Origin of the sequence: Shinella sedimenti (assembly GCF_022601905.1) — a bacterium.
GTDB lineage: Bacteria > Pseudomonadota > Alphaproteobacteria > Rhizobiales > Rhizobiaceae > Shinella > Shinella sedimenti.
Genome location: NZ_JAKVIN010000005.1, coordinates 286,549 through 343,646, shown reverse-complemented (window position 1 = coordinate 343,646; position 57,098 = coordinate 286,549). Strand labels below are relative to the sequence as shown.

Below are 57,098 nucleotides of genomic sequence, written 5' to 3'. Positions count from 1 at the left end.
CGCGGTCGCATCATTGATGACGATGATCTCCACCTGCTCGGCAAAGCCCGCCGTTTCGCGTCCCCAATAGTTCTCGAAACGTGTCGCATTGTAGCGGACGCCCGGCTCTCTGCCGGCCAGTTTGTACGGTCCCGTACCGATCGCAGCCTCCGGATTGTCCTTTCCGCCGTTCGGCTGGATGACGAGATGATAGTCGTTCATCAGGAACGGCATGTCGGCATTGGCTTCGCTGAGCGTGATGACGACGGCATCGCCGTCCGACTTCACGGTCTGGATGCCCTTGAGGACGCCTAGGGCACCGGACTTCGCGCTCTCGTCCGAATGCCGTTCGATCGTTGCCACGACGTCGTCGGGCGTCAGCGTCTTGCCATCGTGGAACTGCACGTTCTTCCGGATCTTGAAGGTCCACGTCTTGGCATCGGCAGAGGCCGTCCATTCTTCGGCAAGCACCGGTATAGGCGAGCCGTCGGGCGCCAGCCACACCAGGGTTTCGCCCCACAGATGGTTCACCATGGCGCTGACCTGGTTTGTCGCCAGGCCCGGATCAAGGCTGTCCGTCGAGGCGCCACCCTGCATGCCGACCTTGATCGTACCGCCGCGCACGGGTCCTTCCGCTCGCGCGGCCGTGGACAGCAAAGAGCCTGCCGCTACAAGGCCGACGCCAAGCGTCGCGCTACGGCCGAGAAAATCGCGCCGCGACATCCGGCCTTGTGCGACGAGGCCGGAGAGATAGGTCAGTTCATCCATCGATTTTTCCCCTGATGCGACCGGGCGCCTACCGCTCGGACGATCGTTTCGGCCGGGATACTAATCCGCAAGATTGCCGTATACATGTCCAGAAATCGTAAGAATGACCAGTCCACTTTCGACCGGCACGTCTGCATGGAGCGCTGTCATGGCCCGCACAATCGATGGTTTCAGTTTGGACGGGTTGATGCTCGACGGCCAAAGCGCCCGACCGCTCTATCTCCAGCTGTACGACGGGTTGCGGAAATTGATTCTCTCTGGCGCGATTGCCGGCGGGGCACGTATTCCGTCATCACGCGTTCTGTCCGAGAGCCTCGGTGTTTCTCGTTTCACAGTGGTCACCGCGCTCGATCAACTTGCAGCGGAGGGTTATCTCCACTCTGCGAGAGGTAGCGGCACCTATGTGGAAACCGTTCCTATGCGGCAAAGCGCTGGAGCCAGTCTGGCGACACAGCCTGACAAGACGACACCTGGGCGCTTCGAGAAACTTTTGTCACGGCGCGGACAGGCGCTGACGTGGCGGACCTCACTGACGCTGAACGACGGCTCGCAACACCTTCATATGGCAAGCCCCGATCACCGGCTGTTTCCGGTGGACATCTGGTCGCGGCTGACGAGGGAGGTTTATGCGGAGGGGGATTTCCGCATCGTCAACTATCGGGAAATTTTTCAACCCTCCCTGCTCGAAGAGCAGATTGCCCGCCATATCGCGGTAAGCCGCGGTATCCGCTGTGAACCGGAGGAAGTGGTCACCACGCTTGGTGGCCACCACGCAGTGACGCTTCTTGCCGAACTGCTGTTGAATCCCGGAGACACGGTTGCGTTCGAGGAACCGGGAATGGCGGCAATCCGGTCGATTTTCCAGTCCGCTGGCTGCAATATAGTGCCGATGCATGTCGACGCGTCCGGGCCAAACCCGGAGACAGTCGAACATCGTGACGTCAAGCTTGCCTTTGTCACCGCAGCCAAGCAGCAGCCGATGACAGTCGCCATGCCGCTGAAACGCAAGCTGGAAATGCTGCATTGGGCCGCCGATCGTGACACGTTGATCATCGAGGACGACCTGGGAAGCGAATTCCGTTACCGCGGCGGGCCCATTCCGCCGCTTAAGGCCTTGGATCAGGCCGGGCAGATTATCTATGTCGGTGCTTTCAGCATGACGCTGCTGCAATCGCTGCGCGTCGGCTACATGATCATGCCTCGCCCATTGGCAGACCGGTGCCGCCGACTGATCCAGGTGCGCTACAGGGCTTTGCCGCAGTTTACCGAACAGATCGTCGGGCGCCTTATCGAGGACGGTCATTACACACGGCATCTTCATCGCATGCGGCGGATCTACGCCAAGCGCCAGAACCGCCTGCTGCAAATCCTGCGGTCGGACTTTTCCGACATTTTCGAGCCCCCCGAGTTTGCATCGGGCTTTTACAATCTGTGCTACTTCAAGGATCAGTCGATCGACGAAGATGCGGTGTTGATCCGGTGCCGTCAGCACAATCTCGGGGTCGAGCAACTCTCCTACTACTATGCAGATCGATCATCACCGCGCAAAGCGCTCCTCATCGGGTTTGCTGCATCCAATGAGGAGGAAATCGAGAGCGCAACCAAGTTGTTAAGGAGCTGTGTTGACGTGGAATAGTTTCGTCCCCGCTGTTCTAACCGCTCAGGCTATCGCAACGCCAACAGTCCGACATGCTTAAGCATCCCTGAAACTATCGTTCGCATTTTATTAAGTTTGTTGGAGAAAACTCTTGACGAGGGGCCGACTGATTGTGGGGAGACCGCGTTGAACGCGTAACCGAAGTACGGAGGTCTCAGCATGTCCCATCTAACCGTGCTCGTCGTTGAAGATGAGCCTTTGATCCGCATGACACTGGCCGATGCCCTTCTGGACGAGGGGCATGACGTGATCGAAGCGTCGAGCGTGCTTGAGGCCGTGGCGGCGTTCGGCATGCACCATATCGATTTTCTGATCACCGATGTGGATATGCCGGGTGGGCTTAACGGGTTCGATCTCGTAAGATTCGTTCGGCATCACGACAGCGGCGTTGGCGTCATTGTTACGTCCGGTGGAAACAGGCCCGGCAACGCAGACCTTAAGCCCGGCGAGACCTTTATTGCCAAGCCCTATCGAATGGATGACATGGTCGCGCACCTGAACCTTCGAGATCGCCGAGGTGAGCGGCGAATAAAGGCGTAATGCAATAGCCCGATCGCGCTCGGCATTTGTGCTCCCGAGCCCTGGTCACGATCATGCCGTCATGCGGCATCCCGAAAGCTCGCCGTCTCGGGGGGAGGCGGGCTTGTACGGAAGCGCGCTCCTTTCAGCCAGAGCTTGAGCGCCTCCCAGTGAATGCCGGCCATTACCTTGAGCGTCATGAATGGGAAGCGCAGGAGGTATCGAGCGAGGTTGGCGTCAGTCAGCGGCGCGGCGTTCGCCTGGAATGTTGCGGCCAGCACCGGCTCCTTGCCCGCGGTCTCGTGAATGCGAATGCGCACGGCCTTGCCCGGCGGAAGGACGCGGAAGTGGTAGCGCAATCCCATATCCATGAAGGGCGAGACATGGAAAATCTTGGTTCGGGTCTGGCGGATGCCGGCCGGGCTTTCTTCTCCCTCCAGCACCGGTGCCACATAGCTGTGCCGCTCGCCGAATGTGTTCCGCACGGCGTATATGATCGCGACCAGTCGTTCGTCCGCGTCATAGGCGAAATAGGTGGACAGTGGATTGAACACATAGCCGAACATACGGGGATAGGCGAGCAGCAGCACCCGCGCCGCCGGCTTGTCGAGCCGAGCACGCGCCAGCAGGCTGTCTGCAAACATGCGCAGCGTCTCACCCTTGTTCTCGACGTGGTCGCTTTCGCGGAAAGAAAGAATGCCCGGCCTGTTCACGGCGAGGAGGCGGGTGCTCTGGGAAAGCGCATCGAGACGGTCGATATCCACCAGCAGGGAGAAGACGCTGTAGCTGAAACGGTGTCCGAAGGGATTGAGCCGCTGGTGCATGACCTTGCCGGGGTAAAGCGTGCCGGCGGCCGCTGGCGGCGCCCCATTCTCGGCCATACTCGTGATACGGTCGTGCCTCATCTTCTCTCTTTTGCTCGCTTTTTCACGGCGCAGGCTGCCAGTGGACGTCTTTGCACAACACACCGCCCAGGATGCAGCCGCGGGTGAGAAGCGATTTGCCCGAGACCTGCACCGTGATGGCATAAGTTCGGTCGCGTTTGGCATCATACGCGGTGCCGGCAAGCGTGTCCGCCGATTTCGGCTTGAGCGACATGACGAGCCGGTCTCCGGCCTCTTCTCCCTTGCTGGTATCGCGAATCCAGAGATTTGTGGCGCAGATATTGCTGCCGCAGGGCGCTATACGCACACGTGCATTTCCATCGTCGCGCAGCCATGTTCCGCTGGGATCGGCAGATTCCTGCGCGTAGGACACAGCGGCGGTCGACATCAAGGCGGCGCATGCAGTCAGAACGGCTATTTTCATCGATCCATCCTCCTTGCTTTCCTATGAAATACGGCAGCGCCGGTCGATCGGTTCACTTTTGGTGATCCGCCGAAGACGGGATGGCGTAGACAGTGTCGAGGACACCGCAGGAGAAAATGGTATGAAGACGATCGCAACGGCCTATCTGGCAACCGGCATCGCGTTCCTGATCGTTGATGCCATATGGCTCTCGACAATGGCGGACATGCTTTACAGGCCGCTGATGGGCGACAAGCTCGCGCCGCAGTTTCATCTGGCTCCGGCCATCGTGTTCTATCTGATCTATGTCGCCGGCATCGTGTTCTTCGCCGTCATGCCCGCAATCGAGGGCGGCGGGCTTGCCAAGGCTGCGCTGAATGGTGCCGTGCTTGGCCTGGTTGCCTATGCGACCTATGACCTCACCAACCAGGCGACGCTGAAGGATTGGCCGCTTTCAGTGACACTTGCCGATATCCCTTGGGGTGCCTTTGTGACAGCCGTCGGCGCCTCAGCCGGTTTTCTTGTCGCCAGCCGCGTTGGATGATCGTTCCGCCTCCGCGAGAATCCCGGAGAATATAAGGGCGACAAAAGCCGTCAGCGTGCTGGCGCTGATGAGATTGAGGCGGGAGAGCGCGGCATATTCCGCTGCGTCATAGTGGGCGAGCGGCGGTCCATAGAGGTCGTGCAGCAAAAGAAAGACACCGAAAGCAAGTGCCGTGATTGCCAGCGCGACCAGACGCTCGCGAGGACGAAACAGCAACAGTGAGATGACCCCACAGGGAATGAGAAAGACCTCGACCGCCGAGGCGGTGCCGAAAAGCCAGGCCGAGAGCACCGTATTGCCTATACCCGCCAAAGGCAGGAGCGCGCGACCGGCGGTATCGTTCCAGCGTGAAACGGCCGGTACGGCAAGGAAGAAGGGTGTCGAGAGGAATGTGAACCAGGCGGCCGTGATGTCGTCGCTGACCAGCCAGAAAAGATAAAGCGGATAGAACGGCTGATTGGACGCGACCACAAGTGCGATGACATTTGCCGCAGCCACGCGCGGATCGGGATGGCGGGCATAAGCCCGCACTGTCTCGATGGGGTTGGCGAGAAGGGACATCACGATCTGGTGCCGGCGGGGCGGAGGCGGTAATGACTGACACCCCATTCCTCGCCATTCGCATGCCCAAAAAGTCCGGCCGTGGCGAGGAAGAACAGTCGCCAGCGCCGCATCCAGAGTGCCGCGTCGGGCCCGTAGGTCGCGTTGAAGATGGTACGGATTTCGTCTCGGTTCTTGTCGAAATTGTCGAGCCAGTCGAGGGCCGTGCGTTCGTAATGCGTGCCGTTCCAGCGCCAGTCCTTCTCAACGATGAAGCTGTCGCTGAACTCCCGCACGAGGCCATGGCTCGGCATGACGCCGCCGGTGAAGAAATACTGGGCGATCCAGTCCGCCTTGTCGGCATGGTCGAAGCGGTAAGCCGTCTTGCGATGCGAGAAGACATGCAGGAAGAGACGACCGTCGTCGCGGACCCAGCCGCGCGCCCGTTCCAGCAGAGACTTCCAGTTGGACATGTGTTCGAACATCTCCACCGAAACAATTCGGTCGAAAGTTCTCTCCGGAGAAAAGATATTCATGTCGGCGGTGACGACCGTGAGGTTGCCGAGACCGCGCTCGATGGCCTGTGCCTCGATATGGGCTCGTTGCGAGGCCGAATTCGAGACGCAGACGATGCGTGCGGACGGATAACGTTCGGCCATGAAAAGGGAGAGGGATCCCCAGCCGCACCCCAGTTCGAGAATGTCCTGTCCATCGGCAAGGTCCGCATGGCGGCACGTCTCTTCAAGCGCCGTGATCTCGGCTTGCGCCAACGTGGTGCTGGATGAGGAATAGAGGCAGGAGGAATATTTACGGCACGGCCCGAGCGTCAGAGCGAAGAATGCCGCCGGAAGTTCGTAATGCTGGGCATTGGCTTCATCTGTGTGAACAGCGATCGGCCAATCGGTCATGGATCGGGCAAAGTCGCTATCCGTCGGGCCACCGCTCTGCGCCAGCAGACGGCGCGTGCGCCCAACGAGCCGGCTGATGCCGAAGCGCAGGGCGGGATCAGGAACGGGCAGACGCTCCGCGGCGGTAATAGCAGTAACGGCAAGGTTCATGACGTCTTCTCCCTTTTCTTTAAACCGGGCCAAAACGCGTTGACGCGAGTGACGTAAGCCGCGAAGGCCGCGCCCCGTGAACGCATCATGTGCGCTTCGAGCGGGGGAATTCCCGAGACATGTACAAGCAGCCAATACATGAAGGCCGGGCCGGCAAGCGCCAACCATCCCCAGCCCCAGTCGCCCGCGGGGCCGACAGCGATGACCGCATATCCGCACCAGCCAAGCCACTGGAAGAAGTAGTTGGGGTGACGTGAGCGGCTCCACAGTCCCTGGTCGCAGACCTTCCCCTTGTTTGCCGTCTTGCCGCGGAACCGCGACAGCTGCGCGTCGGACACACCTTCACCGATTACAGCCATGGCGAGGATGGCGATGCCGGCAACATCGCTCCATTGCAGCCCTACTGCCGGGTTTCGTGCGGCAATGAAGATGGTTGCAATCAGAAGAAGTGCTGCGGCGGCCTGAATCTGCAGAAAGAGGAAAAGGCGCAAGCGCCAGCTTTCCCCCCATTCTTCGCGCAGTCTTGCATAACGCGGATCCTCGCCGCCTTGCAACGTGCGCCGCAGGATATGGACGCCCAGCCGGCAGGACCAGAAACCCGCGGCGGCTGCGATAAGGAGCCGCCGCTGCCAGTCGCCCTCCCAGGCGATAACGGGCACGAGCGCGGCCGTGATGCCGGTGGCGCCCACAAGGAACGACCAGACCGCATCGACCCAGCCGGATGTAGCCCCCTTTACGACGGCAAACCACACAACGGTCATTACGAGTCCAGCGGCGGCGGCAAGAAGGAGGAAGAGCACCGCCGCCGTCATGGCTCAGATCCCGAAGATCGGCTGCAGCATGCGGCCGATGACGTTCTTGAAGCGCATCTTGCCCTCCATGGCGGCAAGGCAGATGCATTCAACATCCCGGTCGACAATCGGCTGGTGCTCGACGTCGTCGTCCATTTCGGCAAGGTCTCCAGGGCGAAACGTGCCGAACTTGTCGGAGAACGAGCCCGAGACGATGTAGGTGAACTCCGTGCCGACATGCCCGTGATCGGGAAGAGCGCGACCAGGACCGACTTTCAGCAGGATGAGATTGGCGTCCGGGTCCTGCGGAACGCCGACACGGCTCATCTTCATGCCGGGGCCAATCCAGCGCCAGCGCCCGATATCGCAGCCACGCAGGGCGTCCGGCAGACGGATACCCTCGATTTCAACAGGTGTGGGCGGCGACGGCACGACTGCCGAAGCTTCCTCATCGTCATCGAGCATAGCCAGGGTATCGTTCAGCGCCTTTGCCGAAAGCGGGGTGGGGTCCATGTCTTCGAGGATGGCACCACCGACAGCCTCGAAAGTACCAATGCGGGCCCGACAGGCCGAGCAGCTTGCCAAATGCGCCTCGACCACGATGGCCGGACCAGCGGCGAGCGTGCCGGCGGCGAAGCGCATTAGGGTCTCGTCTGTTGCGTGATGGTTGGCGGTCATGATCTGTCTTCCAGCAGCGCGCGCAGGCGGTTCATGGCCAGGCGAGTTCTAGATTTCACGGTGCCGAGAGGGATACCCAGCTCATCGGCGATTTCTGTCTGCGATTTCTCGCTGAAGTAGGAGAGCCGAATGATGGTCTGCTGCTCGGGCGAGAGGGTCTTCAGCGCCTGGCGCACCTGCGCGTCGCGCTCGGCTCCGAGCAATCCGTCCTCGACTGTGTCCGGTGAACCCTCGGGATCGGCCGGCAGCGCCGACGGGTCGCGCTGCCGGCGCAGGTGATCGATGCGGATGTTGCGCGCCACCGTAAAGATCCAGGTCGCGACGCCCGCCCGCCCGGCATCGAAATACGAAGCCTTGCGCCAGACGGTCAGCATCGTCTCCTGCACGAGATCCTCCGCCACAGCGGAAGAAATCGTCCAACGCAGGAAGAAGGTCTTCAGTCGCGGGCCGAAATAACGGAAAAGCAGCGCAAAGGCCTGCCGGTCGCGTCCCTGAGCGACCTGCATCATCATTTCGACGAGCGCGTCGGGCGACGGCGTCTGTTGTGTATCCCTTGAACTCACCACGGCAAGCCGCCGGCCTGTCGGCACGCTGGGTTTGCGATCAATCTCAATGGGGCTCGAAACTTCATTCATGCGTCCTTCTACGCGGTGTTCTCCAGAGTGGATCACACCGGACGAATTTGGGTTATGGCGGTGATCCGTCAGAACACCAGGCTCGTAAAGAGTTCTACTAGTTTCTCACGAGTTCGACAGCCGCAGAAGGATTGTCATGCGCCATTTTCCTCAATCCGACCGGCCCCTGAAAATTGCGGTTGTGGGCACGGGCATTGCCGGTCTTTCCGCTGCATGGCTCTTGTCGCAACGCCATGAAATCACGGTTTTCGAGGCGGACAGCCGCGTCGGCGGCCATTCCCACACGGTGGACACGGGGGGCGCACCTGTCGATACCGGCTTCATCGTCTATAACGAGGCGACATACCCCAACTTAACGGCGCTGTTTGCACATCTCGACGTGCCCACGAGGGCATCCGATATGTCTTTCGCCGTCTCGATGGATGGAGGGCAGCTCGAATATGCGGGTACCAATCTTGCCGGCCTTTTCGCGCAGCGCAGTAATCTGGCAAGCCCGCGGTTCTGGTCCATGCTGCGCGACCTCGTGCGCTTTTACCGGCAAGCGCCGAGCGGTGTAAGAGATCTCGATCCGTCCGCCAGCCTCAATGACTATCTCGACAGCGCCGGCTTCGGGCGCGCCTTTCGAGAGGACCACCTTTATCCCATGGCCGCTGCGATCTGGTCGACGCCAGCTCTGGAGATCGGGAACTATCCGGCGCTTTCCTTCGTGCGTTTCTGCGAAAATCACGGTCTGCTCAAATTCGTGCGCCGGCCGGTCTGGCGCACGGTCGAGGGCGGCAGCCGCGCCTATGTCGAACGGCTGACAGCTTCTTTCCGTGATCGCATCCGCATCAATGCGCCGGTGAAGTCGATCCGCCGGGTGAACGGCGCAATCGAGATTTCTGTCCCGGGTGCTGAGCCGGAATGGTTCGATCATGTCGTGATTGCCGCCCACGCCGACCAGTCACTGGGTATGCTGGCAGATCCGTCGCGACGGGAGGCTGATCTGTTGGGCGTATTCGCTTATGCCGACAACGAAACGGTACTGCACCGGGACGAAAGCCTGATGCCCAGTCGTCGTCGCGTCTGGGCGAGCTGGAACTATCTGGCGACGTCCGGGCGGGATGGTGTGGCTCCTCGAAAGCCTTGCGTCACCTATTGGATGAACAGGCTTCAGGGTATCTCTGACAAGCGTCCGTTCTTCGTAACCCTCAGCCCTCTTCATGCTCCCGCCGAGGACAAGGTTATCTGGCGCGGCCTATATCAACATCCTCTATTCAACGCGGCGACACTTGCAGCGCAGAAGCAGCTTTGGTCCCTTCAAGGCGAAGGCAACACTTGGTTCTGTGGCTCGTATTTCGGTTCCGGATTCCACGAGGACGCCATTCAGGCGGGGCTTGCGGTCGGCGAAAGCCTCGGGGGAGCCAGCAGGCCATGGACCGTCCCCGGGCATTCCGACAGGATTTTTTGCAGCCCGCAAAATGTCTAATTTTGTCGGCCGGACCGGTAGAAAAGAAGCGCGGCATTTATGCCGCGCTCATGCCGCCTTATTTGATTGTCGGTGATGCCTTGCCAAGCTTTACTGATGGTTCGCGTCCCCAGACACGCAATTTGCCGAGTTCGGAAACGAAGCCGGCAATGCCGTCCTCGCCGGGAAGCATGATCACGCCCTCGTCGAGGGCATCAGCGATGCCGGCCTTTTCCAGTAGTTTCACCGCCGACGAGTCGTAACCGATGAACTTGCAGTGTTGGAAGGCGTCGGCAACAAAGTCGCGCGCCGTTGCTTCCATCACGAGGTCGTCGATCGCCTCGGTAGACGTCAGGAGTACCACGGCATCGAACAGGACGGACGGTCCACCGTCAATCATATGATGCGCCTCGACCCATGATCCGTCCGATGCCGTGACGCCGCCGACCTTCGGAGCAATCAGTTCATAGACGGCACTTTCCGTTTCTATCGCCGCCATAATGCCCTTCAGCAGTTTGGCGTCCACGCCGTCCGTGACGAGAATGCCGAGCTTGCGGCCCTCGAAGCGCTTGGGGCCTTTCACGACGATGCTGAGTGCCGGCGACGGCTCCAGATCCTGGCGTGTCGGCACGGCCGCGTCTGCGGGCTTCGGCATCGACTGGAAGCCGAGCTTCTGGGCAACGGTCGCGGCCAGCGTCTCGTCGATATTGAGAAGATGCGAGACCATACGTTCGCGGATAACAGGCGTTTCAACCTTGCTCAGTTCGAAGGTGAGCGCGGCTGCGATATGGCGTTGCTCGGGCGGAGTCTGACTGATGTAGAACTGCCGGGCCTGGCTGTAATGATCGGCAAAGCTCTCGGGACGCAACCGTGCCTTGGTCCCTTGCTCTTCAACGGCGTAGGAGCGATGACCGCGCATCGGGGATTCACGTGGCCCTTCGTTGAAGGAATTCGGCTGGTAGTTCGCCCGACCCACCGGATTTCGCATCGCCATGTGACCATCCTGCTGGAAATGCGCGAACGGACACTTTGGTGCATTGATTGGCAGATGCGTGAAGTTCGGGCTTCCGAGGCGCTTCAGCTGGGTGTCGAGATAAGAGAAATTCCGACCCTGCAGCAGCGGGTCGTTGCTGAAATCGATGCCCGGCGGCACGTTCTGCGTCATGAAGGCGACCTGTTCGGTCTCCGCAAAGAAGTTGTCAGGCATGCGATCCAGCACCAGACGTCCGACCGGCTGCGGCTTGAGGATTTCTTCCGGGATGATCTTCGTCGGGTCGAGTACGTCGAAGTCGAAGCCGTCGGCGAAATCCTGGTCGAACAGCTGAACCTGCAATTCCCATTCCGGGTAGTTGCCGGACTGTATCGCCTGCCAGAGGTCGCGACGGTGAAAATCGGGATCCGCGCCGTTGATCTTGACGGCTTCGTTCCAGGCGACCGATTGCAACCCTAGCTTCGGCTTCCAGTGGAATTTCACGAAGGTCGATTCGTCCTTGGCGTTGACGAACCGGAAGGTGTGGACACCGAAGCCTTCCATGAAGCGAAATGACCGCGGAATTGTGCGGTCCGACATGATCCACATGACCATGTTCATGCTTTCCGGAGTCAGGCTGATGAAATCCCAGAACGTGTCGTGGGCGGTCTGCGCCTGCGGAAAGGCCCGATCGGGTTCCTGCTTGGCGGCATGGATCAGGTCGGGGAACTTGATCGCATCCTGGATGAAGAAAACCGGAATGTTATTGCCGACGAGATCCCAGTTGCCTTCCTGGGTATAGAGCTTGACGGCGAAGCCCCGGACATCGCGCGCGAGGTCTGCCGAGCCTTTGTTGCCGGCAACCGTGGAGAAGCGGACGAAGGCAGGCGTACGCTCGCCGGGCCGCTGGAAAAGATCGGCTTTGGTGTAGGCCGCAAGCGACGCATAGGTCTCGAAGAAGCCATGCGCCCCATAGCCGCGGGCATGAACGACACGTTCGGGAATACGCTCGTGGTCGAAGTGGAAGATCTTCTCGCGGAAATGGAAATCGTCGACAACGAGCGGGCCCCTCGGGCCGACCCGCATCGAGTTCTGGTCATCCGCGACCGGCCCGCCCTGCGCGGTCGTCAGAACGGCCGCATCGCCATCATCGGCCGTCTGGTGAAGCTCGCCGCCTTGACCCCGTTGCAGCTTTGCGTCGTGAATCGTGACGGTATCGGTTGTGGTACGCTGCGCTGTAGCCGTTGTTTTCTTGGCCATGGAACTGGCTCCTGTAAACGGATCGATGGGCGCCATGGCCCGGGAGCAAAGAGGCCGCCCTCGAGGGCGGCCTGATTGGAGGTGCTGACGGTCTAGCTGGCTTTTTTCATGGAGCCCTTGGCATTTGCCGAGGATTCTCCGAGAGCGGTCAGCTTTTGGTCGGTTGCGATCTCTTCCTGAAGATTGGCGTCGAGCAGCGGGATAGCGTCCTTCATGCCAAGCTGTTTCGCCCAGGCTTTCAGCGTGCCGTAGCGTGCGATCTCGTAATGCTCGACCGCTTGGGCGGAGGAAATGAGACCGGCGTCGAGGGCAGCTGTGCCCTTGTAGTCTTCCATGATTTCTTCGCCCTCAGCGATGATGCCTTGGATGGCTTCGCAGGTCTTTCCTCGCGCAGATTTGCCGAGAAGTTCGAATACCTGTTCAAGGCGTTCGATCTGGCCCTGCGTTTCATCGCGGTGCTGGAGGAAGCCCGCTTTGCCTTCCTCCGATTGCGCCGCACGCGCCATTTTGGGCAGTGCCTTTAAGATCTGTTTTTCGGCGAAGTAGATGTCCTTGAGCGTATCAAGGAACAGGTCGTTCAATGTTTTTTCCGTAGCCATGATAGAATCCGTTCAATTTGTGAGAGGAATAGGACTTACTCAACCGGAGAGTGGGGACGACGTTCCGCTCGGCGGAAAATAAACCCATGGGGTTGCGGTGCCCCAGCCACATCGAGCCTGTGCGACAGACGTGGCTCTGGTTGGTGTAAAGCCGCCCCCCGGGGGCGGCTTCTCAGTCACTCAGCGTGCAACGATCAATGCAGCTTCTTCATCATCGCGCTGGCGTCCGCCAAGGGCGGCAGCGGCAGATGCTATAAATGCACCGACCAGCAAGGACAGGGCGCCGAGCATGGCCGCAGTGGCGGCGGACTTGCGTGCCTCATCAGCCGCCTTAAGGGCGGCGTTCTTTGCATCTTCGATCTGTGTCAGCACCTGATCGACACGGGCACGGGCTTCTTCCGGCGTTATGCCGGCGCGCGCGGCGACGATCGACGAAATATATGCTCTGTCGGCTTCCGGTACGCCATCGCTCACCGCACCCCGCATCAGGATACGCGAGACCTCGGCCGCTGCGGACGCATCGTCCGTTCGAGCGCGGCTGGCTACGTCCTGCGGGCGCAGCAAGATGTCAGTAAAGTAGCCGGTTGCCGCATCGGGGCTGGATGCGTCGCTGTTTGCGGCCGCTGCCGTGCCCGCGACCGTTGCGGTCGACACTGCGGAGGATGCCGCCTGGACGCCGGCCCCGGCGAGTGCAGTGAACGCAGAACCTGCCATACCCACCACAACGACAGTTGCCAAGGCCCAACTCAGAAACCCATGCGCGGTATCGCGAAAGAAAACTTCGTCGGTGTGAACATTGGCCCACTTGGTGCGAAGGCGTCCGGTCAGATAGCCGCCCAGCGCCGACGACAGCCATTGAACGACGACAAACCAGATCGCGGCCGTAACGCCGACGGTAGCGAACGAGGCGCTGTCGCCTGCCCAGGGCGACACCATCGTCAGGCCCACACCTGAACCGAGTAGAAGGAGAATGATCGTGGCGGCTGCGGCTGCGACCGCTCCCCCGATCACAGGACCCCAGGCGAGTGCCGGCCTGCCGGATTCGACACCGACATCGGACACATCCGAGCTGTAAAGAGACATGTCCGCCTCCTATCGCAGAAAGAGGACGAGCAGAATGACGAGCGGCAGGGGAATACCCAGAAGCCAGAGAAGAATACCACGACCCATTGTTGAGACCTCCTGTAACGTGCAGGCGAAGGCCCGCAGCATGGTGGTCCAACTCGCTGTGTCGTCCGATGTTCCATCAAACGTCGCAACGATCTGCGGGATGGATATCGATCCCGTCAGGGGGCGCGGCTTCCGGTGTCAGATACCCCCGTGTTCCGGCGCGCCGTGGACCAGTTGGGCGTCGGGTGACTGGACAAGTTTGAGGTAGCGCTCGAACTGGCCCAGGACATCCGCGATGATCTGGTCGCGTTCCATGCCCATGACGTCATAGCCACGACTGCCGCTCGAAAAATAGGTGCGTGCTTCAAAGCGCATTTCCGGTTTGCCGGCCGCCATCGGGGACAGCACCGCGAGCGGATGACTGGCGACGGCGACGCCGTAGACGAAGTCACGCACTCCTTCGGATTGGGCGCGGAGGGCGATTGCGCCGTTTTCTCCTTCCTCGATATGGGTCGGACGACCGCGAGCCGAAAGCTCCCTGGCGACTTGCTCTAGCGCTGCGCGCACCTGGGTCGTGATAAAGGCCCGCACCTCGCCTTCGCGCGGCGCACGAAGCATGTGCCCGAGGCGTCGCTGCCAGGAGGCCCCGGCGGCTGGGTAGGCGGGGGTGGGGCCACCTGCCGTGCGCCCGGCCCATTGCTGCGCCATGTCGGCGCGCATGCCCGCAAGGAGAGACCACAGCAACGCGAGCATGACGATCACGAAGGGCAGGGCGCTCGCGATCGTGACCGATTGTAGGGCAGACAGCCCCCCGGCAAGCAGCAGTACGGCAGCAACGATGCCTGAAAAAGCGCACCAGAAGACGCGCTGGAGGGTCGTCGTTTCGGTTTCTCCGCCGGCAGCGATGGCATCAACGACCAGCGATCCCGAGTCCGCCGAGGTGACGAAAAAGATTGCCACCAGAAGAATGGCGAGGGTCGATGTTACCGCCGTGAACGGAAGATAGGTAAAGAATTCGAAGAGCCCCACCGAAAGATCGCTGACGATCGCCTTTCCAAGCGCGCCGGCGGCCACGCCCTTGTCGATCCAAATGGCGGTGTTGCCGAACACGGTCATCCAGATGAAGGTAAAGCCGGCGGGTATGAAGAGTACAGCGGTAATGAAGCCGCGGACGGTCCGGCCGCGCGAGATGCGGGCGATGAACATGCCGACAAAGGGCGACCAGGAAATCCACCAGGCCCAGTAGAACAGCGTCCAGGCATCGATCCATGGTGTCGGATTATAGGCGTAGATGTTGAACGTGCGAAGCACGAGGCCATCGAGATACAGGCCGAGATTTTGCACGAAGTCGCGAAGAAGTTCGGTCGTCGGGCCGACCATGAGGACGAACACCATCAGAAGGATTGCGACAAGCAGGTTAGCCTCAGAGAGGATACGGACACCCTTGTCGAGCCCAGTGAGGACGGACACTGTCGCGAGGCCTGTGACACAGGCAATGATGAGCAGTTGCACCGCAGGTCCGATCGGCACACCCAGGACGAAATTGAGGCCGGAATTGATCTGCGTTACGCCGGCACCCATCGACGTGGCGAGGCCAAAGATGGTCCCGACAATGGCGAAGATATCGACCACATGGCCGATCGGACCGTTGATGCGCTCCTTCAGCAAGGGATAGAGGCCGGAGCGAATGGTGAGCGGCAGGTTGTAGCGATAGCCGAAATAAGCGAGTGACAATCCGACCAGGGCATAGACGGCCCATGCGTGGATACCCCAATGCAGAAATGTGACGGACATGGCCTCGCGGACGGCAGCGATCGATCCCGGTTCGGCGGTCGGCGGAGCGAGATAATGGGTCATAGGCTCGCCGACGCCGTAAAACATCAAGCCGATCCCCATGCCGGCGGCGAACAACATGGCGATCCACGACAGGAAGCTGAAGTCGGGTGTGGAATCGTCTGGTCCCAGCTTCAGGTCGCCATATCGGCTGAAACACAAAAGCAGCATGGAAGTCAGAATGACCCCGACAGCAAGAAGGTAAAGCCAGCCGAAGCCTGCCAGGATCTGGGCCTGAAGGCCTCTGAATATTTCCTCTGCCTGGGATGGAAACAGGATGCCGACGGCCAGGAACAGTCCGATGATCGCAAGCGATCCAAAAAAGACGGGCGGATTGATGACGAACGGCTTGAACATGATGCTGGCATCCACTGCTTGACGGCCTACGCGACCTGAAGACGCGATCGAACCTGTATCTTGGCAAAGGGAATATAGAACAAAAATCAAGAGGTCGACCAAGAGCGTCGCATGCAGGTGTCGGCCTTGCACTCCGCTGCGCCGGGATGGCCTGACGCGGAGACGGCTCAATGACGCCAGCTCACTTCCGGTGATTATAGGCAGGCTCGTCGGATTGCGGATCGGCTTCGCATGTGCCACCGCCCAGCCATGAGCTGTTGTAGCAGCGCCGCAATGCGTGGTGATCCAACCGTTCAAGCCGGGCTTCCGCGATATCGCGCCACCAGCGCATGTCGAGCGCTGGCCATTGGTCTGGCGGGATCGTGCACACCTGTACGGACGCGTTACCTGTGCACTGGAACGTGAAATCGGACATGCCGTAGCCGACGATTGCCGCCAGCGCGCGGGCGCCGCGTTCATCGGCCGGCGGCAATGCGTCGTTTCCCTCCACCTTTCCCCATCGGGCATTTGTCCGCGCCGCTTCACTTTCCGCGGCGTATTCGGCGCGCGGCAACACGCGGATGACCTGCCCACCTGACGAATAGGCATCCTTGAAACCAGCCGTCACCTGCGGGCCGCGATCTTGATTATCGGTACCGATGACCGAGAGCGGCTGTGTGCCAAGTTTCTGATCATCTGGGGTTTCTGCCGGGTTTCGGAAGCGGAAGACGTACTTGCCGTTCATGGGATATTTCAGCTGTACCTCGGCATAGCGGGAGGTGACCGCAACGCGGTCGGCGGCCTCTTCGTCTGGTGCGCGCAGGTCCTCCGGCGTTATCGGTATCGGATAGATGGTTACAACGCCGCCATGTTCGAGAAGCGCGCCACTTACTTCTATCGTGAGGTTTGCGTCTGATGCACCCGCGCAGACGGTGCTGCCCGCTAGGAGTATCGCTGTGAGTACTATGGCCCCATTCGGTGCTTTGTCGAACATATAACCTGGTCTCTCATCAAAAGCCGCTCGGTGCAGCAAGCCGCTGGGGCGATGGCCCTACTCATATAGCGAACCCTACCTAGAGCAGGATATGCGACATGGCCACAACCGGGAGGCTCACCTTCGCTATATCCCTTGAGCGGCATCGCTGATGGTCATCCTCAATCACATAAGGAAAGTGCTTTGCACTGCACGCACGGTGCGCGCTGCGGCAAGTTGCTGAATCGTCGAATTATTCAGTCATACCAACGCAGATCCAGCCGAGTTATCGCGCGGTTTCAGTCAGAATGCTTCGCACATGCGGAATGTAATCCGCTTGACACTTTCTACGGGGCGTGAAAATTTTCGCCTGAAAAATATTTCAAGAAAAGCAAAAATTATCATATCGGAGCGGAGGCATGGCAGCGGGCGGTGGCGGATCCCTCAGGGATGACGAGGCGAGCATGGCAGCCCGTGCCGCATGGCTGCACTATGCGGGCGGTCTGACGCAGGCCGAGGTTGCCAAACGTCTCGGACTCACGTCGCTGAAGGCCCACAGGCTGATTACAAAGGCCAACCAGGACGGGCTGGTTAAGGTCTATATCGATGGCGAAGTCTCCGAATGCGTGGAACTGGAGCAGGCCCTGATCGAGCGCTATCGACTGGACTATTGCGAAGTGGTCCCCGATTTCGATCCGGATGCATTGCCGCTGAAGGCGCTCGGTATCGCGGGCGCACAGTTTCTCAAGCGCGAGATCGAGCGCGGCGGCGACATGCTGATCGGCATGGGACATGGAAGAACCCTTGCTGCCTGCGTCGAATACCTGCCACGCACCACGACGGGCGGCGTGCGCTTCGTCTCGCTGCTGGGTGGCCTGACCCGCAAGTTCTCGGCAAACCCGCATGACGTTATCCATCGGCTGGCCGAGCGCACGGGCGCGGAAGCCTACGTCATGCCTGTGCCGTTCTTCGCCAATTCTGTGGAGGATCGCGATATCCTGTTCAGCCAGCGCGGCGTACGTGATGTTTTCGATCTGGCCGCGAGCGCCGACCTCCTCATGGTCGGAGTCGGTACCGTCGAGCGGGAGGCATCGCTGGTGGCGACCGGCATGATCGAGAAAGTCGAGCTGGAGGAGATCAAGCGCGCGGGAGGCGTCGGCGAGATCCTCGGCCATTTCTTCGACGCCAAGGGAAGGCCCGTCGAGACGGCGCTTTCCGACCGCACCTTTACACTCGGGCGCGACCAGCTGCGTAACCGGCGGATGGTGGCGATCTCCGGTGGCAAGATCAAGCTGCCGGCGATGAAGGCGGTTCTGGCGAGCGGGCTGCTCAGCGGCCTCATCACCGACGAGGCGACCGCGGCCGCGCTTGTAGGACACGATAGGTGAGGGAGTTCTGAAAATCGGTCCGGGGCAGGGCGCAGGCCCGCCCCGGTGGGAGGAATACCGGTCTGGGTAGCCGGTGACATGCTTGTCCAAGCAAGAAGTACCCGCAACGGAGGAGAACAAGAATGTATGATAAAGAGAAAGATCTTATCGGCGCATTCATACGCGGACAGATGGGCCGCCGCGACCTTTTAAAGGGCATCGCGGCCGCCGGCATGACCACGGCGGCTGCCGGAACGCTCTTCAACATGATGGCAACCCGGGCGCTTGCGGCCGATTTCGACTGGAAGGCGCATTCCGGCAAGTCGCTGAAGCTTCTGCTCAACAAGCACCCCTATGCCGATGCCATGATCGCCAACCTGAAGGCGTTCAAGGACCTGACGGGCATCGAGGTCACCTACGACGTCTTCCCGGAAGATGTCTACTTCGACAAGGTGACGGCGGCCCTGTCCTCGGGCTCGTCGGAATATGACGCGTTCATGACCGGCGCCTACATGACCTGGACCTATGGTCCGGCGGGGTGGATTACCGACCTCAAGGAGTGGATCAACGATCCGACGAAGACCAACCCGAACTACAACTGGGGTGACTTCGTCGAGGGCGTGAAAAACTCCTGCGCCTGGAATGGCCAGCCCGGCGGCGCTCTTGGCTCGGAGGACGCCAAGCAGTGGTGCATTCCGTGGGCCTTCGAGCAGAACAACATCACGTATAACCGCGCGATGTTCGACAAGGCCGGCGTCCAGATTCCGAAGAACCTCGACGACATGATCGCGGTTGCCGCGAAGCTTCAGAAGGACGTGCCTGGCATCTATGGCATCGGTCTTCGTGGATCACGCTCCTGGGCGACGATCCATCCGGGCTTCCTGTCCGGTTATGCGAACTTCAACGAGAAGGATCTCAACGTCGATGCCGATGGCAAGCTGTCGGCTGCCATGAACACGGCCGGCTCCAAGGCCTATCACGAGAAATTCGTGCAGCTTATCCAGGAAAGCGGCCCGAAGGACTGGTCGACCTATACCTGGTATCAGGTCGGCACGGACCTCGGCGCGGGCGCATCCGCCATGATCTACGACGCCGATTGCCTTGGCTACTTCATGAACGGCGGCGACAACAAGATGGCCGGCGAACTCGGCTATGCCGCCTTCGTGGCCAACCCGGAAGCCACTCAGTCTACGCCGAACATCTGGATCTGGTCCCTCGCCATGTCCAATTTCTCGAAGGACAAGGACGCCACCTGGTACTTCCTGCAATGGGCGTCCGGTCCGGAACACGCGCTCTTCGGCGCGGTGGAGATGGACTTCGTCGATCCGGTCCGTAACTCGATCTGGAAGGACGAGGCGTTCCGCGAGAAGCTCAATAAAAAGTATCCGGGCTATGTGGAAATGTTCGACGCTTCGGCCGCCGGCGCTTCCATCAAGTTCACTCCGCAGCCGCTGTTCTTCGATGTGACGACGGAATGGGCAGCGACGCTGCAGCGCATGGTCGCCAAGCAGGTTCCGGTGGACGAAGGTCTCGACCAACTGGCCGAGAGCATCAACCGGCAGCTCAAGGAAGCCGGTCTCGGCTGAGATCGCGCATTGCTCGCAGGAGCCCGGCGACATGCCGGGCTCCACCACAGGAACATGAAAACCGGTCGGCGCAGAACGAACGCGGGGCTTTTGGCCCGGCGAACAGTGACGCGGTGCCGGACCTATTGAACGAGACCTTGTCATGGCTTCCCCGGCAACACCCGAATCCAGGCGCTCCGGCTTCCGGATCAGCAAGAAGGCGCTGCCCTATGTGCTCAGCCTTCCCGCATTGCTGGTCTGCATCGGTATCCTCATTCCGTTCTTCACGGCCGTCGTCTATTCGTTCCAGCGCTACCGACTGTCGCAGCCCTGGGCGCGGCAGTTCAACTGGGGTGAGAACTATCTCAATTTCTTCAGCGATCCCGCATTCTGGAACACGCTCAAGGTCTCGTTGCTCTATGCCGGCCTTACGGTGGTGCTCGAATTGCTGCTTGGTCTGGGCATCGCGCTTCTCCTGCAGCGCCGGTCTACGGTCAACAATTTCATTTCGATCATGCTTCTCCTGCCGCTGATGATCGCGCCGGCGCTGGCCGCGTTGATGTGGAAGCTGATGACCAACCCGGGTTTTGGTGTCCTGAGCTATCTGGCAAGCCTCGTCGGCCTGCACGATTTCCGCTGGGCGTCCTCGCCGTCTACGGCATTGCTGACGGTCGTGCTCGTCGACATCTGGGTCTATACGCCCTTCATCATGATCCTGCTGCTCGCCGGCCTGCGGTCGCTGCCGACCCAGCCCTTCGAGGCTGCCGCGCTCGACGGCGTGCCGCGGCTCTTCGTCTTCTTCCGCATTACTCTGCCGATGCTGACGCCCTATATCCTGACGGCGACGCTGTTCCGCCTGCTCGACAGCATTCAGCAGTTCGACATCATCTACGCGATGACGCAGGGCGGCCCGGGTAACACGCTGACGGTGTTCCAGGTCGAGGCGTATCTGAACTTCTTCCAGTCGACGAATGTCGGGCGCTCGGCAGCCTTGCTCATCATCCTCTGGGCCATCACCTACATCCTCTCTAACATCTTCATCAAAAACTGGCTGCGCCTGCGCGAACGCGCGCGCGGTGAGGCATGAGGCGCTGATCATGGAAACGACTTCCACACTCGAAAAGACGCTGCGCCTCCTTGCGCTCACGCTCGTCGTCATCTTCTTCATGTTCCCGATCTTCTGGATCTTCCTGATGTCGTTCCAGACGAACGAGACGATCCTGCGCATTCCCCCGCAGGTCATCTTCGAACCGACACTGTCGAACTACACGGCACTTATAACCGGCAAGCTGACATCGGCCGCCGGTACGCTCGACATCGCCTTCATGAAGAACCTCGGCAATTCCGTCTTCCTGTCGGTGACCTCGGTCGCTTTGGCGCTGGTGCTCGGCGTTCCCGCGGCCTATGCTTTTGCCCGTCACAAGTTCAAGGGGTCGGAAGACATTGCCTTCACGCTCCTGTCCTTCCGTTTCGCGCCGCCGCTTCTCGTTCTGCTGCCGCTGACGCAGTACTTCCAGTGGCTCGGCCTTGCCAACACCTATATCGGCCTCATCTGGGTCTACCAGCTTATCTGCCTGCCGCTGATCCTGTGGATCGTGCGCGGCTATTTCGAGGATATCTCGGCGGACGTGGAATATGCCTATCGCATCGCCGGTCATTCCTGGTTTGCGACCTTCCGCCGGATAGCGCTGCCGCTCGCCGGCCCGGGCATTGCCGCTGCCGGCCTGCTCGCGTTCATCTTCGCCTGGAACAACTTCGTCTTCGCGCTGGTGCTGGCATCCGCCGACAAGCAGCCCGTGACCGTGGGCGCGCTCGCCTTCGTTACCTCTTCGGGCATCCAGTATGGGCAGATCGCCGCCGCAATCGTGCTGTCCGTCACGCCGACGCTCGCACTCGCACTCTACGCCCAGCGCTACCTCGTCGAAGGCCTGTCGCTCGGCGCGGTGAAGGGGTAAGGCCATGACCACGCTTCAACTCGAAAACATCGTCAAGCGCTACAAGAACCACACCGTGCTCGACCACCTGTCGCTTGACGTAAAGGATGGCGAGACGCTTGTACTGTTTGGCCCGTCGGGCGCCGGCAAGTCGGTCCTCCTGCGGCTGATCGCCGGTGTCATCGACCCCGAAGAGGGCCGCATCCTGATCGGCGGCGAGGATATGACCGATGTCGATGCCGAGCATCGCGGCATCGGCATGGCCTTCCAGAACTTCGCGCTCTTCCCGCACATGGACGCCTTCGAGAACATTGCGACGCCGCTCGAGGCGAAGCGCTCCTCGGCGGATACGATCAAGGCCGGCGTGCACCGCGTGGCAAAGCTTCTCAAGATAGACCATGTGTTGACGCACCGGCCAAAGGCGCTCTCCAATGGCCAGAAGCAGCGCACGGCACTGGCCCGGGCGCTTGCCGGCTCGCCGCCGCTGTTGCTGCTCGACGATCCCCTCAGGAACGTCGACGCGAAGCTTCGCTTCGAGATGCGGCTTGAACTGCCGCGTGTTCTGGCCGCGCAGGGAGCGACGGTCGTCTATGTGACGCAGGACTATAAGGAGGCGATGGCGCTTGGCGACCGCATCGCCGTGATGTCGGACGGCAGGATTCGCCAGATCGGCACGCCGGAGGACATCTACAACGCACCGGCGGACATCGACATTGCCCGCCTCTTCGGCGATCCGACCATCAATCTGCTCGACGTCAAGCCCAACGCGGAGGCTGACGGCGTGTCAGTCTTGCTTTCCGATGTGCGGATTGTGCTACCCGGCATTCCCGCGAACGCTGCTGGCAAGGCCTGCGTGCTCGGGCTCCGTCCCGAAGCGCTGAGCTTCGTGCCGGCGGGAACGCCGGGCGCCATTCCCGTTACGGTCGAGGCGGAAACGCCGCTCAACGAGAAGACCGTGACGCTCGCCCTGACCGTGCGCGGCCGGGAAATCCTCGTGTCGCGGCCGGCGGGAACGCCGGGCCCGGCGTCCGGGTCCGCGCATATTGCGGTCGACGGTGCCAATGCCTTCCTCTTCGACAAGCAGACGGGCGCGCTGATCGCCCGGCATGGCAGCCATACGGGTACGCAGGGAGAAGCGGCATGAGCGGCGCGGGACTTCAGATCAAGGGCGTCGACAAGTTCTACGGGCCTGTCGATCACGGTGTTCACGCCGTCAAGCAGCTGTCGATGGAGATTGCGAAGGGCGAGATCGTCGCATTGCTTGGCTCGTCCGGCTGCGGAAAAACCTCGACTCTGCGTATGATTGCCGGTTTTGAGGCCGTCTCGCGCGGACAGATTTCGCTTGCGGGCCGGGAGGTCCATACCTTTGCGCCCGTCAAGCGCAACGTCGCGATGGCCTTCGAGGGATACTCGCTCTATCCGCCGCTGACGGTGCGCGAGAACATCGCGTTTGCGCTCAAGGCTTCCAAGCTGCCGCAGAGCCTGGTCGATGAGAAAGTTGCCTATATCGCAAAGCTTCTGGAGATCGAGGATATCCTCGGCCGTTACCCGAGTTCGATCTCTGGCGGCCAGCAGCAACGCGCCTCGCTCGGGCGCGCCCTGATCCGCGATGCCGACCTGCATCTGCTCGATGAACCGATGGGCCAACTCGAGCCACAGCTGCGTGCCATCCTGCGCGGCCGCATCAAGCATTATATCAAGGAAAAGGGCCTGACTGCCATCCTCGTGACGCATGACCAGACGGAAGCCAATGCGCTGGCGGACCGCATTGCCGTCATGGAGGGCGGGGTGCTGCAGCAGTTCGACACGCCGCAGATGATCAAGGAGCGGCCGGCGAACCTCTTCACCGGCACCTTCGTCGGCGAACCGCCCATGAACGTGTTCGACGCCACCGTCACGGTAAGTGGTGACACGATGGTGTTCGGCCTCAACGAGGGGGTGCGGCTCGAATATGCGGTATCGGATTTCTCCCCTGCCGTTCTTTCCGAGCTGCGCAACCGCAAGAAGGTGTCGCTCGGCATCAGGCCCTATGCGGTTCGGCGCGAGGATGGCGGTGTACCTGCCAGAGTATCGGTCAGCCAGTGGCTCGGAGACCAGACGCATATTGCCGCGGATTTTGCCGGCGGAACGATGGTTCTCGTCGAGCACGACCGCGTGCGTCTTGGTCTGGGCGACATGATCGGGTTGAAGCTAGATCCGCACAACCTGCATGTCTTCGACGGCGAAAGCGGCGTCGCGGTCAGCCACGGCCCGGAGCTTGCCTGACATGCGCGATATCTTGATCGGCATAGATGCCGGGACGTCCGTCATCAAGTCGGTCGCCTTCGATCTGAAGGGCCGGCAGATCGCGGCGGCGGCGGTTCCCAACAGCTACGAGACCGTGGGGCGGACGGGGGCGGTCCAGGACATGGCGCGGACCTGGGCGGACACCGCCCGCACGCTTTCGGAGCTTGCGGGCGAGGTCGAAAACCTCGGCGCGCGCGTCGCAGCCATCGCCGTGACCGGGCAGGGCGATGGGACATGGCTCATCGACAAGGCGGGCGATCCCGTCGGCAAGGGATGGCTCTGGCTCGACGCGCGGGCGGGAGACACCGTCTCGCGGCTTCGCCTGGAGGGTGGAGACGCCGAGCGTTTCAGCCGTACCGGCTCAGGGCTTGCCGCCTGCCAGCAAGGGTCGCAGATCCGCTGGATGCTGGACGAGGCGCCGGAAATGCTAGAGGGGGCGGTGACAGGCTTCCACTGCAAGGATTGGCTCTATTTCAAGCTGACGGGAATACGCGCGACGGATCCGTCGGAAGCCTGCTTCACCTTCGGAGACTTTCGCAAGCGGGCCTACTCTCAGACGGTGATCGATATTCTCGGTCTGCAAGGACAGGACCACCTCCTGCCCGAAATCGTCGATGGCGCAGTGACACATCACGGCCTGTCGGAAAGCGCAGCTGCGCTGACCGGCCTCGTCGCCGGTACGCCCGTCGTGCTCGGCTATGTCGACGTGGTCTGCACGTCGCTAGGCGCCGGCCTCTATGATCCCGGGACCGATACGGGCTGCTCGATCATCGGTTCGACCGGCATGCACATGCGGCTTGCGACGAGCCCTGACGATGTACGGCTCAACGATGACCTGACCGGCTACACGATGTGCATGCCGATCCCCGGTGTCTATGCCCAGATGCAATCCAACATGGCCGCGACCCTCAATATCGACTGGATACTGTCGGTGGCGGGCGGGCTGCTCAAAGGCATGGGGGTCGAGAAGACGAAGGCGGAACTTCTGGCGCAGATGGAGGTGTGGCTCGCCCAGGCTAACGACCGGCCACCGATCTTCCATCCCTACATATCGGAAGCCGGTGAGAGGGGGCCGTTCGTCGATGCGGCGGCGCGGGCGTCCTTCATCGGACTCACCGTTTCGAGCGGCTTCCCGGACATGGTGCGCGCCGTCTTCGACGGCCTGGCGCTTGCCTCGCGCGATTGCTACCTCGCCATGGGGCCGTTGCCACAACGCGTGCGGCTGACAGGCGGGGCCGCACGTAGCGCCTCGCTTCGCCACATCCTCGGCGGTGCGCTGGGCGCCAGCATCCAGACCAGCGAGCGGGAGGAGGCGGGCGCTGCGGGTGCCGCGATGATCGCTGCAGTCTCGCTTGGCCTTTACGGATCGATGGCGGAATGCATTAAGGAATGGGTGACGCCCTGCCAGCGGCCGGCCGAACCCGCCGACCAAAAGCTTTCCCGATATTTCGATTCGGTGTTTCCCGCCTATCGCCAGTCGCGTGAGGCGCTTCGGCCGGTCTGGGAAACGATGACCAAACAACAGGACAAGGTTCAATGACGAAGAAAATAGCCATCGCGGGTGACCGCTTCATGCTTCCGCAGGTCTTTCAGGAAAAGCTCGTGGAAGCCTGTGGCGACGGCCACGACATCAGGCTGCTCGAGCTGCCCTGGCCGGACGTTCCGATGGAGCACGGATATGAGGTCGCGGGCATGGACGGGCTTAAGGAATATCTGGGTTCGGCCGACGAGATCGTGGATTTTATCGGCGACGCTGAAATCTTCATCACGCAGCTGGCGCCCCTCTCGCATGCCATGTTCGAACGCATGCCCGGTTTGAAGTTCGTTGCCGTCTCCCGCGGCGGCCCTGTCAACATCGACATGAAAGCGGCGCGGGAGGCCGGCGTTACCGTTGTCAATACGCCCGGCCGCAATTCCAGTGCTGTCGCCGAATTCACCATCGGCGCAATCCTCGCCGAGACGCGGCTCATTCGCAGTGGCCACGAGTCGCTTCGAAAGGGGGAATGGCGCGGCGAACTCTACCGCGCGGACGTTACGGGGCGTGAACTCTCCGAGCTGACCGTGGGCGTCATCGGTTACGGCAATATCGGCACGAAGGTCGTGCGGCTGCTCAGGGCCTTTGGAACGAAGGTTCTGGTCTGTGATCCCTATGTCCAGCTCTCCGCCGACGATCATAATGCAGGCGTGGAGCATGTCTCGTTGGACACGCTGCTGTCGCACGCGGATGTGGTGACGCTGCATCCGCGCGTTTCGGAGGAGACGCGCAACATGATGAACGCGGATGCCTTTGCGCAAATGAAGCCGGGCGCCCTGTTTGTGAATACGGCGCGCGGGCCACTCTGCGACTATGATGCGCTCTACGAAGCGCTGACCAGCGGCCATCTGGGCGGCGCCATGCTGGAGACCTTCGCGGTCGAGCCTGTGCCGGCCGACTGGCCGCTGTTGCAGTTGCCCAATGTCACGCTCACGCCGCATATTGCCGGTGCGTCCGTGCGTACCGTGACATATGCTGCCGAGATGGCGGCCGACGAGGTGCGTCGCTATATCGCCGGTCAGCCGCCCGTCAATCCCTGCTGAGGCCTCCCATGACAGAACTTTCCATTCGCCAATCGATCATCGACCATTGCCGCGGCATGAACGCGTCCGGGCTCAATCAGGGCACGTCCGGCAATATCAGCGTGCGCTTCGGCGACCGCATGCTGATCACGCCTTCCGGCATTCCCTACGATACGATGCAGCCAGACATGATTGCGTCGCTTCCACTCGCCGGAAACGGGGACTATGACGGCCCGAAAAAGCCGTCCGTCGAATGGCCGTTTCATCTTGATATCATGAAGGCGAGGCCGGATGTCGGCGCTGTGGTGCACACGCATTCTACCTACGCGACGATCCTTGCCATGGCAGGCAAACCGATCCCTGCCTGCCACTATATGATCGCGGCGTTCGGCGGCCCGGACGTCAGGATCGCCGACTATGCCCGGTATGGTACGAAGGCGCTTTCGGACAGTGTCATCCGGGCGATGGAAGGCCGCTCCGCCTGCCTGATGGCGAACCATGGCATGATCGCCACCGGCGCGACGCTGGAAAAGGCGATGTGGGCAGCCGTCGAACTCGAAACGCTTTCAAAGCAGTACTACCATACGCTGCTTATCGGCGGCCCGATGATCCTGCCCGACGAAGAAATCGTGGGCGTGCTTCAGGGCTTCGCCACCTACGGCCTCCAGGACGGCAAGACGGGTGGCAAGGCTGCCTGAGGCGGTTGCCCAAATAGCCAGAACCGCTCGGTGGCCCGGTGCTTATAGAAAGCTCCGGGCCATTTTTCTGTGTTCGGCCATTCCCGCTGATGTCTGGATTGAGATCGTTTCGGTCTGATTTCTTTAGTTTTCTCGTCGTGTAGACAGGGCATCGAACGCGATCTCCCGCACGAAAATCAACATCGCTACCCGATCCCTCACTTCGCAGAATTTTGGCTGTTTACGCGTCTGCACTTTCTGTTGTATGTAACACATAACGTTAGCCGGGCAGGAGGAGGTCACGGTTGGGAGGCACGCGCCAATTACGGATCAAACAGCCGCAATCCATCGCGCAGATGGTGGTGGAGCGACTGCGAGAGGCCATCGTCGACGGGCATTTCGGGCTTGGCGAGAATATCTCGGAAGACAAGCTTGCCGAGACGTTCGGGGTGAGCCGGACGCCGATACGCGATGCTCTCCTGCAGCTTCAGCAGTCCGGGCTGGTGATCGTGCGCCCCAAGCGCGGGAGCTTCGTGTTCTCCCCGACTCTTGCGGACGTGGAAATCCTTTGTGAATACCGGTTGATGCTTGAGATGCAGGCATTGCGGCTGTCGATGACGCGCAATCATCGCGAACTCACCGACGCGATACAGTCGGCTGTCACTGCGATGACCGCGGCGCTCGAGGCCGGCGATCAGTTCGCCTATGCCCGCGCCGACGCCGAATTTCATCGGGCCTTCTTCGATCTTTGCGGTAATCGGCTGATCAGGGATGCCTATGCCGTCGCGGAAGGCCAGCTCGGCGCGATCCGAAGCTCTCTCAGCGTGGCCTATGGCCAGCCCGGCGATCAGAGTTATTCAGAACACAAGCAGATGGCGGATCTGATTGCCGCCAAGGATATCGACGCTCTCGCCGCCATCATGGATGAACATGTCTGGCGAACACTGCGTGTCGCTCGCGATGCGCTGTCCGAGGATGCGGGTAGCAGGAGACCCTGAAATCATGACTCAAGCACAAAACCTACGCCGCCTTCTGGAAGGCGGGCGGATCATTGCTGCGCCTGGTGCTCCCGATAGCCTGAGCTCCCGGCTGGTCCAGCGCGCCGGCTTCGAAGCGGTCTACATGACCGGTTTCGGCGCGACGGCGACGCGGCTGGGAACGCCCGATATCGGTCTTCTTACGCAGACCGAAATGACGGAACACGCGCGCAACATGACGCGCGCCGTCTCGATCCCGGTCATTGCCGATGCCGATACCGGTTATGGCGGTCCGTCGAACATTCACCGCACGGTACGCGAATACGTCCAGGCCGGTGTTGCCGCGATCCACCTGGAAGACCAGGTCGCACCCAAGCGGTGCGGGCAGATGGCCGGTGTAAAGCTGATGGGCCGTGAAGAATCGGCTCTGAGGCTCAAGGCGGCCATATCGGCGCGGGCGAAGGACGACCTCGTCATCATTGGTCGCACGGATGCGCTGCAGGCGGACGGCATCGAAGAGGCGCTCTATCGCGCAAGACTCTATCAGGACGCGGGCGTCGATCTCGTCTTCGTCGACGGCATCAAGAAGATTGCCGATGTCGAGGCCGTTGCTAGGGCGATCGATGGACCAAAGGTCGTTTCCATCGTCGATGGCAACGAAACCACCGCGCTGAAACTGGCCGACCTTCAAGACATGGGATTCAGTGTCGTCTTCTATGCGCTCACGGCGCTGCTCAGCGCAACGCGTGCGATGCAAGACGCTCTGGCGGAACTGCGCGCCACCGGTGCGCCTGAAGGTGGCCCCGCCAAGCACAGCTACGCAGAGTTCTGTGAGATTGTCGACCTCGGCTTCCATCAGCAACTGGATGAAAGTTTCGGACGATGAACGCAGTCGTCCTCGTCACGGGCGGTGCGGCCGGGATTGGCCGCGCCATTGCGGATGCCGTCATCGCCGGCGGCGCGCGCGCGATCCTCTGGGATGTCGATGCGCAGCGGCTCGAAAGAGCGCGCAATGCGCTTGGCGATAGAGTCCGGGTGGAGTGCGTTGACGTTTCGGTTGCCGCCGCCGTCGACGAAGCGATAGCGCGGATTGGCGACGACTGGGCGCCGACCCATCTCGTCAACAATGCCGGCATCATCGGCCGCCGAATGCCGCTCATCGACATCGATCCTGCGGAGGTCGACCGGGTTCTCGGCATCAATGTGCGCAGCGCTTTCGTGGTGACACGAGCCTTTCTGCGTGCCCGGGCAGAACATCCTGATGCCGCGATCGTCAACCTGTCGTCCATTGCGGCCAGTAATGGCGGGGCGGCCGGAAACGCGGTTTATGCCGCAAGCAAAGGCGCCCTGCAGTCGCTCACCTTCGCGATGGCCCGCGAACTTGCGCCGGCCATTCGCGTCAATGCGCTGGCGCCTGGAATTATCGACACAGACATCCAGAAGGATGTCTTCGCTGACCGCGCCGAGATGGACGCGCGCGCTGCGACCATACCGCTTCATCGTCTCGGCGACGCCGCGGACGTTGCGGAAGCCGCTGCCTGGCTGCTGTTCCGCGCTGCATACACCACGGGAGAGGTGGTTACCGTTTCGGGAGGAAGGAAATGATCGACCGTTCGATCAACGCGTTTTTCAAGCTGCTCGAGGTTCTGCTCGTGTTGCTGCTCGCCGGCATGACAGTCATGGTGTTCGCCAATGTCGTGCTGCGTTACGTCTTCAGTTCAGGTCTGGATGTTTCCGAAGAGCTGTCGCGCTTCTTCTTCGTCTGGCTTATCTTCATCGGTGGCGTCGTTGCGATGCGCAACCACGCGCATATGGGCTTCGATCTTCTTGTGAGCGCGTCCAGACCGAATGTGCGGCGTGTGCTTCTGTTCATCGCCAACGGGCTCATCGTTTTCGTCTGCTGGCTGCTGCTCGACGGTGCCTGGCGGCAATCCGGCGTGACTGCCACGGACCGCTCGCCGGTCACCGGCCTGTCGATGATCTTTGTGTTCGGTATCGTCATCCCGTCCGCGATCGGCATCGGCATTATCGCTATCCACCGCATGATCGGGGCGTTTCGGGGTACGTATGATCCGTACGCCGTGCCACAAACGACGGAAGCTTTGGTGGAGCGCGCGCTATGACGCTTGCAATTTTCCTTGCCACGCTCGGTGGCGCTCTTGCTGTCGGCGTTCCCGTTGCCTTTGCGCTCGTGTTGTGTGCGCTCACGATGGGCATCTATCTCGACCTTTTCGACACACAGATCATCGCCCAGCGCATGGTCGTGGGCGCGAACAGCTTCCCGCTGCTGGCCATTCCGTTCTTCCTGCTGGCCGGCGAATTGATGAATGCGGGCGGCATGTCGAAGCGCATCATCGCCTTCGCGAGCTCTTTCCTCGGGCATCGTCGCGGCGGCCTCGGTTTCGTCGCGATCCTTGCCGCCGTCATCATGGCGAGCTTGTCTGGTTCGGCGGCCGCCGACACGGCGGCGTTGATCGCCATGCTTCTGCCAATGATGCGTGCGGCCGGCTATGAACAGGGACGGTCCGTCGGCCTCATGGCAGCCGGCGGGACGATCGCGCCGATCATGCCGCCGTCGATCGCCTATATCATATTCGGTGTGGCGACCAACGTCTCGATTACCCAGCTCTTCCTGGCGGGTATCGTGCCCGGCCTCATGATGGGTGTCGGCATCGCTGTCGCCTGGGCGATCGTCTCTCGCACCGACAATGTCGATGTGATGCCGCGCCAGGGATGGAAAGTCCGCCTTCAGACGCTCGGTGCGGCAGGATGGTCGCTCGGCATGCCGGTCATCATTCTGGGCGGCATCCGCTTTGGCATCGTGACGCCGACGGAAGCCGCCGTCGTTGCCGCGGTCTATGCCACCTTCGTCGGTATCTTCGTCCATCGCGAACTGCCCTTGTCGGCGATGTACGAGGCGTTGCGCAACGCTGCGGTCACAACGGCCGTCGTCATGATGCTGGCAGCAGCCGCCCTGACCACCGCCTGGTTCATTGCCGTGGCCGATCTTTCCGGTGTCGTTATGGACCTTGTCGCACCGCTCGCCGACAATCCCAAGCTGCTTCTGGGGGTGATCATGCTGATCATTCTCGTCATCGGCATGGCGCTCGACATGGGCCCGACCATCCTGATCCTGGCGCCGGTGCTTCTGCCGGTCGTCACGGCTGCCGGTATCGACCCCGTCTATTTCGGCGTGCTTTTCGTCATCAACTGCGCGATCGGCCTGATCACGCCGCCAGTGGGTATCGTGATGAGCGTGGCGAGCGGTGTCGCGCGCATCCCGTTGCATCAAGTGATCAAGGGGTCGCTGCCCTTCATCGCCGCGCAGGTCATCGTCCTGTTCCTGCTGGTCATGTTCCCGCAACTCGTTCTCGTCCCGCTGAATTTCCTGCGGTGAGGCTTCTTGGCGGGACAAAATCCTTTGCCCCGCCCCACTTTGGAGGAAGGTGAAAAATGAAACTGAAAATCTTCGCTGCCGCCCTGATGGCTGCCACCATGTTTGCCGGTTCGGCGTCGGCAGAGTTCAACAGCCGCAATATAAAGGTTTCCAATGGTGCGCCGAAGGACCATCCGGTCGCGGCCGGCGTCGACGCGATGTCGGCGTGCCTGGAAGCCGGTTCCGGCGGCAAGATGAAGCTGCGCGGTTTCTACTCGGGCGCGCTGGGCGACGATCTGGACGCAACGCAGTCCGTGCGGTCCGGCTCGCTTGAAATGGTTGTCGCTGGTGCCGACGCGCTTGCGGGCATCGAGCCGGCCATGAACGTGTTCGGCCTGCCCTTCCTCTTCGCTTCGAATGAAGAAGCGGACGCCGTTCTTACCGGCCCCTTCTACGACTATCTGGCCAAGCGTATGCCCGACCACGGGCTGGTGCTTTTGTCGTTCTGGGAAAACGGTTTCCGCAACACCACCAATTCAAAGCACCCGATCGAGAAGATCGAAGATTTCCGCGGACTCAATTTCCGTGTGATGCAGAACAATATCTTCCTCGACACATTCCGCCGTCTCGGCGCCAATCCGGTGCCGATGGCGTTCGGTGAAGTGTTCACTGCGCTCGAGACCGGTGCCGTCGATGGACAGGAAAACCCGCTGCCGCTGATCGAGGCATCGAAGTTCTACGAGGTGCAGAAGTATCTCACCTTGACGCGGCATGCCTATTCACCGACGCCGGTCATGTTCTCCAAGAAGGTGTGGGACAGCTATACGCCGCAGGAACAGGAACTGCTGCAGATCTGTGCCGCGGAGGCACGCACCGCCCAGCTCGAGCGTAGCCGCGCGGCGGCACTCGAGGCTCTCGAAGCCTTGCGCAGTCACGGTGTGGAAGTCGTGGAAACGTTGAGCGACGCTGAGATGACGCGCCTGCGCGAAGCGATCAAACCCGTCTATGAGGCCAACAAGGCGTCGATCGGGGAAGAACCCTACACACTCGTTCAGGACCAGCTTGCCGCGATGCGCGGCCAATAAGCTCGATCCTCCCAACCGACGGCGCGGTCCGCCGCGCCGTCGGACGCATTCAACAGTTTCAGGACCTATTACGACATGATCGCCCAAGCCCGCGCCGGTGAATGCATACAGGCGCTTTCCGCCATTCTGGACCGAAATGCGCTTTTGACCGGCGAGGACATTCCAGCCCGCAACACGGCCGATACGAGCTTTCTGCCTCCGGTCCGTCCTCTTGCCGTCGCGCGCCCCGACACGCCTCAAGGTGTTGCCGATGTGCTGCGCATCTGCGCCGCCCATGACGTGCCGGTGGTGCCGCAGGGTGGACTGACCGGGCTTGCCGGCGGCGCACATCCGATCGAAGGCGCGGTTGCCCTCTCCCTCGAGCGTCTTCAGGGTATCGAGGAGATCGACGCCGCTGCCGCCACCATGACGGTCAGGGCGGGCACGCCGCTCGAGGTGATCCAGAAGGCCGCGGATGAGGCGGGCTTCTTCATTCCGCTCGATCTCGGCGCACGCGGCAGCTGCGCCATCGGTGGCAATCTCGGCACGAACGCCGGCGGCAACCGCGTCATCCGTTATGGGATGGCGCGGGAAATGGTGTTGGGCATCGAGGTCGCTCTGGCCGACGGCACGCTGATGACCAGCCTCAACAAGATGATCAAGAACAATGCCGGTTTCGACCTCAAGCAGCTCTTCATCGGGTCGGAGGGCACGCTCGGCGTTATCACGCGCACGGTCTTGCGCCTTCATCCGCAGCCCGGCTGCACGATGGCGGCACTTTGCGGCGTCGATGATTACGGCAGCGTCGTCAAGCTCCTGAATGGCGCGCGTCGGGGGCTTGGCCCGCTTTTGTCGGCGTTCGAGGTGATGTGGCCGGATTACTGGCATGCCGCCACGGTTCGGGTGCCCGGCATCCGCCGGCCGGTCGAAGGCGACCACGCCTTCTACGTGCTTGTCGAAGCGCAGGGCCTTGACGAGCAGGTTGACGGCGGCCGGTTCCAGACCTGGTTGGAAAGCCAGTTCGAGGCAGGGCTTATCGCCGACGCGGCGATTTCCCAGAGCAAGGCGGACACGCTGGCCTTCTGGCGCACGCGCGATGCCGCGGGCGAGTTCCAGACGGTGCTCGGCGCACATTGTGCATTCGATATCGGCCTGCCCGTCGACGCCATGGACGATTTCGCCAAGGCGTGCCGGTCGCGTCTTGAGGCCGAAGTTCCCGGTTGCCTTTCAGTCTATTATGGCCATATCGGTGACGGCAACCTGCACATCGTCGCGCTGGTTGAAGGTTCTGCACAGCAACCTTCGGCCGATATCAACCGGATCGTCTATGAAACGGTGCGCTCCTTCGGCGGTACGGTCTCTGCCGAGCACGGCATCGGCACAGTAAAAAAACCCTATCTTCCATATTCCCGCAGTGCTGAGGAACTCGCTCTCATGGCGACCATCAAGAAAGCGCTCGATCCGAAGAACATCCTAAACCCTGGCAAAGTCATTGACCTTGATGTGGAGGCAATCTCGTGAACCCGATCAAGCAGCGCATCCTTGCTGGTGAGACCGTCACAGCCGCCTGGTCGGAGATGGGTAGCCCCGACAATGCCGAGGCAATGGTGATGAATGGCTGGCCCGTCATCGTTATTGACGGCGAACACGGCATCGGCGGCATCGAGGAGGCCGTGCATGTCGCGCGCGCTGTCGAGGCCGCCGGCGGCGAGGTCGTCATGCGCGTTCCCGATGGCTCGGAGACGACGCTGAAACGCGTACTCGACCGAGGCATCCGATCGCTGATCGTGCCGCAGGTCAACACGGCCGAATACGCGCGGTCCATCGCCGAATTCTGCACTTATCCATCCCGCGGCCGTCGCGGCTATGCCGCCCCGATCGTCCGTGCTTCCCGCTACGGCGCGCGGCCCGACTATGCCGCCAATGCCCATGACGAATTGCTGCTGATGGTGCAGATTGAGCATCACCAGGCCGTCGAAAACCTCGCGGCAATCGCTGCCGTGCCAGGCATCGACATGCTCTTCGTCGGGCCGAACGATCTTGCCGCATCGATCGGCAAGATGGAGCGCATGCTGGAACCCGAGCCCCAGGCTTTGCTGAAAACGATCGAGGACGGCGCGGCGAAAGCCGGTAAACCGCTCGGAACGATCGTCGGGGCGGGACGCGATTTCGCCAATCTTTCGCGTCTCGGCTATCGTTTCATCATCGGCACCAACGACGTCTCGCTGATCGTCAACGGTGCCCGCGAAGCCGCTGCCGATCGCGACAGGCAACTTGGAGCGTTGGGCGAAACCGTCACAGTCGGTACCTACTGAGAGTTGAGGGAAAAGCGGCGGGCGTCCAGTAGCCTTACAGTTCTGGCAAGGCGCTCCCCAAAGGGCGCCTGATGGACGCCGCTCGCTCCTCTAACCCGCAGCCACCTGTCGTTCTGTCGTGGGAAAGGGTTTGAACGTCATGGCGATCAAGAAGGCTCCGAGGCCCATGCCGCAGGCGCCGAGATAGAGCCAAGTGTAAGTGGCGAACGTGTCGTAGATCAGGCCGCCGGCCCAGGGGCCAAGCGCCATGCCGAGGCCGCCCGCCATTCCGGTGCCGCCAATGATCGTACCCATCATCCTTTGCGGGAAATTTTCACGCGCCAGAACGGCATAGAGAGGCATGACGCCGGCATAGATGAAGCCGAACATCGCCGCGACGGCGTAGAACCCCTCCAACTGACGGACGAAGAAAAAGAAGAATGCAACGATCGCCTGCGCGAGGAGGCCGAGAACCAGGATGTTCTTGGCGCCGAAGCGATCGGCCATCAAGCCGAAGGCAACGCGCCCGCCAAGTCCGGCGAAACCTTCGACGCTATAGATCGTCACGGCCGCCATCAGGGGGATGCCGCAGCTGACGGCATATCCGACGGTGTGGAAGATGGGTCCGGAATGGGTTGCGCAACAGAAGAAGTTGACCAGCATCAGGATGATGAAAGGTTGGGATTTAAGCGCTGTTGAAACCGACATTGGCGCACCGGTTTGGCCGTCTGATAGTGGCGCATTACCTTCCTCGCTGGTCTCTGGGGGCTGCCGGAGAAGAAGGGATAGCGGCAACATCGTCACCGCTGCAATCGCAGCGATGACAAGCAGTGACGAGCGCCAGTCATAGGTCGAGACGAGCCAGGCGGCGAGGGGCGACACCGTCATCGGCGCCATGCCCATACCCGCTGATACGAGTGAAACAGCCAGGCTGCGCTGGGTATCGAACCAGCCCATGACCGAGGCCATCAGAGGCGGCAGGATCGCTGCAATCGACAGGCCGACCAGTAGACCGAAAATCAGCTGGAATTCGACGAGCGAAGTTGCGCGGCTTGCCCATGCCAGGCTGCCGGCAAGTGCCGCGGATCCGCCCAGAACGACCGGTCGAACGCCAATCCGGTCGGATAGCGATCCAAAGACGATGCTGCCCAGCGCCATCGCGAGGAAAGCAATTGTCATGGCCGTGGATATTCCGGTGACCGACCAGCCGGTCTCCGTCACGATGGGGCGGATGAAGACTGGCAACGTAAACATCGACCCTATGGCCACGCAGCCGAGCAGGCCGCCAACAGCCACAACAATCCAGCGATATCCGGTCTTGCGCATGCTGTTCTCTCCGTAACGGTTTGGGCCGGGCAGAATGTGTTGCATCGCGTTCTGGCAGTCGGAATTCAACGCGACTTTATAAAGACGTTTGCCGGCGTCAATTCCCGACATTGGTGTTCACCTGTCGGCGTCGCTTCGATGGATTCCCTTGTTGAAGTCCATGAAGGCCGGTAGATCGGGATGATCAGGGCTGCTAAACGCGGAAAACGGGGCGGCCCTCCGCCCGATAACGACAGGAGTACCGACGTGAGCGAACCGACCGTGGCAGAGGCAGTAGAGCGCATTTATGGATCGCTGCAAGCGGACAATGCAGACATCGATGTGCACATCGCGACACTGAAGGCGGCGCTGATGAGGGAAGGTGTGAAAGAGGCCGTGTTCGACCCTGCCAGGCTCGTGCAGAACAATCGCTCGGGCAGAAAGCTCATGCAGGCTTACTTTCGCCAGCGTGGCGTGACGGTGAAATACGCCGCTTCGTGAAGCCTGCCGTGATTTTGAGCCAAAAGGGGCAACGGACGTGGATATGATGAAATTCTATCTGAGCACGTTCATCGCGCTTGCGTTTGTGTGCCAACTGACAGGCAACGGAATTGCGTATGCCGAGGACCAGCCCGTTGAGCAGGGCACTTTTGAACTCGCGCCAGAGATCCTTGCTGCGCTTGCGGAGTGCCGCGCGCCGCGAGATGTTCTCGGCGAGACCGGAATGGCGCTTTTCACGGGAAGTGCTATTCCCGAATGGCTCACGCCGGTTGACGATGACGGCCATGATGGAATGATGGGGCTCGAGACCTTCGACCTCAAGACGCCGATCACGGTTTTTGGCGCACCCACGACACGGATCGCGTTCCTCCAGGAATGGGTCGTGACGGAGCAGACATATGATGCCGCACTGGAAACCACCCGCAAGCAGGACATGAAGCGCGCGCCGATCAAGGTGACTGAGCAGTATTATCGGTTCGTCGATCCGGAGAGTGGACCGATGATCGGCGCCTTCGCCCCAACCGATGACGCCTTGGCCGTAATGCTGGGCATGCCGATGGAAGCAGGAAAGCCCAAGACGATGTTCGTCGGCTGCAACTATGCGATTGCGTCTCAGAAAGACTTTCTCGACGCAGCTGCCAAAGCCGATACGATGGCCGGCGATGCAGGGCAGGATATCCAGGAGATGCTGGAAGGCGAGCCTTGAACGGCAGCGGGCAGGCTGAGGATTGAGCGTTCGATGTGTTCATGAATTGAGTGCCAAGCAGGCGAGAGAAGGTCTCGGTCACACAAAGGCCTGAGCAAGCGATGCCAATGCAATGCGCGGTGCTTCATCTTTTGCTTCAAAGGTGCATAATGTCATGAAACATTCGACGTTGAAACGAGACAATTTATGCGCCGCCACGCCAATCCCCTTGCTGCCGACCCGGTCCCTGTCACTAAGGTCGTCGCCTGGCGCCCGGTCCTGGCAAAACAGAAGGGTGAAACGAAGCATGCCGCTCTGACGGAGCGCATTATCGCCGACATCGATTCCGGCCTTCTCAAGCCGATGGATCGTATGCCGACCCATCGTGATCTGGCGCGCGAGCTCGGCCTGTCGGTGCAGACCGTTAGTCTCTCGTACAAGGAAGCGGAGAGGCTCGGCTATCTGAGTGGTGAGATCGGCCGGGGAACCTTCGTCAAGGCGCGTGTGACAGATCGTGCCGGTCGCATGATGCTCGACCATAGCCAAAATGAAGTGCTGGACCTTTCCATTATCCGCGCCGTCTACCTCGATGCGCATGAAGCCGCCTCGCGCGAGATCTTCCGCGAGCTTGCCGAAAGCGACATCGCGAGCTTTATGCGTCCGTGCCGCCCGATAGCGGGACTGGAGCGTCACCGAGAAATCGCGCGGCTCTGGTTGCAGCCGATGGGGGTCAGCGCGGGCGCGGAGCGCATCCTGGTGACGAACGGTGCGGCGCATAGCATCTTCCTTGCCCTCAGTTGCATCATTCGCTCCGGCGACGTCGTCCTGTGCGAAAATCTCACCGATCACGGCATTATCGGGCTCTCCAACATCCTCGGCTTCAGCCTGAAGGGTCTCCCCACTGACGCGGAAGGGATTTTGCCCGAAGCTCTGGAAGCGGCCTGCACCGCGGGGGGCGTCCGGGCACTGGTCATCATTCCGACGCTCAACAATCCGACGGGTCATGTTGCCGGTGCCGAGCGCAGGCGCGCGATCGCGGAGATCGCACGGCGTTACGGCGTCTTCGTCATCGAGGACGAGGTCTACAGGCCGATGATCGAGGAGGATTTGCCTTCGATTACCGAATTGCTGCCAGCGCTTGGCTTCTTCGTCACAAGCTTCACAAAGACCGTGCTGACCGGCCTGCGTGTCGGTTATCTCGTCGTGCCGCCCGCCTATTCCATCCGGGCGGCATCCATCCTGCGTGTCTCGAGCTGGAGCGGAACCTATCTCACTGCCGAGATCGCCTCGCGCTGGGTTGAAAACGGTATGGCGCAGCACCTGCTGTCACTTCAGCGGGAGGAAGCGAGGGTACGTCAAAGCATCGCCGCTGACATCCTGGGTGATCATTTCGCATCAAGCCACCCTCTTTCCTTGTGTTCTTGGCTGAAGTTGCCCCAGCACTGGACCGAAGACGGTTTGGTTCGCGCGCTCGCCAGCCAGAACGTCGCTGTCACGCCGTCCGAGCCCTTCATCGCCGGGCCGGGCCATGGTGGGGGCATTCGCATCTGCCTCGGTGGGCGTATGAGCCACGCGAGCCTGAAAAAGGCGCTGACGACGGTGCGGCATGCTTTCGAGCAGTTACCGCCGGTCTATGACGTCGGCGCCATCGGTTGACGCTCGCCAAGAGGCAATCATTGAATCATTACAATATAATAATTGACATGATTTTGTTTCGCTCTCAACATGACAATCATGAAGAGCGAAGAACTGACCCGACCAATCGAAAATCAGCAGCTGCCGGTGTGCCTCGCGGACGTCGAGTGCGCTGCCGGCCGCATTCGGGGTCGTGTAGCGCGCACGCTGCTCGTTCGCTCGACCTCCCTTTCGCAGCTGACGGGCCAGTCCGTTCATCTGAAGCTCGAAACACGCCAGCCGATCGGCGCCTTCAAGCTGCGCGGTGCGACCAATGCCATCGTCTCGCTTGATGAAGCGGCGCGCGAGCGCGGCCTTGTAACGGCCTCGACGGGAAACCATGGACGGGCGGTCGCCTATGCCGCCCAGATGCTCGGCATCTCCTCGACGATCTGCATGTCGTCACTGGTTCCCGCCAACAAGATCCAGGCCATCAAGGCGCTCGGCGCTGAAATCCGTATTGTCGGCATCTCCCAGGATGATGCGCAGGTGGAAGTTGACCGCCTCGTCGCAGATCGTGGTCTCACGCCGATCCCACCATTCGACCATGCCGATGTTGTCGCTGGTCAAGGCACGATCGGCCTCGAAATCGTCGAGGACCTGGCTGATGTCACCACTGTCCTCATTCCTCTCTCCGGTGGCGGTCTCGCCGCAGGCATCGCCGTAGCGCTCAAGGCGCTCAAGCCGCACGCCAGGATCATCGGCGTTTCGATGGAGCGCGGTGCGGCTATGCATGCCTCCATCACCGCCGGCAAGCCGGTTGCGGTGCGCGAAGAGGAGACGCTGGCGGATTCGCTCGGCGGCGGCATCGGCCTTTCGAACCGCGTAACCTTTCCGATCTGTCGCGCGCTGTTGGACGACATCGTGCTGCTGACCGAGGACGAAATCGCCGAAGGCATTCGCCATATCGCACGCGAGGCGGGGGAGGTCGTCGAGGGTGCCGGCGCGGTCGGTGTCGGCGCGATTCTCGCCGGCAAGGTGGAGTTGTTCGGCCCAGCGGTCGTCATCCTCTCGGGCTGCAATATCGATCCGGACGTTCACCGGAATATCATTGCGGGAGGCGCTGCATGAGCCGCATTCTCATCCTGACGGAAAACGACCTGCGGGCTGCAGTTCAGTTGGATGCTTCGGTCGTCGACTGCATCGAGCAGGCTTTTCTGGCGCTCGCAACCAAGCCGGTCGCCATGCCGCCGATCCTGCGTCTCGATATCCCTGAGTTTCGCGGCGAGGTTGATGTCAAGACGGCCTATGTGCCGGGTTTCGATGGCTTTGCCATCAAGGTGAGCCCTGGCTTCTTCGACAATCCGAAGCTTGGCCTGCCCAGTCTCAACGGATTGATGATCCTGTTCAGCGCCAAGACGGGCCTTGTAGAAGGCCTGCTTCTTGACAATGGCTATCTGACGGATGTGCGTACCGCGGCGGCCGGTGCCGTTGCCGCCCGGCATCTCGCGCGTGAAGATGCTTCCGTCGCCACGATCTTTGGCGCCGGCATGCAGGCGCAGATGCAGCTCGCAGCGCTGACGCTTGTCCGACCGATACGGTCGGCGCGCATCTGGGCGCGCGACCATGCCAAGGCTGAGAAGCTGGCAGCCGAATGCACACGGCAGTACGGGTTCGACGTTGCCGCCGTCGCCGATCCGCATGAAGCGATGCGCGGCAGCGATATCGTCGTTACCACCACGCCGGCGGAACGGCCGATCCTGAAGGCGGAATGGCTCGAAGCCGGCCAGCATCTTACTGCAATGGGGTCGGATGCCGAGCACAAGAACGAGATCGATCCCGCTGTTTTCGCCCGCGCCACCTACATCGCCGACCGTCTGTCGCAGACCCGTATACTCGGGGAGCTGCACCATGCCATCGAGGCGGGCCTGGTCGGTCCCGATGATCCGTTCGCGGAACTCGGCGCCGTGATCGCGGGCTCGGCAAAGGGCCGTGCTGGCGCCGATGACATTACCTTCGCCGACCTGACGGGTACCGGCGTGCAGGACACCGCGATCGCCAATCTCGCCGTCAGTCGCGCAGCAGGCGCAGGCAGCGGAAAGACAATCGAAAACAAAAGAGAAATGGGAGGTGACGCGTGAGCGTGACGCTGAACTTTACGCGTGAGGAATATGCCGCGCGTCTGTCCAAGACCCGTCAAGCCATGGAGAAGGCCGGAATCGATCTTCTGGTCGTCACGGATCCTTCCAACATGCACTGGCTGACGGGATACGATGGCTGGTCCTTTTACGTGCACCAATGCGTTCTGGTGCCGCCGAGCGGCGAGCCTATCTGGTATGGCCGTAAGCAGGATGCTAACGGCGCCAGGCGCACCGCCTATCTCCACCACGACAACATCATCGGCTATCCCGATCATTACGTGCAGTCGACCGAGCGTCACCCGATGGACCTGCTCTCGCAGATCATCGACGAACGCAAATGGTCAGGTCTCACCGTCGGCGTAGAGATGGACAACTACTACTTCTCGGCTGCGGCTTTCGCCTCGCTGCAGAAAAACCTGCCGAACGCACGCTTCAAGGATGCGGCCGGTCTGGTAAACTGGCAGCGCGCCATCAAGAGCCTGACGGAACTCGACTACATGCGTAAGGCCGGCAAGATCGTCGAGCTGATGCACAAGCGTATTGTCGAGGTCGTCGAGCCCGGCATGCGCAAATGCGATCTCGTCGCCGAAATCTATGACGCGGGCATCCGCGGCACGTCGGAATTCGGAGGCGATTATCCGGCGATCGTGCCGCTTCTGCCGTCGGGCGCCGATGCCTCTGCGCCGCACTTGACCTGGGACGACAAGCCGATGCGGTCGGGTGAGGGCACTTTCTTCGAGATCGCCGGCGCCTACAAGCGCTACCACTGCCCGCTGTCGCGCACCGTCTTCCTGGGCAAGCCCACGCAGGCCTTTCTCGACGCCGAGAAGGCAACGCTTGAGGGCATGGAGGCGGGTCTTGCGGCCGCAAAGCCGGGCAACACCTGCGAAGACATCGCCAATGCCTTCTTCACGGTGTTGAAGACATACGGGATCATCAAGGATAACCGCACGGGTTACCCGATCGGCCTGTCCTATCCGCCGGATTGGGGCGAGCGCACCATGAGCCTGCGCCCCGGCGACCGGACGGAGCTGAAGCCCGGCATGACCTTCCACTTCATGACCGGCCTGTGGCTGGAGGATATGGGGCTGGAGATCACAGAAAGCATTGCCATCACCGAGACCGGCGTCGAATGCCTGTCCAACGTGCCGCGCCAGCTGTTCGTGAAGGGCTGATACGATGCTGCACAATGCCGCGCTGCGCCTCTCGCCGATCACTCCTTCCGTCGATTTCGACGCGAAGGGCGTGCAGCATGGGCACCTGCGTCTGCCTTATAGCCGCGACGATAGCGCCTGGGGCTCTGTGATGATCCCGATCTGCGTCATCGCCAATGGCGAGGGGCCGACGGCCCTGCTGACCGGCGCCAATCATGGCGACGAGTATGAGGGACCTGCAGCACTGTTCGAGCTGGCGCAGGCGCTTGCCCCATCCGAAATAAGCGGGCGCATCATCATCGTTCCTGCCCTCAACTATCCAGCCTTTCGGGCCGGCACACGCACGTCGCCCATCGATCGGGGCAACCTCAATCGCAGCTTCCCGGGCCGGCCGGATGGGACAGTGACCGAGAAGATAGCTGACTACGTGACACGCCATCTCATTCCGCTGGCCGATATCGCCCTCGACTTCCATTCCGGCGGCAGGACATTGGACTTTCTTCCCTATGCTGCCGCGCACGAACTGCCGGACAAGAATCAGGAGGCCCGTTGTTTTGCGGCCGTGGCCGCCTTTGCGGCGCCATTTTCGATGAAGATGCTGGAGATCGATGCGGTCGGGATGCTCGACACCACCGTCGAGGATATGGGGAAGGTGTTCGTCACGACGGAGCTTGGTGGTGCTGGCACCGCCACCGCACGCTCGATAGAAATTGCCCGCAACGGGAGCCTCAACCTGCTCCGACATGCCGGCATTCTCTCGGGTGAACCCGATGTGGGGTCTACGCGTTGGCTCGACATGCCCTCGAGCGACTGCTTCACCTTTGCCGAAGACGAGGGGCTCATCGCCTTTGCCGTCGATCTCGGCGACGCCGTCAGGACGGGCGACATCATCGCCAATGTCTACCCCGTCGGTAAAACCGGCGTTGCGCCTATCGCCTACCGCGCGGCCATGGATGGCGTGCTTGCGGCGCGCCACGTACCCGGCCTGATCAAGGCCGGCGACTGCCTTTCCGTGATCGCCACGGTCACGGAGGAAACCTAGCCCGCAAACCAACGCGAGATCCGAAAACGGACCGCATAACCACAGCCAGAGGAGAATTCACATGCCTATCAAGAAAATCGCCGGCCTTTCCGCTCTTAGCCTCATCCTTGGCGTGACGTGCGCCAATGCGCTGACGCTCGAAGAAGTCAAGGAACAGGGATACATCCGCGCGGCGACAGCCAACGAAGTGCCCTATTCCTACATGCAGCCCGACGGCACTTCTGCCGGTATCGGGCCGGATGTCGCCACCGCCGTTCTGAAATCGATGGGGGTCGAAGAGATCAACTGGACCGTCACGCCGTTCGGCACACTGATCCCCGGCCTCAAGGCAAAGCGCTTCGACTTCGCTGCTGCCGAGCAGAACATCTCGCCGGAGCGCTGCAAGCAGGTCGCCTTCACCGAGCCGAACTCGTCATACGGCGAGGGCCTGCTGGTCAAGAAGGGTAACCCGAAGAGCCTGAAGACCTATGCCGACATCGCCAAGGATCCGTCGCTCACGGTCGCCGTGGTTTCGGGCGCCAACAATGTCGACTTCCTGCGCGCCGTCGGCGTGAAGGACGAACAGATCGTCTTCATCCCGGCCAATGCGGATGCCATCCCGACGGTTCAAAGCCGGACCGATGCTTATGCCGCGACAGAACTGACCGTCGCCGCACTCGCCAAGGATCAGGCACAGGTCGAGCAGGTCGCCCCGTTCGAAGATCCGGTCGTGGAAGGCGCGCCCGTTCGCAATTACGGCGGCTTTGCCTTCCGCCCGGAGGACAAGGAACTGCGCGACGCCTTTAACGCCGCCCTTGTCGAGTTCCGCAAGACGGACGAGTACAAGACGATCCTGACCAAGTACGGTCTGTCCGAACAGAGTATCGAAGCTGCCGCGAGCAAGAAGGTCGAAGACCTCTGCGCGGGTAAGTAACGGCAAAGGCGCTCGATCATCGTCGGTCGAGCGCCACTCCTCGGGATCGGGAGACTTCCGCATGGACTGGACAGCCTACCTGCCGATGCTCTGGCAAGGGGCATTCGTCACGATGACGATCACGCTGGCATCGATCGCCGTTGGCGCGGTGCTTGCCTTCGTGTTCGGCATCATGCGCGTGGAAGGAGGGCCAATCCTTTCCACCGTCGCGCTGTGTTACACGGAGGTGTTTCGCGGCACGTCGCTGCTCGTTCAGCTCTTCTGGTTCTACTATGCGCTGCCGCTTGTCGGGCTGAGCTTCGATCCCGTCACGACCGGTATCCTTGTGCTGGCGGCCCATGCGGGCGGATATGGCGCCGAGATCGTGCGCGGTGCGCTATCCTCCGTTTCCACACAGCAGCTCGAGGCTGCGCGTGCCTTGAACTTCAGCCGGTTGCAGACGCTGTTTCGGGTCTCTCTTCCGCAGGCGATCGTCGAGATGATGCCGGCCTTCGGAAACCTGGCCATCGAGACGCTCAAGCTATCCTCGCTCGTATCGCTGATTTCGATTGCCGATCTGACCTTCGCCGCCCAGTCGATCCGCAACATCACGCTGGACAGCACGAGCATCTATTCGATCACGCTTCTCTGCTACTTCGCCATGTCCCTTGTCCTCATGGTCGCGATCCGCGTGATCGAGCGTCTCGTCAGACGCGGTCATGCGTTCCCGCAGATGCCCCGTTCGTAAGGATATGATTTGATGATGTACGGATACGAATGGGATACGACTACGTGGCTCACCTACACGACCTCGATCCTGCCCATTATTCTGATCGGCCTGACCGTTACCCTAAAGGCGGCGGCGGCAGGCTTTGCCATCGCGCTCGTTCTCGGTCTCGTTTTCGCCCTGCTGCGCCGAAGCCGGCTGGTCGCGATCTCCTGGACGACGGCCGTCATCGTGGAGTTCCTGCGCGACACGCCGCTCCTGGTTCAGCTCTTCTTCCTCTACTATGTGCTGCCCGAATTCGGGATCGTGCTCCCGGCATTCCTGACGGGCGCACTCGCGCTGGGCCTGCAATATGCAGCCTATACATCGGAGGTCTATCGGGGCGGCATCGAGGCTGTGGCCCGTGGCCAGTGGGAAGCGGCGACCGCGCTAAACCTCACCCGGATGCAGGCCTATCGTGACATCATCATTCCGCAGGCCATCCCGCGTATTGTACCGGCGATGGGCAACTACCTCGTCGCAATGATCAAGGAAACGCCCGTCCTGTCCGTCGTCACCGTCATGGAAATGATGGGGCTTGCCAACATGATCGGCGAACGCACCTTCGAATATCTCGTTCCGCTGACGCTCGTCGGCCTGATTTTCCTCCTCCTCACGCTGATCTGCTCGGCGGGCCTTCACCGTTTGCAGAAAGCGCTTCCAAAAGCAGGAATCCCCTTGCGATGACCGAAGACAACTCCGCGCCCATCATCGAATTCTCCAACGTCACCAAGCGCTTCGGCCCGCTCACTGTCCTGGACGATTTCAATTTCAGCGTCAGTAAGGGTGAGAAGGTCACGCTGATCGGCCCGTCCGGTTCGGGCAAGTCGACCGTTCTGCGCATCCTGATGACACTCGAGCCGTTTCAAGACGGCAGGCTGACGCTGTCGGGCATGTCCTATCACGAGCCGAATGGCAAGGGCCCCTTCAAGGCCTCCGAACGTCATCTGCGCCAGATCCGCACCCACGTCGGGATGGTGTTCCAGAGCTTCAACCTGTTCCCGCACATGACGGTTCTGCGCAACGTCGTGGAAGCGCCGCTGCGTGTTCTCGGCATTGCGCGGGCGGAGGCTGAATGCCGTGCGCTGCAACTGCTCGATATGGTCGGGTTGGCGGACAAGAAGGATTTTTATCCCTCGCAGCTTTCCGGCGGGCAGCAGCAGCGCGTTGCGATCGCTCGCGCTCTTGCGATGCGTCCGCGCGTCCTTCTGTTCGACGAGCCCACATCCGCACTCGATCCGCAGCTGGTGGGCGAGGTGCTCTCGGTCATTCGCGACCTTGCCCACGAACATGACCTGACCATGTTATTGGTGACGCACGAAATGCGTTTCGCCCGGGAGGTTTCCGATCGTGTCTGCTTCTTCGACAAGGGTCGTATCTGCGAACAGGGCGCGCCCGACGAAATATTCGGTGCACCGCGCGAGCCGCGCACGCGCGAATTCCTCTCATCGGTTCTTGCTTAGTCTAGATGCTGTAGCCGTCATCTGAGCGACGACGCTCGTAAATCAATCCGGCTCGGCCATCCGATAGCCGACGCCGGGCTCCGTGCGCACGATCTGCGGCTGGGTAGGGTCGCGTTCGATCTTCTGGCGAAGTTGGCCGATGAAGACGCGCAGATAATGCATGTCCTCGCCATGAGCAGGTCCCCAGACACTCGTCAGCAGGGTCCGATGGGTCACGACACGGCCGGCGTGGCGGGCAAGTAGGAGCAGCAAGTCATATTCCTTGGGCGTCAGGTGCACGATCTCGCCTGCGCGCGTGACGAGCCGCTTGATAGGATCGATCCTCAGGTCGTCCACGTCCATGACGCTCGGGATCGCATCGCGCCGACCATGATGGCGCAGCGCGGTGCGGATACGTGCGGTCAGCTCCCCGATGCCGAACGGCTTTTCGATATAGTCGTCGGCGCCAAGATCGAGTGCTTCGATCTTCTCGCTTTCACGATCGCGGGCGGACAGTATGACGATGGGGATGTCCGACCACGCCCTGAGGCTGGCGATTATCGCCTTGCCGTCCATATCCGGCAGGCCGAGATCAAGGATCACGAGATCGGGCGCCTGGGTTGCAACGAACTTGAGCGCCTCGGCGCCGTTCACAGCCTCGATCACCTCGTAGCCCGCGGCGGCCAAGGACGGCTTCAGAAAACGCTGTATCTGCGGCTCGTCATCCACGACGAGAATACGCGACGGGTTCATCAGGCACTGCCCTTTGCTTCTTCGCTTCCGGGAAACTGCATGACGATACGTGTGCCTCGCTTTTTGAGCGCCGGGCTCTCCGCATGGATCTTGCCGCCCATAGCCTCGATGAAACCGCGCGCGATGGATAGCCCGAGCCCCGTGCCGGGCGCGCGCCCGTCCGGGTTACCCCTGCGATAGAATTTTTCGAAGATGCGGTCCAGGTCCTCCGGCGGAATGCCCTTGCCGAGATCGGTGACCGAGATAATCACATCCTTGCCCTCGCGGCGCGCATAGACGTTGACCGGCTCCCTGCCACCATACTTGATGGCGTTGTCGAGCAGATTGAAAAGCACCTGGGAGATGAGGACGCTGTCGCCTCGGATCAGCGGCAGGTCGGTCGCGATGCTCGTCTCGATGATATGTCCCGGTGCGTGCTTGCGCGTGCGCTCGACGGCGGACTGCACCACGTCGGTCACGTCTATCCAGTCCCGCTTCGGCTTCAGCGTACCGGCCTCAATTCGCGTCATATCGAGCAGGTTCGCAACAAAGCGGCTCATTCTGCCGCTTTCTTCTTCGATCGATTTCAGGAGGTCGTCGCGGCTCTCCGCGCTCATCCGCTCGCCGAGCTCGCGAAGCGCGGTGACAGCGCCGGTAATGGTGGCGAGGGGCGTCCTCAGGTCATGCGAAATGGATGAAAGCAGCGCATCGCGATAACGTTCACCCTCCAGGCGCGCCGCCTGGACGATCGTCTCGTCCGCAAGCCGAGCGCGATCAAGGGCAATCGCTGTCTGATCGAGAACAGCGCTCAACATGCGCTCCGCATTCAGGGCGAGCGGCTCGGCAGCATGCTCGACGCCACAGACCCCGACGATTCCATGTGGACCTAGCAAGGGGCGGAACTCGAAGCGGCTGTTGGGAAGCGTGCCGGTGCCGTGACCCGCCGGCTCGCGTTTGTCATGGGTCCATCGTGCGGCAGTCAGGTCGGTAACGTCGAGATCCGTATCCGGTGGCCAGGCAGCTGCCACACCGAGGTCGCCCGTTCGAGGAAGCAGGAAAACGACGTTGCGCTTCAATCGCGACTGGAGTTGCGAAACGGTCAGCCAGATCGCATCCTCGCTCTTTTCCGTTGTCGCGAGCTTCCGGGAGAAGTCGTGAAGCGATTGCAGTTCGGTTGCCCGCAGGCCCGCCACCTCCGCCTGTTGACGGATGCGGGATGCGAAGCCGCCCGCGATCATTGCCACGATCAGAAACACGAAAAGCGCAAAAACTTCATGCGGCGCGGCAATCGTGAAGGTGCGCTGCGGGTCGATGAAGAAGAAGTTGTAGGCAAGGGCCGAAAGAACGGCCGCCAGGAATGCAGCGACATAACCCCCGGCGACGGAAGCGCCGAGCACCGAGAGGAGAAAGAGCAGGGAGATATTGGGCAGATCGACGAAGATGTCGATCGTCTTGCCAAGCAGCACTGTGAGAGCGACGAAGCCTGCGGCGCTCAGCGCCGATTGCCGCCACGCTTGCACTTTGGGGAGCATGAGCGGCCGTCGCATGCGCTCACCGGAAGGCCCCTCCGGCGTCACGATGTGAATGCCAAGGCCGGCGGCCCTGTTCGTCAGCGCCTCCGGAAGTGCATGTTTGAGATGCTTGCGCCAGCCGGCCCGTTTCGGTGCGCCGATCACGATCTGAGTGACATGTTCCCGGCGCGCGAGCTTCAGGATTTCCTCGACGAAGTCGTTACCGATCACGCGGCGCGTTTCCGCGCCGAGTTGCTCGGCGAGCCGGAAAAGCGCCTCGATCCGCTGCACATGCCCGGCCGTATCGATCTCACGGTCCGCCCGCTCGAGCGACACGACCAGCCAGGGCGCGTTAAGGCCGGAGGCCAAGCGGCTTGCCACCCGCACGACTTTTTCCGACAGCGGATCGGATCCCACACAGACCAGCAGCCGCTCGGCCGTCGCCCAGGGGCCGTCGATTGCGTTCTGCTTGAGATAATCGACCATCTGGTCGTCGACACGGTCGGCCGTGCGGCGAAGAGCAAGTTCCCGAAGTGCCGTCAGGTTGCCAAGCCGGAAGAAGCGATCGACGGCGCGGTTTGCGCTTTCCGGAAGATAGACCTTGCCGTCCCGAAGCCGTTCAATCAGTTCGGACGGCGCAAGATCCACCAGCAGAACCTCGTCTGCACGCTTCAACACGATGTCTGGCACCCGCTCGCGCACGGTCACCCCAGTGATCTGGGCGACCACGTCTGCCAGGCTCTCGAGGTGCTGGATGTTCAAGGCCGTCCAGACATCGATGCCGGCCGTTATGAGTTCCTCGATATCCTGGTACCGCTTGGGGTGGCGGCTGTCGTCGGGGTTGGAATGGGCGAGTTCATCGACGATGACGATCCGCGGCCGCCTCGCCAGAACCGCGTCGAGATCGAACTCATCGAGCACCCGTCCGCGATAGGCGATCCGCCGCCTGGGCAGGACGTCGAGGCCTTCGAGGAGTGCCGCCGTCTCGCTTCGCCCGTGGGTTTCGACAATGCCGACGACGATGTCGACGCCGTCTGTCTTCAGGCGCCTAGCCCGCGACAGCATGGCGTAGGTCTTGCCGACCCCGGGTGCTGCGCCAAGGAAAACGGTGAGCTTGCCCCGGTGGTCTTTCTCCGTCAGGGCAAGCAGGGCATCCGGGTCGGGACGTCGCACGTCCCTGCGGTCGTCATCCGCCATCAGGCTCTCACATCTTCAAGGCATCGAGCGCCAGGTTGAGCTGTAGCACATTCACCCTCGCCTCGCCGATAATACCGAAGGCCGGGTGTTCGATCTGCTGCTTGACGAGTGAGGCAACAACGGCTGGCTCCAGCCCCCGAGCCAGTGCGATGCGCGGGACCTGCGCCTCGGCAAAAGCCGGTGAGATATGCGGGTCGAGACCAGAGCCAGACGTCGTGACGGCATCGGCCGGCATTGGCGATGTCATGCCTGTGACCTTCAAGCGGGCGACATCGGCTGCGACGCGATCCCGCAGCTTGGCCGAGGTTGTGCCGAGGTTAGAGCCGGACGAGGCCGCGGCATTGTACGGGCCCGGGCCGGTGGCCGAGGGACGCGGCCAGAAGTAGCGGTCAGCCGTAAAGTTCTGCCCGATGAGCATCGAACCGACGACCGCGCCGTCACGCTCGATGAGGCTGCCATTGGCCTTCGTCTGCATCACCGCCTGAGCGATACCGTTGATTGTGAGCGGATAGACAAGGCCGGTGAGAACGGTCAGGACAACGACCAGGGTGAAGGCGGGTCTGAGATGATTGAGCATGATTACACCAGATGAAGTGCGCTGACGGCGGCGTCAATGAGCTTGATGCCGGCGAAGGGCAGCACGAGGCCGCCGACGCCGTAAATCAGCAGGTTGCGGCGCAGGAGCGATGCTGCACCCGAGGGACGATAGGCCACGCCCTTCAGTGCGAGGGGTATCAACGCCACGATGATGAGTGCGTTGAAGATGACCGCCGACAGGATGGCCGATTGCGGCGAGGCCAGCCCCATCACGTTGAGGGCGTCGAGAGCCGGATAGGTCGCGACGAACAGCGCCGGGATGATGGCGAAGTACTTGGCCACGTCATTGGCGATGGAGAAGGTCGTCAGCGAGCCGCGTGTCATCAGGAGTTGTTTGCCGATCTCGACGATCTCGATGAGCTTGGTCGGGCTTGAATCGAGATCCACCATGTTGGCGGCTTCGCGCGCCGCCTGGGTGCCGGTCTGCATCGCGACCCCGACATCGGCCTGGGCGAGCGCCGGCGCGTCGTTCGTGCCGTCGCCGCACATGGCGATGAGACGGCCGCCCTGTTGCTCGCGGCGAATATAGGCGAGCTTGTCTTCCGGCGTGGCCTGGGCGAGGAAGTCATCGACGCCGGCTTCCGACGCAATGGCTGCAGCCGTCACCGGGTTGTCGCCCGTGACCATGACGGTGCGGATCCCCATGGCGCGAAGCGCTGCGAAGCGCTCCTTGATCCCGGGTTTCACCACATCCTTCAGGTGGATGGTGCCGAGTAGGCGCTCGCCGTCCGCGACGGCAAGGGGCGTGCCTCCGGTGCGGGCGATCCTTTCCACCGCGCTGTGGAAATCGGCTGGCCCGTTCTGTTCCGTGAGGTCAGCGAACCGCAGCACGGCATCCACGGCGCCCTTGCGCAGGCGGCGTGCGCCCATATCGACGCCGGAAAGCCGCGTCTCGGCGGTGAAGTCGATGACGGCATCGAAGGTCATGTTCGGCATGGCAACGCCGAACTCGCCGGTAGCGAGCGCTACGATCGATCGGCCTTCCGGTGTCTCGTCGGAAAGCGAGGCGAGGAGGGCGGCCTCAGCCAGTTCTCCTGCGGTGACGCCGGGGGCCGGCAGGAAGTCGCTCGCCATACGATTGCCGAACGTGATGGTGCCCGTCTTGTCGAGAAGCAGCGTATCGACGTCGCCGGCGGCCTCGACGGCGCGGCCCGACGTGGCGATGACGTTGAAACGCACCAGGCGGTCCATGCCTGCGATGCCGATGGCAGAGAGAAGGCCGCCGATCGTGGTCGGGATCAGCGTGACGAGAAGGGCTGCAAGAACCGTCACGGAAAGCACCGTGCCCGAATAGCCGGCCAAACCCCAGATTGCGACGCAGACGAACAGGAAAATCAGTGTGAGGCCGGACAGGAGGATCGACAATGCAATCTCGTTCGGTGTCTTCTGGCGCTTTGCGCCCTCGATCAGCGCGATCATGCGGTCGACGAAGGAGGAGCCGGGCTGGACCGTGATCTTCACCCTGATCTCATCGGACAGTACCTGCGTGCCGCCAGTGACGGCGGACCGATCACCGCCGGATTCCCGGATGACGGGCGCGGACTCGCCGGTGATGGCGCTTTCGTTGACCGAGGCGACGCCCTCGATAACCTCTCCATCGCCAGGAATGAATTCGCCGGCGGCAATGAGCACGACATCGCCGACCTTGAGGCTGGATGCCGGGATCGTCTCTGTCGTGCCGTTTGCCGCGACCTTGCGGGCGACGAGGTCGGACTTCGTCTTTTTCAAGCTGTCGGCCTGGGCCCGGCCTCGGCCCTCGGCTACGGCTTCGGCGAAGGTGGCAAACAGCACTGTGAACCAGAGCCATGCGGCGATCTGGCCGGAGAAACCGGCCTGGGGCGGATTGGAGGCGAGGTCGCGTATGAAGAGGATCGTCACGATCGCAGCGACGACCTCGGTTACGAAAATGACCGGATTGCGCAGCAGCTTGCGGGGATCGAGCTTGACGACGGCGTCGCGCATTGCCGGAAACAGGATCGACGGATCGAGAAGACCTGGCGCCCTGTGATCTGTCGGCTTGTAGGCGTGGGACATGGGAGTTCCTTCAGAAGGTCTGGCCGGCGAGCATGGCGAGGTGTTCGACAACAGGGCCGAGCGCCAGTGCGGGGAAGAATTGCAGGCCGCCGAGGATAAGGATGATGCCGATCAGGAGCCCGACGAAGAGCGGGCCGTCGGTTGGAAAGGTGCCGGCCGAGGCCGGGGCCTTCACCTTGGCGGCGAGCGATCCGGCGATTGCCATGACCGGCACGACATAGGCGAAGCGGCCGAGCAGCATCGCGATCCCGAGCGTGGTGTTGTACCAGGGCGTGTTGCCGGTAAGCCCGCCGAAGGCCGAGCCGTTGTTGCCCGCTGTCGAGGTGTAGGCATAGAGGATTTCCGACAGGCCGTGCGGGCCTGATGTGCCGATGCTGGCAACCGCGAAGGGCAGCATCGCCGAGACGGCGGTGAAGCCGAGGATCACGAGCGGCAGGATCAGGACAGCCAGCATGGCGAATGTCATCTCGCGCCCCTCGATCTTCTTGCCGAGGAATTCGGGCGTCCGACCGACCATGAGGCCGGCGACGAAGACCGAGAGCAGCGCGAAGACCAGCATCCCGTAAAGTCCCGAGCCGACACCGCCTGGCAGCACTTCTCCAAGCTGCATGAGGAACATCGGCACCAGGCCGCCGAGGCCTGTGAACGAGCCGTGCATGCCGTTGACGCCACCATCCGACAGGCCGGTGGTCACTGCTGCATAGAGTGCGGTCATGGCCTGGCCGAAGCGGACTTCCTTGCCTTCCATGTTGCCGAGCGCCGCGTCGACGCCGACTGCGGTCAGGATCGGGTTGCCCTGCGCCTCTGCCCAGTATGTAATGGCGACGCCTGCGATCAGCAGGATTGCCATCGCAGAGATAAGGGCCCAGCCCTGTCGGCGATTGCCGACCATCTGGCCAAAACTGTAGACGAGGGCCGCGGAGATGGACAGCATGGCCAACATATTCAGGTAATTCGACCACGCGGTTGGGTTCTCGAAGGGGTGGGCCGCGTTGACGTTGAAGAATCCTCCGCCATTGGTGCCGAGTTGCTTGATGGCCTCCTGCGAGGCGACGGGGCCGAGCGAGATGACCTGGTTAGCGCCCTCGAGCGTCTTAGCCGTGACTGACGCTTCGAGTGTCTGTGGCAGGCCCATGGCGACGAAGACGAGCGCGACCATGATGGAGAGCGGCAGCAGCACGTAAAGAGTGGCCCTGACCATATCGACCCAGAAGTTGCCGAGTGTCGTGACCTTGGAGCGGGCGAGCGCCCGGGTGAAGGCGACCGCCAGCGCCATGCCGGTGGCCGCCGACAGGAAGTTCTGCACGGTGAGTCCGGCCATCTGGCTGAAATGGCTGAGCGTCGTTTCTCCGGCGTAGTTCTGCCAGTTGGTGTTCGTGACGAAGGAGACCGCGGTGTTGAAGGCAAGATCGGATGGAACGGCAGGGAAATCCTGCGGATTCAACGGCAGATGGGCTTGCAGCCGGAGCATCGCGTAAAGCGCAAGAAAGCCCGCTAGCGAGAAGGTGAGCATGGCAAGCGTGTAGCCAAGCCAGCTTTGCTCCTTGTTCGGATCTACCCCGCTCACGCGGTAGAAGCCGCCCTCCACGGGGGCAAGTACCGGCGAGAGAAAGGTTCGTTCGCAGCTGAAAACCCGCGCCATGTAGAGCCCGAGCGGTTTGATCGCGAGGAGGACGGCAAGGAAGAGGAGGCTGATCTGCAACCATCCGATTGTTGTCATGGATCTGCTCCCGATCAAAAACGTTCGGGACGCAGCAGCGTCACGACGAGATAGGCGCCGAGGCCGATGGCGACGAGAAAGCCGAAGAGAGGTTCAACCATCGTCGTTTTCCTCAAAGACGGTTGAGCGCGCGGGCATAGAACGCAAGCACAAGAAGAGTGCCGCCGCCAAGCGCGATAAAGAAGAGGTCGGACATGTCTGTGTCTCCTGTTGATCAGGAGCAGAATACGCGCCTCACGGCTCAGGCTTCGATTGGGAAGTCGTGTCGAAGGAATAAAGAAAACATAAGGAGAGGATGTGAGGTGATCGTGCGGGATAATATCGCCATCCCCCGATCAGCACGAGATTGCCGTCTCAGTCCGTAACGTTCCTTTCCATTCGGATCGGCTTGCTGAGATAAGGCGATCCCGTCACCGCAAAGCGCCAGGGCCGCTCGGCGGCTTTGCTGATGCCGATACGCACGCCGCTCGTCATCGCGGGAATAGCGGCCGGAAGTTCCAGCGAAAACGGGGGGGCAAGAACGGAAAGTCCGTTCATATTTCCGGTGACGCTGAGCGCCTTGCAAAGGTTTCCCGGCCCCGAGCATAGCTTTCGTGTTTCACTCACCGACCGCCGTTCTCTCATGGTTTCGATGCCATATACCGGTTCCAAGGCGCGGATGAGCACCGCGCTGCCCTGTTCGCAGACGAAATTAAGGCACCAGTGCAGCCCGTAGGAGCGATAGACATAGGCGCGCGCCGGTGAACCGAACATCGCCGCATTTGCAACCGTTTGCCCCCTGAAACTATGTGACGCCTCATCATCGCGGCGATAGGCTTCGGTCTCGACGATGATCCCCCCGATGCCGTCGATTTGCAGGCTTGCTCCCAGGAGATCGGTCGCGACGGCGAGCACATCGCGTGCGAAGAAATGTTCGTCCAAACCCGTCAAATCAATTGATCCCGCATTGTCAGCGCATTTTCGATGGCGGCGCCGGAGGCTGTGTTGTCGAAGATGCACCAGCTGTCATCGGCGAGGCGTTTGCCGAAGCGCTCGATGCCCGCTTTGCTGTAGCTGGAATAGTAGATTTTCGGTGAGCCGTGGAGTCGCACATACTTTGGAGGCTTGTCGAAACTCGTTTCGGGCCAGACCGGTGCCGGATCGGCCAGAACACGCTCAATGGCATGGCGTTGCAGGAGCGATTCTGCAGGCTCTGACGCCCAACTGTTATGGCGTGGTTCGACCACGATCATACCAGCATGGTTGTAACGCATCGCAGCAAAGGCTTCGTCGGCCATCGTCGCGTCGAATTCGAGGCTTGGCGGCAGCTGGCACAGGAGCGGACCAAGCTTGTCTTTCAAGCTGCGGATCTCGTTTAGAAATGCATCGAAAAGGCCGTCTATGCCGCGAAGCCGTTCCGTGTGGGTAATCTCGCGGGGTATCTTCACGGCAAAACGGAAGTGCTCCGGCACCGAGGCGGCCCATCGCTCGAAAGTCTTGACCTGATGGTGGCGGTAGAACGTCGAGTTGACTTCGACGCCATCGAAGACGGCGGCGTATCGTTCCAGGCCGGTGCCCGCTTCGGGAAACCGTCGCGCGACCGTCCTGGGAATGGACCATGCTGCTGTTGCGATGAAGGGCACCGTGTCCTCCGCTCCTCTTCACAAGCGTCAAATGGAATTCTACTTTGCCGCTTTGGTTCCCCGCGAACGCCGGAACATTCCGCTCGTTTCGGCATTGCCGATGTTCAAGCTGGAGAACGGGTGTGGTGCCAAGAGCGAACTGGAAAGGTTTCCTGAAAGTGGGCGAACTGGTCTGTCCGGTAGCGCTCTACACCGCCGCCTCGACCAGCGACCGCATCGCCTTTCACATGCTCAACCGCAGGACAGGCCATCGACTTCACCGGGAATTTATCGATAGCGAGACGGGTAAGCCCGTCGAGCGCGAGGACCAGGTCAAAGGCTATGAGGTCAGCAACAACGACTATATTGCGCTCGACCCGGAGGAGATAGCCGACGCCCTGCCTGAAAGCGATAAGACGTTGGAAATCGAAGCGTTCATCGCCTGCGACGACATCGACGACCTCTATTTCGACAAGCCCTACTACCTCACGCCATCCGACCGTCACGGCGTCGAAGCCTTCGCGCTGATCCGCGAGGGCATGAAGGCATCGAACGTGGCCGCCCTTGCCGAAACCGTTCTCTTTCGTCGTGTGCGCACCGTCCTGATCCGGCCCGAAGGCCAGGGTGTTGTCGCAACCACGCTCAACTACGACTACGAGGTGCGCTCGGCCGAGGAAGCCTTCTCGGAGATACCGGATGTCAAGCTCAAGGGCGAAATGCTGGAGCTTGCTGAACATATCATCAACACCAAGAAGGGGCGGTTTGACCCTAAAGGCTTTGACGACCGTTACGACGCCGCGCTCGCCGAGGTGGTTAAGGCAAAGATCGAGGGACGAAAAATCAAGCCTGCCAAACCGAAGGCCGAAAGTAAGGTCGTCGATCTGATGGAGGCGCTTCGCCAGAGTGCGGGCAAGAGCGAACAACCGGCAAAACGCAAAGCGAAGAAGCCCGCGGCCACAGGAAAGCCGGCGGCCGGCCGTCGAAAGGCAGGATGATCATGGCGACACTGGACGTCTATCGGCAGAAGCGGGATTTCAAAACGACATCTGAGCCGCGCGGTAAGAAGGCACAAAAGAGCGGCAAC

At 61.4% G+C, this 57,098-nt stretch carries 56 protein-coding genes (2 of these 56 only partly in view); 34 read left to right on the top strand and 22 right to left on the bottom strand.

Features of this window, described 5'->3' with window-relative positions; translation table 11 throughout:
• A protein-coding gene (locus tag MKI86_RS13890; RefSeq protein ID WP_241601502.1) for an ABC transporter substrate-binding protein crosses the window boundary here: on the bottom strand, positions 1-747 show its beginning. Its footprint begins 837 nt before the window's first position; 747 of the gene's 1,584 nt are visible here — the first part of the coding sequence; the start codon lies at positions 745-747; the stop codon falls past the left edge of the window.
• Positions 748-895: 148 nt separating this feature from the next.
• Here MKI86_RS13890 and pdxR point away from each other — a divergent pair, with 148 nt between their 5' ends.
• The gene (gene pdxR / locus MKI86_RS13885; protein ID WP_241601501.1) at positions 896-2,383 is read left to right on the top strand and encodes a MocR-like pyridoxine biosynthesis transcription factor PdxR; all 1,488 of its coding nucleotides are present in this window, start codon (positions 896-898) and stop codon (positions 2,381-2,383) included.
• A 180-nt stretch (positions 2,384-2,563) separates the two neighbouring features.
• Entirely contained in the window at positions 2,564-2,944 is a 381-nt protein-coding gene (locus MKI86_RS13880; RefSeq protein ID WP_241601500.1) for a response regulator, read from the top strand.
• 59 nt (positions 2,945-3,003) lie between these two features.
• Here the strand turns inward: MKI86_RS13880 and MKI86_RS13875 are convergent, their stop codons facing one another.
• Positions 3,004-3,828, bottom strand: coding sequence for a DUF1365 domain-containing protein (locus MKI86_RS13875; protein WP_241601499.1), 825 nt, complete (start codon positions 3,826-3,828; stop codon positions 3,004-3,006).
• A 22-nt stretch (positions 3,829-3,850) separates the two neighbouring features.
• Positions 3,851-4,231 carry a DUF2147 domain-containing protein gene (locus tag MKI86_RS13870; RefSeq protein ID WP_241601498.1) on the bottom strand — a complete coding sequence of 127 codons (381 nt, stop codon included), beginning with the start codon at positions 4,229-4,231 and terminating at the stop codon, positions 3,851-3,853.
• A 121-nt stretch (positions 4,232-4,352) separates the two neighbouring features.
• Between MKI86_RS13870 and MKI86_RS13865 the strand changes: the two genes are divergently transcribed.
• Positions 4,353-4,754, top strand: a complete 402-nt coding sequence (locus tag MKI86_RS13865; RefSeq protein WP_241601497.1) for a DUF2177 family protein — start codon at positions 4,353-4,355, stop codon at positions 4,752-4,754.
• On the opposite strand, the gene MKI86_RS13860 is transcribed toward MKI86_RS13865, so the two are convergent.
• From MKI86_RS13860 to MKI86_RS13840, 5 genes are read right to left on the bottom strand one after another with little or no spacing between them, the layout of a single operon-like run.
• The gene (locus MKI86_RS13860; RefSeq protein ID WP_241601496.1) at positions 4,719-5,315 is read right to left on the bottom strand and encodes a hypothetical protein; all 597 of its coding nucleotides are present in this window, start codon (positions 5,313-5,315) and stop codon (positions 4,719-4,721) included. The two genes, MKI86_RS13865 and MKI86_RS13860, sit on opposite strands and share 36 nt — an antisense overlap.
• The gene (locus MKI86_RS13855) at positions 5,315-6,352 is read right to left on the bottom strand and encodes an SAM-dependent methyltransferase (protein ID WP_241601495.1); all 1,038 of its coding nucleotides are present in this window, start codon (positions 6,350-6,352) and stop codon (positions 5,315-5,317) included. Before MKI86_RS13855 ends, MKI86_RS13860 begins: the two co-directional genes overlap by 1 nt.
• Complete coding sequence (locus tag MKI86_RS13850; protein ID WP_241601494.1) at positions 6,349-7,164, bottom strand: DUF1295 domain-containing protein; 816 nt, start codon at positions 7,162-7,164, stop codon at positions 6,349-6,351. Before MKI86_RS13850 ends, MKI86_RS13855 begins: the two co-directional genes overlap by 4 nt.
• 3 nt (positions 7,165-7,167) lie before the next feature.
• Positions 7,168-7,821, bottom strand: a complete 654-nt coding sequence (locus MKI86_RS13845; protein WP_241601493.1) for a ChrR family anti-sigma-E factor — start codon at positions 7,819-7,821, stop codon at positions 7,168-7,170.
• Positions 7,818-8,411 (bottom strand): sigma-70 family RNA polymerase sigma factor, encoded by a 594-nt coding sequence (locus tag MKI86_RS13840; RefSeq protein WP_241601492.1) that lies wholly within the window; start codon positions 8,409-8,411, stop codon positions 7,818-7,820. Before MKI86_RS13840 ends, MKI86_RS13845 begins: the two co-directional genes overlap by 4 nt.
• Before the next feature lie 181 nt (positions 8,412-8,592).
• Between MKI86_RS13840 and MKI86_RS13835 the strand changes: the two genes are divergently transcribed.
• Positions 8,593-9,924 carry an NAD(P)/FAD-dependent oxidoreductase gene (locus MKI86_RS13835; protein WP_241601491.1) on the top strand — a complete coding sequence of 444 codons (1,332 nt, stop codon included), beginning with the start codon at positions 8,593-8,595 and terminating at the stop codon, positions 9,922-9,924.
• 58 nt (positions 9,925-9,982) lie between these two features.
• Here MKI86_RS13835 and katE read toward each other — a convergent pair whose 3' ends face one another.
• The 5 genes from katE to MKI86_RS13810 form a co-directional block, all read right to left on the bottom strand.
• The gene (gene katE, locus MKI86_RS13830) at positions 9,983-12,133 is read right to left on the bottom strand and encodes a catalase (protein ID WP_241601490.1); all 2,151 of its coding nucleotides are present in this window, start codon (positions 12,131-12,133) and stop codon (positions 9,983-9,985) included.
• A 92-nt stretch (positions 12,134-12,225) separates the two neighbouring features.
• Entirely contained in the window at positions 12,226-12,732 is a 507-nt protein-coding gene (locus tag MKI86_RS13825) for a YciE/YciF ferroxidase family protein (protein ID WP_241601489.1), read from the bottom strand.
• A 180-nt stretch (positions 12,733-12,912) separates the two neighbouring features.
• A complete protein-coding gene (locus MKI86_RS13820; RefSeq protein ID WP_241601488.1) occupies positions 12,913-13,815 on the bottom strand; it encodes a hypothetical protein in 903 nt (300 codons plus the stop codon).
• A gap of 225 nt (positions 13,816-14,040) precedes the next feature.
• Complete coding sequence (locus tag MKI86_RS13815; protein WP_241601487.1) at positions 14,041-16,032, bottom strand: BCCT family transporter; 1,992 nt, start codon at positions 16,030-16,032, stop codon at positions 14,041-14,043.
• 181 nt (positions 16,033-16,213) lie between these two features.
• The gene (locus MKI86_RS13810; protein ID WP_241601486.1) at positions 16,214-17,005 is read right to left on the bottom strand and encodes a hypothetical protein; all 792 of its coding nucleotides are present in this window, start codon (positions 17,003-17,005) and stop codon (positions 16,214-16,216) included.
• 398 nt (positions 17,006-17,403) lie between these two features.
• On the opposite strand from MKI86_RS13810, the gene MKI86_RS13805 reads away from it, so the two are divergent.
• The 17 genes from MKI86_RS13805 (at position 17,404) to MKI86_RS13725 (ending at position 35,101) form a co-directional block, all read left to right on the top strand.
• On the top strand, positions 17,404-18,372 hold the full coding sequence (locus tag MKI86_RS13805; RefSeq protein ID WP_241601485.1) for a sugar-binding transcriptional regulator: 969 nt from the start codon (positions 17,404-17,406) through the stop codon (positions 18,370-18,372).
• Between the two features lie 122 nt (positions 18,373-18,494).
• A complete protein-coding gene (locus tag MKI86_RS13800) occupies positions 18,495-19,937 on the top strand; it encodes an extracellular solute-binding protein (RefSeq protein ID WP_241601484.1) in 1,443 nt (480 codons plus the stop codon).
• Between the two features lie 142 nt (positions 19,938-20,079).
• A complete protein-coding gene (locus tag MKI86_RS13795; protein ID WP_241601483.1) occupies positions 20,080-21,003 on the top strand; it encodes a carbohydrate ABC transporter permease in 924 nt (307 codons plus the stop codon).
• A 10-nt stretch (positions 21,004-21,013) separates the two neighbouring features.
• Complete coding sequence (locus MKI86_RS13790; protein WP_241601482.1) at positions 21,014-21,871, top strand: carbohydrate ABC transporter permease; 858 nt, start codon at positions 21,014-21,016, stop codon at positions 21,869-21,871.
• Between the two features lie 4 nt (positions 21,872-21,875).
• Positions 21,876-22,994 (top strand): ABC transporter ATP-binding protein, encoded by a 1,119-nt coding sequence (locus MKI86_RS13785; RefSeq protein WP_241601481.1) that lies wholly within the window; start codon positions 21,876-21,878, stop codon positions 22,992-22,994.
• Positions 22,991-24,115: an ABC transporter ATP-binding protein gene (locus MKI86_RS13780; protein ID WP_241601480.1), complete on the top strand. Its 1,125-nt coding sequence runs from the start codon at positions 22,991-22,993 to the stop codon at positions 24,113-24,115. The genes MKI86_RS13785 and MKI86_RS13780 overlap by 4 nt, the downstream gene beginning before the upstream one ends.
• A gap of 1 nt (position 24,116) precedes the next feature.
• Positions 24,117-25,676 (top strand): FGGY-family carbohydrate kinase, encoded by a 1,560-nt coding sequence (locus MKI86_RS13775; protein WP_241601479.1) that lies wholly within the window; start codon positions 24,117-24,119, stop codon positions 25,674-25,676.
• A complete protein-coding gene (locus MKI86_RS13770) occupies positions 25,673-26,713 on the top strand; it encodes a 2-hydroxyacid dehydrogenase (RefSeq protein ID WP_241601478.1) in 1,041 nt (346 codons plus the stop codon). Before MKI86_RS13775 ends, MKI86_RS13770 begins: the two co-directional genes overlap by 4 nt.
• Before the next feature lie 8 nt (positions 26,714-26,721).
• Positions 26,722-27,390 (top strand): class II aldolase/adducin family protein, encoded by a 669-nt coding sequence (locus tag MKI86_RS13765; RefSeq protein ID WP_241601477.1) that lies wholly within the window; start codon positions 26,722-26,724, stop codon positions 27,388-27,390.
• A 284-nt stretch (positions 27,391-27,674) separates the two neighbouring features.
• The gene (locus tag MKI86_RS13760) at positions 27,675-28,367 is read left to right on the top strand and encodes a GntR family transcriptional regulator (RefSeq protein WP_241601476.1); all 693 of its coding nucleotides are present in this window, start codon (positions 27,675-27,677) and stop codon (positions 28,365-28,367) included.
• Between the two features lie 4 nt (positions 28,368-28,371).
• The gene (locus MKI86_RS13755; protein WP_241601475.1) at positions 28,372-29,232 is read left to right on the top strand and encodes an isocitrate lyase/PEP mutase family protein; all 861 of its coding nucleotides are present in this window, start codon (positions 28,372-28,374) and stop codon (positions 29,230-29,232) included.
• Positions 29,229-29,951: an SDR family NAD(P)-dependent oxidoreductase gene (locus tag MKI86_RS13750; RefSeq protein WP_241601474.1), complete on the top strand. Its 723-nt coding sequence runs from the start codon at positions 29,229-29,231 to the stop codon at positions 29,949-29,951. The genes MKI86_RS13755 and MKI86_RS13750 overlap by 4 nt, the downstream gene beginning before the upstream one ends.
• Positions 29,948-30,469, top strand: a complete 522-nt coding sequence (locus MKI86_RS13745) for a TRAP transporter small permease (RefSeq protein ID WP_241601473.1) — start codon at positions 29,948-29,950, stop codon at positions 30,467-30,469. Before MKI86_RS13750 ends, MKI86_RS13745 begins: the two co-directional genes overlap by 4 nt.
• Positions 30,466-31,743, top strand: a complete 1,278-nt coding sequence (locus MKI86_RS13740; RefSeq protein ID WP_241601472.1) for a TRAP transporter large permease — start codon at positions 30,466-30,468, stop codon at positions 31,741-31,743. Before MKI86_RS13745 ends, MKI86_RS13740 begins: the two co-directional genes overlap by 4 nt.
• A gap of 56 nt (positions 31,744-31,799) precedes the next feature.
• Positions 31,800-32,807: a DctP family TRAP transporter solute-binding subunit gene (locus MKI86_RS13735; protein ID WP_241601471.1), complete on the top strand. Its 1,008-nt coding sequence runs from the start codon at positions 31,800-31,802 to the stop codon at positions 32,805-32,807.
• A 75-nt stretch (positions 32,808-32,882) separates the two neighbouring features.
• On the top strand, positions 32,883-34,307 hold the full coding sequence (locus MKI86_RS13730) for an FAD-binding oxidoreductase (protein WP_241601470.1): 1,425 nt from the start codon (positions 32,883-32,885) through the stop codon (positions 34,305-34,307).
• Positions 34,304-35,101 (top strand): HpcH/HpaI aldolase family protein, encoded by a 798-nt coding sequence (locus tag MKI86_RS13725; protein WP_241601469.1) that lies wholly within the window; start codon positions 34,304-34,306, stop codon positions 35,099-35,101. The genes MKI86_RS13730 and MKI86_RS13725 overlap by 4 nt, the downstream gene beginning before the upstream one ends.
• Positions 35,102-35,191: 90 nt before the next feature.
• Here the strand turns inward: MKI86_RS13725 and MKI86_RS13720 are convergent, their stop codons facing one another.
• Positions 35,192-36,406, bottom strand: coding sequence for an MFS transporter (locus tag MKI86_RS13720; RefSeq protein ID WP_241601585.1), 1,215 nt, complete (start codon positions 36,404-36,406; stop codon positions 35,192-35,194).
• A gap of 246 nt (positions 36,407-36,652) precedes the next feature.
• Between MKI86_RS13720 and MKI86_RS13715 the strand changes: the two genes are divergently transcribed.
• The 11 genes from MKI86_RS13715 (at position 36,653) to ehuA (ending at position 46,643) form a co-directional block, all read left to right on the top strand.
• Entirely contained in the window at positions 36,653-36,886 is a 234-nt protein-coding gene (locus MKI86_RS13715) for a hypothetical protein (RefSeq protein ID WP_241601468.1), read from the top strand.
• Between the two features lie 43 nt (positions 36,887-36,929).
• Positions 36,930-37,592, top strand: a complete 663-nt coding sequence (locus tag MKI86_RS13710; RefSeq protein ID WP_241601467.1) for a hypothetical protein — start codon at positions 36,930-36,932, stop codon at positions 37,590-37,592.
• Positions 37,593-37,778: 186 nt separating this feature from the next.
• Complete coding sequence (gene ehuR, locus MKI86_RS13705) at positions 37,779-39,227, top strand: MocR-like ectoine utilization transcription factor EhuR (protein ID WP_241601466.1); 1,449 nt, start codon at positions 37,779-37,781, stop codon at positions 39,225-39,227.
• 69 nt (positions 39,228-39,296) lie between these two features.
• The gene (eutB, locus tag MKI86_RS13700; protein WP_241601465.1) at positions 39,297-40,316 is read left to right on the top strand and encodes a hydroxyectoine utilization dehydratase EutB; all 1,020 of its coding nucleotides are present in this window, start codon (positions 39,297-39,299) and stop codon (positions 40,314-40,316) included.
• Positions 40,313-41,326, top strand: a complete 1,014-nt coding sequence (eutC, locus tag MKI86_RS13695; RefSeq protein WP_241601464.1) for an ectoine utilization protein EutC — start codon at positions 40,313-40,315, stop codon at positions 41,324-41,326. Before eutB ends, eutC begins: the two co-directional genes overlap by 4 nt.
• The gene (gene doeA, locus MKI86_RS13690; protein ID WP_241601463.1) at positions 41,323-42,501 is read left to right on the top strand and encodes an ectoine hydrolase DoeA; all 1,179 of its coding nucleotides are present in this window, start codon (positions 41,323-41,325) and stop codon (positions 42,499-42,501) included. Before eutC ends, doeA begins: the two co-directional genes overlap by 4 nt.
• Before the next feature lie 7 nt (positions 42,502-42,508).
• Positions 42,509-43,522, top strand: a complete 1,014-nt coding sequence (doeB, locus tag MKI86_RS13685; RefSeq protein ID WP_241601584.1) for a N(2)-acetyl-L-2,4-diaminobutanoate deacetylase DoeB — start codon at positions 42,509-42,511, stop codon at positions 43,520-43,522.
• Between the two features lie 61 nt (positions 43,523-43,583).
• Entirely contained in the window at positions 43,584-44,435 is an 852-nt protein-coding gene (gene ehuB, locus MKI86_RS13680; protein WP_241601462.1) for an ectoine/hydroxyectoine ABC transporter substrate-binding protein EhuB, read from the top strand.
• Positions 44,436-44,496: 61 nt separating this feature from the next.
• Positions 44,497-45,162 (top strand): ectoine/hydroxyectoine ABC transporter permease subunit EhuC, encoded by a 666-nt coding sequence (ehuC, locus tag MKI86_RS13675; RefSeq protein WP_241601461.1) that lies wholly within the window; start codon positions 44,497-44,499, stop codon positions 45,160-45,162.
• A gap of 12 nt (positions 45,163-45,174) precedes the next feature.
• Positions 45,175-45,867, top strand: coding sequence for an ectoine/hydroxyectoine ABC transporter permease subunit EhuD (ehuD, locus tag MKI86_RS13670; RefSeq protein WP_241601460.1), 693 nt, complete (start codon positions 45,175-45,177; stop codon positions 45,865-45,867).
• Positions 45,864-46,643 carry an ectoine/hydroxyectoine ABC transporter ATP-binding protein EhuA gene (ehuA, locus tag MKI86_RS13665; RefSeq protein WP_241601459.1) on the top strand — a complete coding sequence of 260 codons (780 nt, stop codon included), beginning with the start codon at positions 45,864-45,866 and terminating at the stop codon, positions 46,641-46,643. The genes ehuD and ehuA overlap by 4 nt, the downstream gene beginning before the upstream one ends.
• 42 nt (positions 46,644-46,685) lie before the next feature.
• Here ehuA and MKI86_RS13660 read toward each other — a convergent pair whose 3' ends face one another.
• The 8 genes from MKI86_RS13660 to MKI86_RS13625 form a co-directional block, all read right to left on the bottom strand.
• Positions 46,686-47,375 (bottom strand): response regulator, encoded by a 690-nt coding sequence (locus MKI86_RS13660; protein WP_241601458.1) that lies wholly within the window; start codon positions 47,373-47,375, stop codon positions 46,686-46,688.
• Positions 47,375-50,062, bottom strand: a complete 2,688-nt coding sequence (locus tag MKI86_RS13655) for an ATP-binding protein (protein ID WP_241601457.1) — start codon at positions 50,060-50,062, stop codon at positions 47,375-47,377. The genes MKI86_RS13660 and MKI86_RS13655 overlap by 1 nt, the downstream gene beginning before the upstream one ends.
• A 7-nt stretch (positions 50,063-50,069) precedes the next feature.
• On the bottom strand, positions 50,070-50,639 hold the full coding sequence (gene kdpC / locus MKI86_RS13650; protein ID WP_241601456.1) for a potassium-transporting ATPase subunit KdpC: 570 nt from the start codon (positions 50,637-50,639) through the stop codon (positions 50,070-50,072).
• A 2-nt stretch (positions 50,640-50,641) separates the two neighbouring features.
• Positions 50,642-52,693, bottom strand: coding sequence for a potassium-transporting ATPase subunit KdpB (gene kdpB / locus MKI86_RS13645; RefSeq protein WP_241601455.1), 2,052 nt, complete (start codon positions 52,691-52,693; stop codon positions 50,642-50,644).
• Between the two features lie 10 nt (positions 52,694-52,703).
• A complete protein-coding gene (gene kdpA, locus MKI86_RS13640; protein ID WP_241601454.1) occupies positions 52,704-54,413 on the bottom strand; it encodes a potassium-transporting ATPase subunit KdpA in 1,710 nt (569 codons plus the stop codon).
• 14 nt (positions 54,414-54,427) lie between these two features.
• Positions 54,428-54,529, bottom strand: a complete 102-nt coding sequence (gene kdpF, locus MKI86_RS13635; RefSeq protein ID WP_241601453.1) for a K(+)-transporting ATPase subunit F — start codon at positions 54,527-54,529, stop codon at positions 54,428-54,430.
• A 238-nt stretch (positions 54,530-54,767) separates the two neighbouring features.
• Complete coding sequence (locus tag MKI86_RS13630; protein ID WP_256465735.1) at positions 54,768-55,334, bottom strand: DNA-3-methyladenine glycosylase; 567 nt, start codon at positions 55,332-55,334, stop codon at positions 54,768-54,770.
• A gap of 5 nt (positions 55,335-55,339) precedes the next feature.
• Complete coding sequence (locus MKI86_RS13625) at positions 55,340-56,035, bottom strand: DUF72 domain-containing protein (protein WP_241601451.1); 696 nt, start codon at positions 56,033-56,035, stop codon at positions 55,340-55,342.
• Positions 56,036-56,157: 122 nt separating this feature from the next.
• Here MKI86_RS13625 and ku point away from each other — a divergent pair, with 122 nt between their 5' ends.
• Positions 56,158-57,009 carry a non-homologous end joining protein Ku gene (gene ku, locus MKI86_RS13620; protein ID WP_241601450.1) on the top strand — a complete coding sequence of 284 codons (852 nt, stop codon included), beginning with the start codon at positions 56,158-56,160 and terminating at the stop codon, positions 57,007-57,009.
• A gap of 2 nt (positions 57,010-57,011) precedes the next feature.
• Positions 57,012-57,098, top strand: partial view of a DNA ligase D gene (ligD, locus tag MKI86_RS13615; RefSeq protein ID WP_241601449.1) — the beginning only. 2,469 nt of this gene lie beyond the right edge of the window; 87 of the gene's 2,556 nt are visible here — the first part of the coding sequence; its start codon is at positions 57,012-57,014; its stop codon lies beyond the right edge, outside the window.

Excerpts from the sequence above, each read along its gene's own strand:
- pdxR (WP_241601501.1), top strand. The coding sequence starts at position 896 with ATGGCCCGCACAATCGATGGTTTCAGTTTGGACGGGTTGATGCTCGAC.
- MKI86_RS13795 (WP_241601483.1), top strand. The coding sequence starts at position 20,080 with ATGGCTTCCCCGGCAACACCCGAATCCAGGCGCTCCGGCTTCCGGATC.
- MKI86_RS13785 (WP_241601481.1), top strand. The coding sequence starts at position 21,876 with ATGACCACGCTTCAACTCGAAAACATCGTCAAGCGCTACAAGAACCAC.
- MKI86_RS13780 (WP_241601480.1), top strand. The coding sequence starts at position 22,991 with ATGAGCGGCGCGGGACTTCAGATCAAGGGCGTCGACAAGTTCTACGGG.
- MKI86_RS13870 (WP_241601498.1), bottom strand. The coding sequence starts at position 4,231 with ATGAAAATAGCCGTTCTGACTGCATGCGCCGCCTTGATGTCGACCGCC.
- MKI86_RS13775 (WP_241601479.1), top strand. The coding sequence starts at position 24,117 with ATGCGCGATATCTTGATCGGCATAGATGCCGGGACGTCCGTCATCAAG.
- eutB (WP_241601465.1), top strand. The coding sequence starts at position 39,297 with ATGACAATCATGAAGAGCGAAGAACTGACCCGACCAATCGAAAATCAG.
- MKI86_RS13765 (WP_241601477.1), top strand. The coding sequence starts at position 26,722 with ATGACAGAACTTTCCATTCGCCAATCGATCATCGACCATTGCCGCGGC.
- MKI86_RS13735 (WP_241601471.1), top strand. The coding sequence starts at position 31,800 with ATGAAACTGAAAATCTTCGCTGCCGCCCTGATGGCTGCCACCATGTTT.
- MKI86_RS13750 (WP_241601474.1), top strand. The coding sequence starts at position 29,229 with ATGAACGCAGTCGTCCTCGTCACGGGCGGTGCGGCCGGGATTGGCCGC.
- MKI86_RS13860 (WP_241601496.1), bottom strand. The coding sequence starts at position 5,315 with ATGTCCCTTCTCGCCAACCCCATCGAGACAGTGCGGGCTTATGCCCGC.
- MKI86_RS13835 (WP_241601491.1), top strand. The coding sequence starts at position 8,593 with ATGCGCCATTTTCCTCAATCCGACCGGCCCCTGAAAATTGCGGTTGTG.
- katE (WP_241601490.1), bottom strand. The coding sequence starts at position 12,133 with ATGGCCAAGAAAACAACGGCTACAGCGCAGCGTACCACAACCGATACC.
- ehuA (WP_241601459.1), top strand. The coding sequence starts at position 45,864 with ATGACCGAAGACAACTCCGCGCCCATCATCGAATTCTCCAACGTCACC.
- MKI86_RS13745 (WP_241601473.1), top strand. The coding sequence starts at position 29,948 with ATGATCGACCGTTCGATCAACGCGTTTTTCAAGCTGCTCGAGGTTCTG.
- kdpC (WP_241601456.1), bottom strand. The coding sequence starts at position 50,639 with ATGCTCAATCATCTCAGACCCGCCTTCACCCTGGTCGTTGTCCTGACC.
- ehuC (WP_241601461.1), top strand. The coding sequence starts at position 44,497 with ATGGACTGGACAGCCTACCTGCCGATGCTCTGGCAAGGGGCATTCGTC.
- MKI86_RS13855 (WP_241601495.1), bottom strand. The coding sequence starts at position 6,352 with ATGAACCTTGCCGTTACTGCTATTACCGCCGCGGAGCGTCTGCCCGTT.
- MKI86_RS13820 (WP_241601488.1), bottom strand. The coding sequence starts at position 13,815 with ATGTCTCTTTACAGCTCGGATGTGTCCGATGTCGGTGTCGAATCCGGC.
- MKI86_RS13810 (WP_241601486.1), bottom strand. The coding sequence starts at position 17,005 with ATGTTCGACAAAGCACCGAATGGGGCCATAGTACTCACAGCGATACTC.
- MKI86_RS13845 (WP_241601493.1), bottom strand. The coding sequence starts at position 7,821 with ATGACCGCCAACCATCACGCAACAGACGAGACCCTAATGCGCTTCGCC.
- ehuD (WP_241601460.1), top strand. The coding sequence starts at position 45,175 with ATGATGTACGGATACGAATGGGATACGACTACGTGGCTCACCTACACG.
- MKI86_RS13825 (WP_241601489.1), bottom strand. The coding sequence starts at position 12,732 with ATGGCTACGGAAAAAACATTGAACGACCTGTTCCTTGATACGCTCAAG.
- MKI86_RS13880 (WP_241601500.1), top strand. The coding sequence starts at position 2,564 with ATGTCCCATCTAACCGTGCTCGTCGTTGAAGATGAGCCTTTGATCCGC.
- MKI86_RS13875 (WP_241601499.1), bottom strand. The coding sequence starts at position 3,828 with ATGAGGCACGACCGTATCACGAGTATGGCCGAGAATGGGGCGCCGCCA.
- eutC (WP_241601464.1), top strand. The coding sequence starts at position 40,313 with ATGAGCCGCATTCTCATCCTGACGGAAAACGACCTGCGGGCTGCAGTT.
- ehuB (WP_241601462.1), top strand. The coding sequence starts at position 43,584 with ATGCCTATCAAGAAAATCGCCGGCCTTTCCGCTCTTAGCCTCATCCTT.
- MKI86_RS13770 (WP_241601478.1), top strand. The coding sequence starts at position 25,673 with ATGACGAAGAAAATAGCCATCGCGGGTGACCGCTTCATGCTTCCGCAG.
- MKI86_RS13865 (WP_241601497.1), top strand. The coding sequence starts at position 4,353 with ATGAAGACGATCGCAACGGCCTATCTGGCAACCGGCATCGCGTTCCTG.
- MKI86_RS13800 (WP_241601484.1), top strand. The coding sequence starts at position 18,495 with ATGTATGATAAAGAGAAAGATCTTATCGGCGCATTCATACGCGGACAG.
- MKI86_RS13655 (WP_241601457.1), bottom strand. The coding sequence starts at position 50,062 with ATGGCGGATGACGACCGCAGGGACGTGCGACGTCCCGACCCGGATGCC.
- MKI86_RS13850 (WP_241601494.1), bottom strand. The coding sequence starts at position 7,164 with ATGACGGCGGCGGTGCTCTTCCTCCTTCTTGCCGCCGCCGCTGGACTC.
- MKI86_RS13790 (WP_241601482.1), top strand. The coding sequence starts at position 21,014 with ATGGAAACGACTTCCACACTCGAAAAGACGCTGCGCCTCCTTGCGCTC.
- MKI86_RS13660 (WP_241601458.1), bottom strand. The coding sequence starts at position 47,375 with ATGAACCCGTCGCGTATTCTCGTCGTGGATGACGAGCCGCAGATACAG.
- kdpA (WP_241601454.1), bottom strand. The coding sequence starts at position 54,413 with ATGACAACAATCGGATGGTTGCAGATCAGCCTCCTCTTCCTTGCCGTC.
- MKI86_RS13815 (WP_241601487.1), bottom strand. The coding sequence starts at position 16,032 with ATGTTCAAGCCGTTCGTCATCAATCCGCCCGTCTTTTTTGGATCGCTT.
- kdpB (WP_241601455.1), bottom strand. The coding sequence starts at position 52,693 with ATGTCCCACGCCTACAAGCCGACAGATCACAGGGCGCCAGGTCTTCTC.
- MKI86_RS13720 (WP_241601585.1), bottom strand. The coding sequence starts at position 36,406 with ATGCGCAAGACCGGATATCGCTGGATTGTTGTGGCTGTTGGCGGCCTG.
- MKI86_RS13740 (WP_241601472.1), top strand. The coding sequence starts at position 30,466 with ATGACGCTTGCAATTTTCCTTGCCACGCTCGGTGGCGCTCTTGCTGTC.
- ehuR (WP_241601466.1), top strand. The coding sequence starts at position 37,779 with ATGCGCCGCCACGCCAATCCCCTTGCTGCCGACCCGGTCCCTGTCACT.
- MKI86_RS13805 (WP_241601485.1), top strand. The coding sequence starts at position 17,404 with ATGGCAGCGGGCGGTGGCGGATCCCTCAGGGATGACGAGGCGAGCATG.
- MKI86_RS13755 (WP_241601475.1), top strand. The coding sequence starts at position 28,372 with ATGACTCAAGCACAAAACCTACGCCGCCTTCTGGAAGGCGGGCGGATC.
- MKI86_RS13710 (WP_241601467.1), top strand. The coding sequence starts at position 36,930 with ATGATGAAATTCTATCTGAGCACGTTCATCGCGCTTGCGTTTGTGTGC.
- MKI86_RS13730 (WP_241601470.1), top strand. The coding sequence starts at position 32,883 with ATGATCGCCCAAGCCCGCGCCGGTGAATGCATACAGGCGCTTTCCGCC.